This is a genomic window from Mycolicibacter heraklionensis, assembly GCF_001021505.1.
Lineage (GTDB): Bacteria > Actinomycetota > Actinomycetes > Mycobacteriales > Mycobacteriaceae > Mycobacterium > Mycobacterium heraklionense.
This window is the reverse complement of sequence record NZ_LDPO01000022.1, coordinates 1-56,637: the sequence shown is the minus strand read 5'-3', so window position 1 is coordinate 56,637 and position 56,637 is coordinate 1. Positions and strand designations below refer to the sequence as shown.

Sequence of the window (56,637 nt, the reverse complement as noted above, 5' to 3'; positions counted from 1 at the left end):
CACCTGCACCACGCCCTCCTGGTCCAACTGCTCGATGCCGCGGCGGAACTGCTTGTGCTTGCTGGGATCGACGTTGCGTGCCACGGAGAAATGCTCCGGCGAGAAGCTCGGGATCGGCGGGTACTGCACGGGCACATCGCAATACAGCGTGTCGCCCGGACGCAGGGCGGCGGCGTTGGCCAGCCCGATCACATCACCGGGCCACGCGGTGTCCAACGTGGAGCGCTGCTGGCCGAACACCGACTGGGCGTACTTGGTGACAAAGGGCTTGCCACTCGCGGCGTGGGTGAGGACATCGCCGCGCTCGAAGGTTCCCGAGTACACCCGCGCGAACGCGATGCGATCGCGATGGGCCGAGTCCATCCCGGCCTGCACCTTGAACACGAAAGCGCTGAACGGTGCGTCGGTGGCGCGCCGGGCCCCGTCGACGTCGAGCGCCCCGCTGGGCGCCGGCGCCAACTCGGTGAGCACGTCGAGCAGCTGGTTCACGCCGAAGTTCAATGCCGCCGAGGTGAACAGCACCGGTGTCGCCGTGCAGTCGAGGAACGCCTCGCGGTCGAAGTCGGATCCGTCGGCGGACAGCAACTCGCACTCTTCGACCGCGGTATCCCAGTCGGTACCGGCGGCGGCGCGCGCATCGGCCGCGGCGATGTGCTCCTCGGGTGCCGCGGTGGCACCACCGGCGGTGCGGGTGAACCGGATGAAGTTTCCGGACGGGCGGTCGAGCACCCCGTTGAACTCTCCGGCGATGCCGACCGGCCAGGTCAGCGGGGTGGGGCGCAGCCCGATGCGGGTATGGATCTCGTCCATCAACTCCAGGGCATGCCGGCCGGGTCGGTCCCACTTGTTGATCACGGTGATGATCGGGATCCGACGATGACGGCACACCTGGAACAGCTTGAGGGTCTGCGGCTCAAGGCCTTTCGCGGCATCGATGAGCATGACGGCGGAGTCGACGGCGGTCAGCACCCGGTAGGTGTCTTCGGAGAAGTCGGCGTGGCCGGGAGTGTCGAGCAGGTTGATGACGCAGTCCTGCCCCTTGGCGGTGCGGTACGGGAACTGCAGGGCGGTCGACGTGATCGAGATGCCGCGGGCTTTCTCCATCTCCATCCAGTCCGACACGGTGGCACGACGACCGGCTTTGCCGTGGACCGCGCCGGCCTCGGTGATGGCTTTGGCGTGCAGCACCAGCGCCTCGGTCAGGGTGGATTTGCCGGCGTCGGGATGGCTGATGACGGCGAAGGTTCGGCGGCGGCCCGCTTCGGAGGCGATCCGGCCCGTTTGCGCCGCGGCGGCGACCGTCGGCGAATCCAGGGCGTTGTCGGTCATTGCGTCAGCGAGTGTATGGGCGATCTTGCGCGAATCGGTAATCGGGCACTAGGCCCGATACCCTTCCGGCGTGACCGCGATCGACCCCGAAAGGCTTGCCACCTGCCTAGAGGTGCTCGGCGAGATTGATGCGCTGCCGGCTGAGCACCCCGACGCCGTTGCGGTGCGCCGAGCCACCGCGCGCATGTTCAAGGCCCTCAAGAAGGCCCGCCGGAACGCCAAACGCGACGCAGTGAGCTCCGCTGACCAGGCCGTCATCGCCGCCACGGCCACCGGGGCGCCGGGCCGAATCGACGACGAGACGCAGGGCATTCCGCTGGTGTCTGCCACGGTCGGGGCGTCGGCAGGCACACTGCTGCGCTCGCAGGCCTGCTACATCTGCAAGGTCCACTACACGCAGGTCGACGCGTTCTATCACCAACTCTGCCCGGGCTGCGCCGCGATGAGCCGGGCCAAGCGTGACGCTCGCACCGACTTGACCGGCCGCCGCGCCCTGCTCACCGGCGGACGCGCCAAGATCGGCATGTACATCGCGCTGCGGCTGCTGCGCGACGGTGCACACACCACCATCACCACCCGGTTCCCCAACGATGCCGTGCGCCGCTTCGCCGCCATGCCCGATCACGCCGACTGGCTGCATCGGCTGCAGGTGGTGGGTATCGACCTGCGCGACCCGGCACAGGTCGTCGCGCTGGCTGACACGGTGGCCGCCCAGGGCCCGTTGGACATCCTGATCAACAACGCGGCGCAGACGGTGCGGCGCGCACCCGGCTCGTATGCCGCCCTCATCGAGGCCGAGCGCACCCCCGCAGGCGAGCTGGTTGATGTGATCACCTTCGACCACGTCAGCGACGCCCACCCGGCGGCGCTGGCCGGCAGCCTGGCCGAGCACCAGGAGCCGCACGCGCTGACCGAACTGGCCCTGACCGCCCGCAGCGCCTCCCCGCAACGGATCGCCGCCGGCGTCGCCATCGACGCGGGTGGGCTGTTGCCCGACACCGCCGCGGTGAACAGCTGGACCCAGCGGGTGCACGAAGTCGACGCCCTGGAGCTGCTCGAGGTGCAGCTGTGCAACCAAACCGCGCCGTTCATCCTGGTGAGCCGGCTGCGCCCGGCCATGGCGGCGGCTTCGGCCCGCCGTAAGTACGTGGTGAATGTGTCGGCGATGGAGGGGCAGTTCAGCCGCCGCTACAAGGGCCCGGGCCATCCACACACCAACATGGCCAAGGCCGCGCTGAATATGCTGACCCGCACCAGCGCAGCCGAGATGCTGGAGAACGACGGCATCCTGATGACCGCGGTGGACACCGGCTGGATCACCGATGAGCGCCCGCATCCCACCAAGCTGCGACTGGCCGAGGAGGGATTCCACGCCCCGTTGGATCTCGTGGACGGCGCCGCCCGGGTCTACGACCCGATCGTGCGCGGGGAAGCCGGCGAAGATCTGTACGGGTGTTTCCTCAAGGATTACGCGCCGAGTCCCTGGTAGCGCCGTCAATACAGCGGGCCGCCGCCGAACAGGGTGCGGTGCGAGTCCGGCTGGTTTCCTTCGAGGTCGGTGACGCCGTAGTCGAGCGCGGTCTCGGCGGTGATCAGGGTGTGCCCGCTGCGGGCGCCGATATCCGGATCGTCGGCCAGGGCAGCGATGACGCGGCCGATGAACTCCGGGGTTTCGGCGTTGGCCAGCGGAAAGCCCTGGAAGTTGTCCAGGCCGCGATCCATGAAGCCCTGCATGACTTCGTTTTTCACCAGGCCCGGCCACAGCGACACCGCGCTCACCCCGGTACCGGTCAGTTCGACCGCCATGTCGGCGGCCATCTTGTCCAGCCCGGCTTTGGACATGCCGTAGAGCACCGAGTGCAGGTGCCCCCGCGCCCCGAACGAGGAGATGTTGGCGATCAGGCCGGCACCGCGGGCCACCATCAGCTGCGCGGCGTGCACCGAGGCGACGTAGTGGGCGCGCAGGCCCACCCCGATCAGGGTGTCCCAGTCGGAAAGCGGCCGCTGCCAGAACTTCTCGGTGAACCCGGCGAACCCCTTGGGCGCCGCCCAGACGTTGTTGACCAGTAGATCCAGCCGGCCGCCCCGCTCGTCGGCGACGCGGGCGAACAGCGCGGCGATCTGGTCGTCGTCGCGGTGGTCGCACTGCACGGGTATGCCACGCCCACCGCGCTCGGTGATCAGTCGGGCGGTCTCATCCAGCGGCCCGTCGGCGCCGACTTCGCCGCGGGCGGTGACGTAGACAGTCCAGCCGTGCGAGCCGAGCGCCAGGGCAATGCCCTTGCCGACGCTGCGGCTGGCGCCGGTCACCAGGGCGATCCGTGTGCTCATCTCAGATCTCCACGGTGGTGTCGTCGCCGAGGGGCCGGGTGATCACCCAGAGCTGCCGGAAGTGGCTGCGGGCCATTTTCCAGGCCCCGTCCTCGATCACGTAGTCGTCGTCGTACTCGCCGGTGAGGAGGCGTTCGGTGCGCTCGATCATGTTGAGCTGGCGAAACTTCAGCGTCCAGCGCCCGGTGGCCGTGCCGGGTCCGGTGACGGTGATATCGGGGTGCATGCCGTGGTGCATATCGAGGATCACCGGTTTGCCGTCCACGGTGTGCAGCGCGATGCGGGTGAACACCTCTGCGATCTGGTCGGCGTCGTCGAACCCGCCCAGGGGTCCGTAATGAATGTCGGCGCCGCGGGCGATGAAGCAGGCCCGGAAGGTTTCGGGGTCCTTGGCGTCGCAGGCCCGGAAATAGCGGTGCTTGAGGGCTTTGATCGCCTCGATCTGTTCGAGGGCTTCCAGTCGCTCTTCGACGGTCATCGTCTCGACGATAGTGGGGGCTATCCGCCGACGGTGATCAGCATCGTGAACGTGCGGGTGCTCTGGCCAACCGTTGTCGTCAAGGCCAGTCGATGGCTTCCCGTGGGCACCGATGGGGCCACCGTGACCTCGAGGCGCCGATGCGCGGCTCCGTCGGCATCGAACCTGCCCGAAACCGGCATCACCGCGATCCTGCCGTCGGCGGAGGTGCCGGTGATCATGTAGTCGTCGGGACCGGCGCTCAGTCGTTGCGCATCGAATGTGACGGTCGCCGAGCCGCCGGGGGTGATCTCGGCGACCGCCGGTGTGACGTTGACGGCCACGGCCTGACCACCCGCGCCGAACGACGGTGGCGCCGCGGATTCCGCGCTGCCCCACTGCATGTTCGGCTTGCGTGACAGGGTGAAGACGAGCTGACCGCCGGTGCGGATGACGGACTCCGGAAGGGAGGTCTGCTCGGTGGGCCGGCCGTCAACCGTCAGCCCGTCGATATAACGCAACCGGTGCCATCCGGAAGCGCCGGGCGCGCTGATCCGGATGGATTTGCCGCGCGCCAAAGCGATTTCGGCCGCTTCGAACAACGGGGTGTTGACGGTCAGGATCGCGGTTCCCGGGATGGCCGGGTACAGGCCCAGCGCGGACCAGACATACCAGCTGGCCATCGCGCCGAGGTCGTCGTTGCCGGGTACGCCGTTGGGGGTGGGGCCGAACAGTTCGCTGCGGATCCGGTCGACCAGCCGCTGCGTCTTCCACGGTTGGCCGAGGTAGTTGTACAGCCAGGGCACGCCCAGGCCCACTTCGTTGCCGGCCCACAGGTAGGGCTGGTTGGGGCCCACGTTGAGTTTTTTGGTGAACCGGTCGAGCCGGTCGATCGCCGCCCCGCGACCGCCGAGCGCGGTGACCAGGCCGGCGACATTGTGCGGCACGTACCACAGGTATTGCTCGGCGTTGCCCTCGTCGTATCCGAGCTGACCGAAGCAACGCGGGTCGGGTTCGACGAACCCGGGTCCGTCCGGAAAGAAGCCGGCCGCGTCGCGGGGCGAGAGGTAGCCCGTGGTGGGGTTGAACAGGTTCTGCCAGTACTGCGCCCTCGGCTGGAATTGCGCGGCGGTATCGCTTTGGCCGAGCGCGTCGGCGAAGCGGGCGATGGCGAAGTCGTCGACCGACCACTCCAGGGTGATCGATGCACTGGGAATCGAAGGCCCCCTGCAGGATCCACCGGCCTGCGGCAGATACCCGCGTTCCAGATAGCTGCCCAGGCCCGGACGCTCGACGTAGCCGTCGCGGCCCACCCCGCCGGTGGTCGCGCCCGAGACCATGTAGTGCAGCGCCCGTGTCGTATCGAACTCCCTGGCGCCGAATGCGTACAGGTTCACGATCAACGGCACCACGCTGTCGCCGGTCATCTGGGCGGTGGCGGCGTTGGCCAGTGCCCACCGCGGAAACGCCCCGGCGTGTTCGGCGTCGTTGACCAGCGACTGCGCCATGTCCGAGGCACGCTGCGGCACCAGCAGCCCGTGCAGCGCAGCCAATCCCCGGTAAGTGTCCCAGTCGGAGAAGTTCGCGTACTGGGTGTGCCCGTCGGGCAGCGTGTGGATGGCGTTGTCGAAGCCGAGGTAGCGGCCGTCGACGTCGTTGAACGTATTCGGGTGCAGCAGAGCGTGATACAGCGCGGTATAGAACGTCGTCAGGTCACGTCGGTCCCGGCCGGCCACCCGGATCTGCGACAGCGCAGTGTTCCACTCGCGTTCGGATGCGGCGCGCACATCGTCGAAACCTGCTTTGCCTTCGGCGGCCAGGTTCGCCCGCGCACCGTCGATGCTGACGTAGGACAGCGCGGTCTGTACTTCGACCAGCGATCCGGGCGGAAACTGCACGTACCCGCCGCTGTCGCCGATGTAGCTGGAGTAGGCGCCGCGGGTGCCCGGATAGACCGAGTACCCGTCCCAGGTGCCGTAGGCGGTGAACGGACGGTTGAACTTCATCGCGAAATACACCGTGTAGGTGTTGTTTTTGCCGCAGAACCCGCCGCTGGCCGCCATTCCGGTGATGGTGGTGTTGTCGTCTCCGATCTGGATCGTCGCCGCAGAGTTGCCTGCCAGCGATGCACTCGGGCGCACATAGAACAGCGCCGGCTCGCCGTTGCGCGGGTAGTGGAACCGGCCGACGCCGGTGCGGGTGGTGGCGGTCAGTTCAGCGGTCACGCCGGTCTCGGGGAAGCGGACGGTGTAGTAGCCGGGCCTGCCGCTCTCGGTGCGGTCGTGGGCGATCTTCTCGGTGACTTCCCATGGCCGCGAGCCGATCTCGGTGGTGGTGGGCAGCATCGAGATGTCCCCGAAGGCCGCGCAGCCCACCGAGGCGTGGGTGACGCTGAATCCGGTGGCCTGGTCGACGCCGTGGTCATATCCGGCGTAGGTGCCGACGGTGTCGGGCGAGTACTGCACCATGCCGAACGGCACTGAGGCGCCGGGGAAATTGTTGATCTCCCCGACGACCCTGCCGCCGGTTCCGGTACCGATCAGGGTGTCGACGTAGTCGACCGGATGGGTCACGAACGCCGGCCGGTATTCGTAGGACGTGTTCGGGGCCGCGACTAGCCCGACGACCAGCAGTGCCGAGGCCAGCAGCACCAGCATGGCCTGTCGGGAGCGCATAGCTGTGCTCTACTACACCCCCGGCGTTCCAGCAAGCGTTTTCGCCTCCTGCGGTGCGGACCGGCGTGCCGCGGGGTTCCAACCGACGTAGCTCAGGTACAGCCCCAACAGCGCGATGCCCACGTAAAGGACACGCCACCAGGTGATCGCGCCGGCCGTGTTGTCGGGAATCGACATCAGGGTGTCGGGGAACATGATCAGGAAGAATCCCTTGACGGCGACCAGCCAGCCCACCACCGAGATGATGATGGCCGGGGCGCCTCGCCAATACGGGTGCAGGCCGATCACCACCAGACCGATCAGCAGCGCGAACGCCCCCGCCGTCCACGTCCACAGCGGCTCGGCGGAGAACTGCGAGAAGTGCTGCCACAGCTCCGGGGCGCGGACCGCCGCGCCGCCGTCGAGGACGACGATGAAGGGCCCCATCACCCGGGCAAACATCCGCGTGGCGGCCTGCGATTGTTCTGACGTGCTCATTGCGCTTTCCTTCCCTGACCGCTGGACCGGACAGCGGTCTAGCTGAATCCAGCTGACCACCGCCGCTCGGTGCGGGGCAGGGTCGGTAGTCCCCGGCGAGTCAGCCATGGGTCACTTATTGCGGCGGGAAGACGTACGCGACAAGGCGGCCACGGCAGTTCGCCGTGGCGCGCGCTAGGGCAGGCGAATCAGCAGATTTGGCCGGCGAAGAACGCCGCCGACACCAAACCGACGCACAACGCCAAGGTGGCGTGGCCCATCATGCCGGCGCCGACGGTCGCGGTGGCGGCCGTGACGCCCAAACCGGTCAAGAACGCTGTCATTGCCATCTCTCCTGTGGTGCGCATCACATCGGGGTTTCCAACGTGGTCTACACCACATCATATCTCTAAGGAAAATGCCAGTCCCATCCAATTCACCGGAAAGTCGCGGTTTAGTGGAGCTCGGCGACGTGCGCGACGAGACCGTGGCGGGGCTGCAGCGCCGCGTATCCTCCGGCACGTATGCGCTGGTCAGACAGGCTCAGCCGGGTTCTGGCCAGCAACCGGGCCAGCATCACCGTCAGCTCGGCGGTCGCGAACGCCGACCCGATGCAGCGGTGCGTTCCGCCGCCGAACGGCAGGAACTCGTACGGGGCGGGCCGGCGATACCCTTCGAAACCCGGGTCCCAGCGGCGCGGCTCGAACTCCAGCGGGTCGGGCCACAGCTCGGGGAGCCGGTGGGTGACGTACGGGCTGAACACCAGGGTGCGACCCGCGCGGATGCGGCGGCCGGCGAACGGCAGGTCCCGGATGACCTTGCGCGCGGAGATCACCGCGGGCGGGTAGAGCCGCAAAGTCTCGTGCACGACACCGTTGAGGTAGGTCAGGTTCTTCAGGTCGGCGGCGGTCGGAGCCCGGCCTCCTACGACGTCGCGGATTTCGTTGGCGGCGGTCTCCCACACCCCGGGGGTGGTCAACAGCGCATACACCGCCCACCCCATCGCCGCGCTAGTCGTCTCATAGCCGGCGGCGATCAGCGAGACGATCTGGTCGCGGATCTCGTCGTCCCGCAACGTCTCGCCGGCCTCGGTACGCCCGTCGACCAAAGCGGCCAGCACGTTGCCGTCGGCGCTGGGATGGTTTCGGACGTGGGCGATCTCGGCGTAGATCAGCTCGTCGACGCGGATCTTGGCAGCCATCGCGCGGCGCCACGCCGGGGAGCGCAACCGCTGCTCGGCCTTTAGTACCTGGGGCAGCCGGTGGGTGAGCTCCATCAGTGGTTGCAGCTGTTCGCCCAGGAAGTCGGAGTGCTTGACCATCCGCTGGCCGAACAGTGACTCGATGGCGCTGCGCCGGATCGCCGAGCGCAGCCGGGCGAAGATATCGACGGTTTGGCCGGGCTGCCAGGTGTCGATGACAGCGTCGACGTTGGCCGCCATGATCTGCAGGTAGTCCCCGAGGTGGCATTGATGGAATGCCGGTTGGACCAGGCTGCGGCGACGACGATGATCCGCCCCGTCGCTGACGATCAACGCGGTGGGCCCGTCGACGGGCACCAGCGCCTGGAAGGCGTCCCACCAGTTGAAGGCGTCGGAGTTGGCGAAGACGAACTTGTTGGCCGCCGCGCCGAAAAGATAGACGTAGCCGTGGCGGCCAAGCCCGGCGTCGACCATCGGGCCGCGGTGGCGATGCAGCGCCAGCAGCGCCTCGCCGGGTCGGTAGCGCACCGGGCGACTCATGTGCGCTGAGAGTAGTGGGGTGCTGGTGGCTGGCGGAGTGAATTGCGGTGGGGGCGGCGGCGCCGCCTGTGGATCGCGGCCGGACAGCAGCGCATCGCCGAGCTGATCCAAACCGTCATCGACGCCCAAGGCGGCAACGGCGCGGAGTGACCCGTCGGACCGATACTGCGAGGGGCGGCTCGCGGCCGTCTCGGATAGCCGCTTCCGCCTACAGCTCGGTAACACTCCCGTCCTCGACCCGCCAAGTGCGGTCCAACCGGACGTTCTGCAACATCCGGCGGTCGTGGGTCACCAACAACAGCGCACCGTCGTAGGTTTCCAGCGCCTGTTCGAGCTGTTCGATGGCGGGCAGATCTAGATGGTTGGTCGGTTCGTCGAGGACCAGCACGTTCGTTCCGCAGGCTTGCAGCAACGCCAGGCCGGCGCGTGTGCGCTCCCCGGGCGAAAGGTCGTCGACCGCGCGCTCCACATGGTCGGCGGTCAGCCCGAACTTCGCCAGCAGGGTTCGCACATCGGCCGTCGACCAGTCCGGAACCCGCTGCTCGAAGCGATCGACCAGACGGGCGGGGCCGGTGAAATCGGCGCGTGCCTGATCGATTTCACCGATAGCGACGTTGGCGCCCAGGCTTGCGCGGCCCGCGTCGGGCTGCTGGCGGCCGAGCAGCAGTCGCAGCAACGTCGACTTGCCCGCCCCGTTGGGGCCCACGATGCCGATCCGCTCGCCGGCATCCACCTGTAGCGACACCGGTCCGAGGACGAAATCGCCTTGCCGCGCTACGGCATTGTCGAGTGTCGCCACCACCGAACTCGACCGTGGCGCAGCGCCGATGCTGAATTGCAGCGTCCATTCCTTGCGGGGTTCGACGACCTCCTCGAGGCGGGCGATCCGGCTCTCCATCTGACGCACCTTCTGCGCCTGTTTCTCACTGGAGTCGGTAGCGGCACGGCGCCGGATCTTGTCGTTGTCCGGCGCCTTGCGCATCGCGTTGCGGACGCCCTGGCTGGACCACTCCCGCTGCGTGCGGGCGCGAGCGACCAGGTCGGCCTTCTTCTCGGCGAATTCCTCGTACTGCTCACGCCGGTGCCGGCGGTTGATCTCGCGTTCCTCGAGATAGCTGTCGTATCCGCCGCCGAATACGGTCGTGGTGTTCTGCGCCAGATCCAATTCCAGGACACGAGTGACGCTGCGGGCCAGGAACTCCCGGTCGTGGCTGACCAGCACCACCCCGCCCCGAAGTTCACGGACGAGCTGCTCCAGCCGGGCCAGCCCGTCCAGGTCGAGGTCGTTGGTCGGCTCGTCGAGCAGGACGATGTCGAACCGCGACAGCATCAGTGCGGCCAGGCCCACCCGGGCGGCCTGCCCACCCGACAACCCGGTCATCAGCGTCGACTCGGGCTGCACCGCCTCGGAGTCCAGTCCGAGGTCGGCCAGCACTGCCGGCACCCGGTCCTCGAGGTCCGCCGCGCCGGTGACAAGCCAATGGTCCAGCGCGATGGAGTAGGCCTCGGCCGGATCGGTATGCGCAGGAGCCAGATCCGGATCTGCCAGGGCCGCGGCCACGGCGTCCATGGCCTGCGACGCCTGAGCGCAGCCGGTCCGGCGCGCGATATAGGCGCCGACGGTCTCGCCTGCCACCCGCTCGTGCTCCTGCGGCAACCAGCCGACGAACGCATCGGCCGGGGCGATGTTGACCGCGCCGTCGAGCGGTTCCAGATCGCCGGCCAGGATCCGTAACAGGGTGCTCTTGCCGGCGCCGTTAGCGCCCACGACGCCGATGACGTCGCCCGGTGCCACGGTTAGGTCAACGCCCTCGAACAGGGTGCGGTGCGCGAAGCCCCCGGCGACGGTCTTGGCGACGAGTGTTGCGGTCATCGGTACATGGTCGCAGGGACGGAACGCGGAACGGGGGATGGCGGTGCGCAGGAACGCGCTGCTCATCTATTGATGCCCAGCGAAGGGAGACAAGTATCCGACTCAAAAGAACTCGTCGAGTGAGACATGAGCGGCCCAGCCACTAACGTTGGTAAACAGATCTATTGAGCGGCTTCCTCCGCGTATCGCGGGGCGAAAGCTTCCATCTGGTTCATCACCGCCACGATCGCCGCCGGCTGCTGATCCGGCGGATAGCCGTACTTACGCAGCAACCGTTTGATCGACGCCCGCAGTTTGGCCTTGACATCCTCACGCACGGTCCAGTCCACCCGGGTATCCCGGCGCATGGCGGCAACCAGGTCCCGGGCGATCTGGGCGATCACATCGTCACCCATTACATCGAGCGCCGACGGGTTCTGGGCGACCACGTCGTAGAAGGCGAGTTCATCGGTGGCCAGCGGTGGAGTGAAAAGCTTGCCCCGGTCCGCCTCGGCCACGACTTCGTCGGCCAGCTCGACCAGACGCGCGATCACGTCGGCGGCGGTCAGCTGTTGGTTGGTGTACTTGGCCATCAGGTCGTTGATACGTTCGGAAAACAACTTGCTGCGCACATCGTTGCCGCGGGTCGATTCGCGCGCTTTCTGCAGCAAGCTGGCCTTGAGCGCCTCGATCGCCAGGTGCGCTTTGCTGGGCTGCTGCGCATCCTCAAGCCACGCGGGGGTTAGGTGGTCGAGTTGCGGCAACTCCAGTCCTGCCGCTCGGTAGATATCCACGACGCCGGTGGTTTCGGCTGAGTCGACGATGATCTCACCCAGCAGTCGTTTAACGTCGTCGGGGATCGGCTGGCCCGAGGCGATGCGGGCTTGGGCATCCAGTTTCGCCATCCAACCGCGGACTTCTTCGTAAAACCGCACATCGGGACGTACGCGTTCCAGTTCGGCGTCCCGGTCAGCGTGTCCCCCGGTCAGCGCCCAGGCCCTGGCAAGCTTTGCGGACAAATCCCGGAATTTATCGGCCAACGGGCGGATCTCCGGATTGTCGGGGTCGACGTTGCCCGGTGTGGCCGGCGACCGCAGCTTCACGGTAATGTCGCGGGTGGCTCGCAGCCAGCCTCGCTTCGGGTCGGCCCTAACGATGTCGCGCCACTCCTCCCCGACGAGCTCGTGCAGTTTGGCCAGCAGGTCGTAGACGATCGCCGCTGCCTCGGCGATGTTCTGCCCGACCAGTTTGTCCCCTGTGGTGGCGGTGTCGCGGGTGAATTCGGCCAGCGCCTTGGTCAGGTTCTCCACCAGCGGTGAGTAGGCGACCAGCAGTCCGTCCTGCTTGCCGCGGAAGGTGCGGTTCACCCGGGCCAGAGTCTGCATCAGCAGGGCCCCCTTGAGGGGTCGGTCAACGTAGAGTGTGTGCAGGGCTGGTGCGTCGAACCCGGTCAGCATCATGTCTTTGACGATCACGATCTCGAGTTCGTCGTCCGCATCTTTGACTCGCTGCTTCACTGCCGCCGTAGCGCTGGGCCGACGCAGGTGCTTGGTGATCGCCGGCTCATCACCGGGCAGGGCGGCGTAGACGACCTTGACCACACCCTTGTCGTCGGCATCGTTGTGCCACGCTGGGCGCAGCGCGATCAGCTCCTCATACAGGCGTGCGGCAATTGAGCGGGTGGCGCAGACGACCATCGCCTTGCCCGGCCCGCCAATGAACGGCCGCATCAGCTCGCGCCGGGTCTCCCAGTGCCGCACCAGATCCGAAGCCAACTCCCGCACCCGTTCCGGTGCGCCGTAGACGGTGTCTAATACCGCCACGCTTTTCTGCAGGCGTTCTTTGTCGGCATCATCGAGGCCGACGGTGACCTCTTCGGCGGCGTCGTCGATCTGGTCGTCATCGACACCGTCGAGCCGCACCAGTTTGATCAGCCGCGGTTCGAACAGCACCGGCACGGTGGCGCCGTCAGCGACCGCACGATGCAGGTCGTAAACGTCGATGTCGTCGCCGAACACGCGGCGAGTATCGCGTTCCCTCTCGGTGATCGGGGTACCGGTAAACGCGATCAATGTGGCGTGCGGCAGCGCGTTCTTCAGGTGCGCGGCGTAGCCGTCGAGGTTGTCGTAGTGGCTGCGGTGCGCCTCGTCGGCGATGACGATGATGTTACGCCGGTCAGATAGCAGCGGGTGATCGGCACCGGCGTCGCGTTCGTCTTTGGTCAGGCCGAACTTCTGCAGCGTGGAGAAGTAGATGCCGCCGCTGCGGGTGTCGGTGAGCTTTTCTCGCAGCAACTCCCGGCTGGTCACCGGCTGAGGCCGTTCGGGCAGCAGTGTGCTGACGTTGAACCCGTCGTAGAGTTGGCTGTCGAGTTCAGTGCGGTCGGTGAGCAGGATGGCGGTGGGGTTGGCCAGCCGCGGGTGGCGCATCACCTTGGCAGTGTAGAGCTCCATCTCCATGGACTTGCCCGAGCCCTGGGTGTGCCACACCACGCCGGCTCGCCCGTCGGAATCGACGGCCTCAACGGTGGCGCCGACTGCCTTGGTCACCGCGAAGTACTGGTGCGGCTTGGCGATTCGCTTGCGCAGTCCCGCCTCGTCCTGATCGAAGGCGGTGAAGTCGCGCAGCAGTTGCCCGAACCGTTCCACGTTGTAGACACCGGCCACGGTGAGGTCCAGTTCGGTGGCGGGTCGCCCGTCGGAGGCTGGTTCCCCGAACTCGACAGGTCGCCCGTCGTCGTCGACGTTCCACGGCGCGAAGTGATTCCAGGGTGTGAACACCGTGCCGTAGCGGGCGTTGATCCCATCGGTCACCAGCACCATGCAGGAGAAGCGGAATGCCATCGGGAATTCGCGCAGGTAGGTCTGCAGCTGGTTGTAGGCGATGTCGACGGTGGCGGTCTTCGCCCCGGCCTGCTTGAGTTCGATGATCGACAGTGGCAGCCCGTTGACATACAGCACGACGTCGAAGCGGCGCTCGTGCTCGTAGTTGCGGATCGTGACCTGGTTGACCGCCAGGTACCCATTTTTGGCGGGGTCACCGGAGATGAACCGGATGGTCGGGTTCACCTCTCGGCCGTCGTCGTCGATGTAGCTGATACCGCGGTAGCCCTCGGTGAGAATCTGGTGCTGACGGTAGTTCTCGGTTATCGCGTCCTGTGACTGCGGCGTAGTCACTTCGGCGTATGCCTGCTGCAGGTACTGCTCGGGAACATTCGGGTTCAGGTTGCGAAGGGCGACTTCGACGCTGCCGCGCAGCACGATGTCATGCCAGTTCTCCCGCTCCCCGGAACCGGGTGCCACGTCCTTGCCGGCCTTGTGTTCCCACTCGATCTCGCCGAGCTGATCGAGAGTCCACTGCTCCCAGTCTGATTCATTCATCACTCCGGCCATCAGAGCACCTCCTCCGCTTTAGCCTCCGCCTGCTTGACGGTGATCTTGCCGCTCATAATCAGCGGCAGGAGCTCGTCGCGCGTGCGGGCGAGGATTTGGTTTTCTCGCTGGGCCGATTCTTGCCGGGCGAGCAGTACTTCGGCACGGCGGTTAAACCGTTCGAGGTCAGCGAGCTCACAAGTGAAGAACGGAAGCGACTTGAATACTCCACGCGAGATCTCAAGGAAGGTAGCACCGTTCGCCCAGGACAAAAATTCGCTCGTGCGATCCTTCATCTGCGCCATCAGCCAAAGCTGCATCTGCGGGTCCAACGCGTTTACAACGATGAACCCCTGATTGACAGCGGTTGGAACACACGCGAGAGCTATAGCGCCGATCGTGGCCCGAGACGTCATCAAAATGCTCCGCCGCGGGTAAAGGGGTGAAGCACAAGCCTCTAGTCCGAGTGCAGTGATAGTACGAGAAGAGTCGAGCAACCACGGACCTTCGAGCCCGGTGATATCTGTCGGAGTAGCCCAGCACACGTCGCCGTCCCAGTACGCGCCGTTCTTGGTCGACGGAGTACCGCCACCTCCGATCGTCGCTATGTCCCCAAGAGCATGGCTCGACACCGTGGGGCAGGCACTTCGGTAGTAGACATCGCAAAGGTCGCTGGAAGTCGACACAATCTTTCGATTGACCATAATCTTGTCGTCCAGCGCGCCGAGGATGCCTGCGATCGCACGTTGAGTTGTCAGGTTCGGAACCTGGAGCGGGAGGGCCCCTAGGATAGTGGTATTTAGATTTGGCATCGTTGCTCCAACGGCATGCCGGATGAGCCAAGTACGCGCGTCCGGAGTGGCAACCGCGTAGCTCACGAAACGCGCATCGGCGACGTCGCGGTCGACACGAACCCGCAGGCAACCTGTTCCGCACAGTAGATCGCCGTCCGATTCACTCACATACGCGCGCCGAGTGATGTCCCCTCGACGTGAATACACAATGTCGCCAGCAACTAAGCGATGCCGCGACAACTGATCCGCAATTCCCTCATCGACATATGCCATTTGGCTGATGTCGATGCAGTTATCTCCCAAATCCTGAGGCATTACGACACCGACCCCACACACGCTGTAGTCCGACGCGTGCAGCTGCGACCCGAAGGGACCGGTCTGGATTCCCCCATCAACCACCAAATTAGCCAACGTCGTCATCGCAATCCTTCCAACTGCTCTCGCACCACCCCATCCAGTCGTCTCGACTCATCCAACGCCGCCGTCAGCTCCTTAGTCAGCCGGGCAATCTTCTCATCGATGGGCTCATCATCAATTTCACCGTCAGCAGCTCCGACGTAACGTCCCGGAGTCAACGCGAAATCAGCGTTCTTGATCTCGTCGAGGGTTGCACTCTTGCAGAATCCCGGCACGTCCTCGTAATCGCCGATCGCAGACTCGCGCCCCCGCCAGGTGCGGAAGGTGTTGGCGATGTGCTGAATATCATCGTCGGAGAAATCGCGCTCCACTCGATCAACCATGTGACCAAGGTCGCGAGCGTCGATGAATAGCACCTGCCCGGTACGGTCGGTCTTGCCTCCCCTCCCGGCAGACTTGTCCTTCGCGAAGAACCACACACATACGGGAATGGCAACTGACCGAAACAAGTTGGGCGGCATTGCAAGGACACACGAAACCACGTCGGCTTCGACCATCGCCCTACGGATCTCGCCCTCGCCACCGGTGTTCGAAGTCATCGAACCGTTGGCCATCACCACGCCGGCCTCACCGCGCGGCGCCAGTTTGCTCAAGATGTGTTGCATCCACGCGTAGTTCGCGTTGCGCACCGGTGGGACACCGTAGCGCCAGCGTGGGTCATCCTCGCGACGGACCCAATCCTTGATGTTGAATGGGGGGTTGGCCAGGACATAGTCGGCTTTTACGTCGGGGTGGATGTCGCGGGCGAATGTGTCCTGCCACACCGCGCCGAGCCCTGTGGTGCTCATTCCGTGGATGGCGAGGTTCATCTTCGCCATCCGCCAGGTGCGCTCGTTGAACTCTTGGCCGTAGACGGCAATGTTGGTTGGGTCCTCACGGTGGCGCTCCAGGAATTTCTCGGCCTGCACGAACATGCCCCCGGAGCCGCAGCACGGGTCATACACCCGCCCGGAGTGCGGTTCGAGCATCTCGACCAACGTCCGCACCACCGATTGCGGGGTGTAAAATTCACCTCCCCGTTTGCCCTCGGCCCTGGCGAACTTGTCGAGGAAATATTCGGAGACCTCCCCGAGCAGATCGCGCGCCTTGGAAGCGCCGCCGCCGGCGAAGCGCGCGGAGTTGAACAGATCGACCAACTCCCCCAGTCTGCGCTGATCGACGTTGTCTCGGCCGAACATCGTCGGCAGCACACCGCGCAGCGACTCGTTGGCCGTCATGAGGTCACGCATCGCCTGGTCGATCAGGTTACCGATCGAGTACGCATCGTTGGTGGCTGAGGCGGGTACCCCCTTGGCCAGCTTGGCGAGGTACCCCCAACGCGATTCGAGCGGAACCCAGAACACCCCATTTCCGATGTACTCGTCCCGGTCCTCCAGGGTCTCGCTGACGAACTCGTCGGGCTCGCCGTCGAGTTCGGCAACAATCGCCTCGCGCCGCTCGTCGAAGGCATCGGAAACGTACTTGAGGAACACCAGCCCGAGGACCACGTCGCGGTACTGGGAGGCGTCCATCGAACCGCGCAGCTTGTCGGCGGCCTTCCAGAGTGTGTCTTTGAGTTCCTTGGGCGTCGACGGTGCATCGACGGCCTTCTTGGTTGTCTTCGCCATCAGGCGGTGTCCCTTCCTTTTCCCGGGCTGCGCCCGGCGTCGTCTCTACTAGGTTTGATTCGCGCTGTCAGCGCGCCTACCGAAAGTCCATCCGCCAGTTCGGCGTCGAGCGCATCGAGCGCAGCCAGCTCGGCCTCGAGGGCCGCCCTTCGTGCTGCCGATCGCCGCAGGCTCAGACGCAGTGCGCCGCACTCATCGACCGGGATGGTGCGGATAGCCCACGTTGTGGTGTCGGTGCCTCGTTGAGCGTTGATGTCGGCGGCGAGCATCTCGGGCAGCAGCTGGACACGCCTCATTCCCGGCCTCAGGCTGCGGATGACGCGGGCCGGGGCCTGCACGACCGAACCGCCCGCCCGATCGACGATGGCCTGGGGTGTGCCGGTTGGCAAGAACACCACATCGCCCGGCTCGGTGAACCGGGCGCGAGGCGCGGTGGATTCCAGAGTGAGGCGGTCGATCCGTCTGCCCCCGAGCGGCGCCTGCCCTTGAATCTCCTTCGGGCCGATCACCGCAACGGTTCCGGATCCGGCGGCGTGCCAATCGTTGACGGGGAGCCGGACGCCTTTGATGACGCGGGCGAGCCGGCCGGGCCCTTTGGTTGCGACGCCCCAAGGCATCGGTGGCCGCGATACTTCGTCAGGTGCTGCTGCGATTTCGATCCCCTCGATCACGTGCCCGCCGCATTGCATGTCCAAGTCCCAAATACGTGCTAGCACAGCGCCTTTGTCTTCGAGGACCGGCATCGTCACCGGCCAGCTGAGCAGGTGGCGACGTAGCACCACCTCCGTGCTGCGGGCATCACTGCGCAGAAAGGAATGCTTCGCGACGGCGGCCGGTCCGGTAACCGCGGCCACCACGTCGGCCGCCATCGCGTCGATCTCGGCCGGGTTGAGTGCATGGTCGGAATGATCGGCGTAGACGGTCCACGCCGGGACACTGGGATCGGTCGGCGCCAGCACCCAGACCGCGAGGCGACGACGGCCACCAGTGCGGCACATGCCCTTCGGCAGACGTGCAATGTAGCGAAGCGGGGCGACATAGTGCTCACCGCTGGCCAGCACCTCGAAGCGGTGGCGGCCCGCGAGCCCGTCAAGAGGGTCCACCAGCAGTGCCGCCGGTCCGACGATGATCGCCCGCCCGCCCGGTGCGAGTTCGACGACGATGTCACCAACCCAGTCGAAGAATTCCTCCGAATCAGCGGAGGTTGCGGCGGCCCACTGCCCGACGATCAGCGAGCTAGCGAGATCGGCACCCTGCCCCACCGGGCGGAGTGATGCCCCCGCGGCGTCGAGGCTGCGCCAGGTTGCCCGCTGCCACGGGGTGTCGAGGAGGTCGTTTCGAATCCCGAGGACCGGCAGCTCAGATTCCGAGAAGCCTGGGAACGCACCGTTCACCAGCATGAGACCGCCGGTCCGCCAGGGAACCGCTGCACCTGGGGTGTCGCGAGCAAGGTCGGTGACGAGGCGGTGCAACAGACGCTCCCCCTGCTTGGTGAGCATCTCCGCTTGGTCCTGTACCGTCGACAGACCCACTAACCGGGCCAGCACATGCGCGGCGCTAAATCCGGCTTCGGCCAGCCGATCGACTTGGTCGACTAGGGCATCGTCGTCGAGCAGTTCGAACATCGTGTCGAGGGGCAGCAGCGCTTCGCGGCCGGCGGCGATCTCCGAGAACGCTGATTCGAGGCGCAAATCCTTAAGCGGTTCGCCGGCCTTGGCATGAAGCAGCAGGAGCAGCGCGGCGTCATCGAGCCGGCCAGCTGCTGCATCCAACAGCGACGAGTAGATCACCGCATCGTCGGCCGCCTGCGGATTGTTCCCCCGGCGGGTACTGCGAAGCCACTCGGCCACCTCGGCAGCATCGAAGACGAGAGCAGCATCCGTGACCGGTGCGGGGAACGGTTCGTGTGACTGGGCATAGCGGTCACGCCAGATGGTGACAACGGAACGAGCGACACCGGCCAGGTCGGCAATGTCCTGCATCGACAACGTGTCCACCGTGTCCTCCCGACCATCTGCGACTACCTACCCGTACCGAGTACGAATGTAGGGCCAACGAGGCCATATAACTAATACCGGCATCGATAAGCCCCCTTATCGATATATCTCGTGACGTAGCCGGGTCTGGCACGCAGAGTTGACGGCACGAACCCACCGAAGCGAAGGAGCCGGCATTGAGCCGCCACAACCACCGAAGCAACCCTCTACTGCGCTCACGTCGCCGCGGGTGCAACGCATCTCTCGGGACTTGCATCACTGGGAAGGTCCGCTTCCCCGACCACACCGCGGCGGTCGCCGCACTGCATGCCGCAGCCGCACAGCGGAATTTCGCCGCCCAGGACGGTAGGGCGACCGGTCGCCATGAAGTTCGCAGCTACCGTTGTAGAGATTGCAAGGGCTGGCACCTCACCTCGCAGCCCAGTCGGTGCGCCGATACGCAGCCGACCCGTAGTGAAGCATTCAGAACGTCCAGCCCCTCAGGGCGGTGACGGCCACGGCGTTGGGTTGCGCGTGGGCGGCCAACGTCTCCAACGTCAGCTGCAGCGGGCTGCCTTCCAGTGGTTACCGGACAGTATCGTCACGTCTATGTCGGCTTCGGCGCGCACGACGCCGCGGACGTCTGCCAACACGGCGCAGGTGTGCCTGGCCGCGGTTCGTCGACGGCGAGCATCGAGGCCGGGTCGAGTAGCAGGGCAACGTCGCGCAGAATGGTCGGCGCGTGGGCGGCCAGGTCCAGGTGAATCTCTTTTGGTCCGCCGTGTGAACCGTCGGCACTCGTGACATCGAGGTGTAGTACTGCACCGCGTAGTTCGTCAACGGTGATGTGGTCGATCACCGGGATACGGCAGTGCGCCATCGGGTAGCTCAGGTCGGTGACCGCATGGATCTCGATGCGAGGGCCGCTAACCGGGGCCTGAGCATCAGCCAGCGGCGCCATGGCCGCCGGCTCCAGTTTGGCGTGTCGACCATAGGGCACTTGATCCGGCTGTGCGCTGTGATCGGCATCGGGCACCTTGAGCTCCTTGAGGCAAGGCGGCACCGACGACACCGGTGTCGCTTTTGCAGCAGCCTAGATGCCTCGTCCGACACCGGTGACCGAGGTCACCGCGGCAAAGCACGCCTGGCGCAATTTCACCCTCCGCGTAACCACCCCACCTGCACACCCGCCCCACCCTCGGTACCGTTGCCTGAGTGGCTGCCTTCCGACGACTCCCACTCAAAACCCTGCTCACCCGCCTGGGCTTCGCGGCCCTCGCGATAACCGTCTTGGCGGGCATCGTGTGGGCCACCCGCGCCCAGCCGGTGCGACAGCTCATCCCGCTGCCGGCGGCCGAGGCGATCGGTCCCGGCGTCGGCATCAATATCTCCTCCCCCGGCAGCGCCGAGGCCACCAGCTGCACGGCGGGCTTCCTGGTGCGCACCAAAGACGGCCGGCCGGGACTGTTGTCGGCGGGTCACTGCAACAAGCCCGGCGGCTCCGGCACGGTGGCCATCCACCACGGCGCCCTCTACCCCACCGTCGGCGCCTTCACCGAGAGCGTCTACGACGGCAAAGATGGCAACAACATCGGCCTGATCACCCTGGATGACCCGGACAAGTTCCCGCTGACGCCCGAGATCGACGGACACCCCGTGAGCGGCGTCGCTGACCGCGTCGAGATCGGCGACACGCTCTGCCACTTGGGGGTCCGCACCGGCGAGCCGGTGTGCGGACCGGTGGCCGCCAGTGAGAAGAACAAGGTCAGGTTCGCCGCGGCCGGCACCTGTGGCGATTCGGGCGGCCCGGCCTACCGGATGCGCCCCGACGGCACCGCAGAAGCGGTCGGCATCCTCACCGCGGAGCCCCACGGTGAGGACCCCGAGACGGCCTGTGCGGAACCACACGAGTCCTCCGTCGCGCAGCTGATCAAGCCGTGGCTGCAGGCCTGGCAGCTGACGCTGGTCACCACGGCGTAAAGATCCCCTACCGCAGCCGTCCCGCACGCGCGACACTGAACCGGACCGGACGCTGCGCCGTGTCACTTCCGGGAGGCTGGTGCATGGGCAGAGGAAGACCAGCGGCAGATCGACACTCGACCGCGGGCACGCCGCGGCCGGACACTTCTGCGCGTACGGGCCAGGCCTGACCGGCCATGACCACCGACGACCAGGCCCGGCCCCGCCTGAGCAGTGCTTGGAACACCACGCATCGCGACTTCGCACCGAACCGAGCCATGGTCGCCGCCGCGCTGGCGCAGCTCTCCTCCGAACACCGGGCCCTGCTGCGTCGTGCCTACTACTACGGCTGGAGCACCGAGCAGATCGCGGTCGATCTGGACATCGCGGACGGCAGCGTGAAGACGCAACTGCACTACGCGCTACGGACACTGCAACAGACACTGCGAGATATGGGAACGGTGCAATGACGTTCGACCACGAGTACGGCATGTGGGACGCCGCCTACGTGCTGGGGTCACTCTCGGATTCCGACCATGACGAGTTCGAGACACACCTGGACGAGTGCCCGTTCTGCCAGGACGCCGTCAGCGAGCTGTCCGAGATGCCGGCGGTGCTGTCGCTGTTGGATGAAGACGACTTCGCCGAATCCAACTACGTGACGGCCGACGGCGAGCTCAGCGCGGGTCTCGCAGCCGCGCGGGCCGGGGTCTCCCGTCAGGTGAACGGTGCTGCGGAACATCAACAGTCCGGTGCATCGGTGGCGGTGATCCAGCCGCCGGAGACGGTCTTCCCGATCTTTCGGTCCGGCAACTACGCCCCGGTCCCCGACGAGCTCACGGCTTTCGATCTGCCGGTCGAGGGCAGTATCCCGCCCGAACTGAACGGCTGGTATCTGCGTAACGGCCCCAACCCACGTGAAGCGGGCGGGCACTGGTGCACCGGCGACGGCATGGTCCACGGCGTTCGGCTGGAGAACGGCCGGGCCGCCTGGTACCGCAACCGCTGGGTGCGCACCGAGAGCTTCGAACAGCCCCTGCCGCTACTCAACCCCGACGGCAGTCGCAATCTGCACGCCAGCGTCGCCAACACCCACGTGATCCGCCACGCCGGCAAAACGCTTGCGCTGATGGACGCCTCGCTGCCCTACGAGATCACCAACGATCTTCAGACGCTGGGCGTCTACGACTTCGCCGGCAAGCTGGCCGATCCCATGGCGCCCCACCCCAAGATCTGCCCCACCACCGGCGAGATGCACTTCTTCGGCCACGGCGGCCTCGCCGAGCCGCACGTCAACTACTACCGCACCAGCGCCGACGGCACCTTGACCATCCGCCGCCCGATCGACGTCCCCGGGCTGACCCTGATGCACGACTTCGCGCTCACCGCGCAGCATGTGGTGTTCCTGGACCTACCGTTGGTGTTCAACCTGCAGGTTGCGCTCACCCGGCCCATCGAACGCGACCTGCCGTACCGGTGGGACGACGACTACGGCGCGCGCCTGGGGGTACTGCGCCGCGACGACCCCTTCGGTCCGGTTCGCTGGTTCGACATCGACCCGTGTTACGTCTTCCACGTCGCCAACGCCTTCGACGTGTCGACGGCGCACGGCGACGCGATCGTAATGCAGGTGGTCCGCTACCCGGAAATCTGGCGCGACAGCAGCGATTTCGAGACCGACGCCGCGCTGTGGCGCTGGACGATCGACTTGGACGCCGGCGTCGTACACGCGGTGCAACTCGACGACCGCGACATCGAGTTCCCCCGCGTCGACGACCGGCTGGTCGGCGCACAGGCCCGTTACGCCGTCGCCGTCAGCACAGACGGTCTGGTCCGCTACGACCTGGCGCGCGACAGCGCCGAGGTCTACCGGTTCGGCGTCAACGGCATGGCCGGCGCACCCGACGAGGCGGTGTTCGCCCCGGCACCGGGACAGACCGACGAGTCGGCCGGCTGGTATCTGACCTACGTCTACAGCCCGGTCCGCGAGTGCAGCGAGCTGGTGATCCTCAGCGCATCGGAGTTCGACGCCGAACCGGTCGCCCGGGTGCGGCTGCCGCGGCGCGTTCCGCACGGTTTTCACGGCAGCTGGATCCCTGACGGAGCATGAACCCGGCGGACACCCAGGTCGTGTCACTAGGCAGGAGGTGATCAGCTTGCCTCGCATCGGCATACCGCCGGACCACGAAGCCGCGCTGATGAAAGCGCTCTACGACGAGCACGCCGCGGTGTTGTGGCGCTATGCGCTGCGCCTGACCGGCGACGCCAGCCGCGCCGAAGACGTGGTGCAGGAGACCCTGCTGCGTGCCTGGCAGCACCCGGAGGTCATCGGCGACACCGAGCGGTCACCGCGGGCCTGGCTGTGCACCGTGGCGCGCAACATGATCATCGACGAACGGCGCAGTGCCCAGTTCCGCCACGTCGTCGCCTCGCTCGACGAGTCGACCACGCCGGAGCAACCCACCCGCGAAGAGGTGGACACCGCCCTGGACCGGATGTTGATCGCCGACGCCATGACCAGGCTGTCAGCGGAGCACCGGGCGGTGATCGAACGGTCGTATTACCGTGGATGGAGTACGGGGCAGACTGCCGAAGACCTGGGGATCGCCGAAGGAACGGTGAAATCACGCCTGCACTACGCGGTGCGGGCTTTGCGACTCGCCCTGCAGGAGATGGGGGTGACACGATGACATCGCCACGAGACCTCGGCCCGGCCTGCGGTCCGGCCGAGGACCAGCACCCGTACGCCATGTGGGATGCCGCCTACGTGCTCGGTTCGCTGTCCGCGGCCGACCGCCGGGAGTTCGAGGGACACCTGGCCAACTGTCCGCAGTGCCGGGACGCCGTCACCGAGATCAGCGGCGTGCCCGCCCTGCTGTCGCAGCTCGACGGCAACTGTGTGGCCGCGATCAACGACTCCGACGCCGCCGAGCCGCGCCCGCCGGCCAATCTATTGCCGGCACTGTTGACCGAGGTGCACCGGCGGCGCCGACGCACCCGGCTGATGACGTGGACAGCGTCGGCTGCGGCGGCCGCCGTGCTGGGGATCGGTGTCCTGATCGGCATCGGCTCATCGACGACGCCGTCTCCGCGCCACGATGCGGTGCCGATGGCGCAGGTGGGAACGACGGCGTTGGCCTCGACGGTGGCGGTCAAGAGCGAGTCCTGGGGCAGCTTGATCGACTTGAGCTGTGTCTGCCTGGCACCGGTGAACGCTCCCCACGACACCCTGGCGCTGGTGGTGGTCGGCCGCGACGGCAGCCAGACCCGACTGGCGACCTGGGTTGCCGAGCCCGGGCACACCGCGACGCCGGTCGGCAGCATCTCGACACCCTCAGATCAAATCGCCTCGGTCCAAGTGGTTTCAGCGGACAACGGCCAGGTCCTCCTGGAGCGCACGCTGTAAACACCCCGGGCCAGCCTGCTTCGAACCAATGCCCGCCGGAAACCGTGTCAATGACATCGTCACGAGTTAGGCGGGCAGATGTCCAGGATCGCTTCCGTGGCCGATTTCATCGTCGCCCAGCTGGCGGCCATGGGAGTCGGTCACATCTTCGGCGTCGACGGCGCGAATATCGAAGATCTTTACGACGCGGCGTATTTCCGTCCCGACATCACGGCGGTGCTGGCCAAGCATGAGTTCTCGGCCGCCACCATGGCCGACGGCTACAGCCGCAGCGGCGCGGGGCTGGGGGTGGTCGCCGCGACGTCGGGTGGGGGCGCCCTGAACCTGGTGGCCGGACTCGGCGAATCCTTGGCCAGCCGGGTTCCGGTGCTGGCGCTGGTGGGCCAGGCCCCGAGCACCTTGGACGGCCGGGGCAGTTTCCAAGACACCAGTGGCCGCAACGGTGCACTCGACGCGTCGGCCTTGTTCTCGGCGATGTCGGTGTTCTGCGAGCGGGTGATCGACCCCGAAGACATCGTGACCGCCTTGCCCCGTGCGATCGCCGCGGCACGCACCGGTGGACCCGCGGTGCTGTTGCTGCCCAAGGACGTTCAGCGGGCCACCGTCACGGCCAGCCCATACTGCAACGGCGGCAACACCGGCGGCGATCCTGCGGTGATCAGCGACCCGCATCCGATCGTCCACACGCTGCGCAACGCCCATGGGCCGGTGACGATCATCGCCGGCGAACAGGTGGCCCGCGACGACGCCCGCATCGAACTCGAGGACCTGCGGGCACTACTGCGCGCACGGGTGGTGTGCGTCCCCGACGCCAAGGATGTCTCGGGAACGTCGGGGCTGGGGTCGTCGGCGGCGCTGGGTGTGGCTGGCATCATGGGCCACCCCTCGGTCGTCGATGCGCTGACCGGCAGTGCGGTGTGTCTGGCGGTGGGCACCCGACTGTCGCTGACCGCCCGCGGCGGCCTCGAGGCGGCGCTGAGCTCCGTGCGCACCGTGTCGATCGGTTCGGCGCCGCCGTATGTTCCGTGCACCCACGTGCAGACGGCTGACCTGCGGGCGTCCCTGCGGTCGATCTGCCGGGAGCTCTCGGGCGCCGGGCGCCCCAGGTGGCTGCGGGTGCCTGAGACGGTGCCGCACACCGAGCTGAATCCGCCGTCCTACACCGGCCCGGGAGTGCGCTATCGCGACGCGATGGCCGTGCTGGACCGCGCGTTGCCTGCCGGGACCGACATCGTCGTCGACGCGGGCAACACCGGCGCCGCGGCCATCCACTACCTGCCGCCGCGGCGCGACGGCCGTTTCCTGGTCGCACTGGGGATGGGCGGGATGGGCTACAGCTTCGGAGCCGGGATCGGGATGGCTTTCGGCCGCGGTCGGCGCACCGTGGTGATCGCCGGCGACGGCGCGTTCTTCATGCACGGCATGGAGATCCACACCGCCGTGCAGTACCGGCTTCCGGTGCTGTTCGTGCTGCTGAACAACAACGCGCACGCCATGTGCGTCACCCGCGAGCAGCTCTTCTATGACGGCTTCTACAGCTACAACCGCTTCACGCCCAGCCAGCTCGGTGACGGCCTGGCGTCGATGTTCCCGGGGCTCAGCGCGATCGACGTGGACGACGCCGTGACATTCGGCGCGGTCGTGGAGTCGGCGTTGGACCGTGAGGGGCCCTCGGTGATCAGCGTCGAGTGCGCCGCTGACGAGATACCGCCGTTCGCGCCGTTCCTCTCCGCTGACGCGTCACCGAAAACCACTGCCCCAGTAGGACATAACGGCACAGTTCCAACCCACGAGGAGGATCAATTCGATGTCGCTACCAGCCCTCGCTGATATCAGCGTCCACACCGGCACGCCCGGGCCCATCGACGGTTTGGTCCGGGTCGAGACCAGTCCCCGGGAGGTCGCCACCCCGATCATCATGGAGATGATGCATTCGGTCTACCCCCACGACGTGGTGTTCGGCGACTACTGCACCGTCAACGACTACATCGACTGTCCGCCCGACGAATTGTTCGACTATCTCTCCGATACGCGATGCCTGGAAGAGTGGACCTACAGCCTGCGCGGCTTCACCCCCACCGACGAACCAGGCCTCTGGCTCGCCTATGACCGACTGGGTTCGGAGACCAAGATCTACACCCGCACCGTCTCCAATCGGGAAGCCCTCACGGTGGACTACCACTGCGCCTGGGATCAGCCCGACCACCTGTGGATGATCTACCTGATTCGGATCGTCGACGCCCAGGTGGTGCTGAACAAGCCCGGATCGGTTGTGCTGTGGACCAATTGCCATCACCCGTTCTACGACCACAACCCCTATCCGGACACCGCGCCGCCGCAGCGCCCGGTATGGGTCGGCGACTTCTGGGACATGTTCAGTGCCGGCCACCTCCTGGAACTGAAGAATCTGAAGGCGATTGCGGAATACCGGCACCACAACGGTCTGCCGGTCACCCCGTTCTGGATGCGATGAGGCGAAACATGTCCCAGCCCAGCGAAACCGAAGTCAGCCTGATCGACGTCTCCAGCTATCTTCCCGGCGAACCCATCGGCGCCGACTACTACACCAAGTACGCCGAGTCGGATGCGTTGCGCGACAACCTGATGTTCCGCGCGCCCCGACTTCGCCATCACGTAGGCGCCAACGAGTCCGCCGTCGACATGGTCGAGCAGGCAGCGCAGGGAATCATCGAGCGCCACGGCCGCGACGTCATCGAGAACGTCGACGTCTTGATCACCCACACCCAGTTGCCGGACATCCCGTTCTGCGGCGCGGGCGGCGGCATCGCCCACCGGTTGGGGATGCGTCCCTCCACCGTGCTGGATCTGAACAACGGCGGATGCGCCGCTTTCATCCTCGGGCTCAACATAGCCCGGCAGTTGTTGTCGGCCGGCGTGGGGCGCAGCGCCTTGATCGCGATCGCGCAGAACGCCGCCGGCCAAGTCTTCGATCATCCCGACGTGCGGGGTAAGTCGCAGGCGTCGGTTCCCGGTGACGGCGCCGCGGTAGGGCTGCTCACCCGATCCGACGCGTCGCCGATCCTCGACGTCGAGTGCCGAACCTACGGCCAGTACGCCGGCGACATGACCTACACGATCGATCCGCCCCGTAAGTGGTGGCAGCCCGGACCCGGCGCCCCCTACATCGGTTTCACCGAAGACAAGATCACCAAGGTGCTCGCGCGCGGTAACCGGCAGGTTCCCGAAGTCGCTCTCGCGGTCTGTCATCGCAACGGCCTGTCCCCCTCGGATATCGGACTCCTGGTCACCAACCAGCCCAACCGGGTCTTTCTGCGCAATTGGCGGGAAGCACTCGAAGTCCCCGAGTCGCGGCACGTCGACACCTTTGATGAGTGCGGCAACCTGTTCGGCGCCGGCATCCCGATCAATCTGGATCGGGCGATCACCGGCAACCGGCTGCAGCCGGGCGAGGTGGTGGTGATGGCCGGCTTCGCGCACGCCGGCGACTTCGCCGGTGCGGCGGCCATCCGATGGGGCGGACGGCCGCGATGACCTCGGCGGCGCACGCGGATTCGGTCACCACGCATCTTCGCAGCGCACTTCCGCCGGCGGTCGACCCGTGTGCGTTGTCGCTCAACGAGAACCCGCTACCGCCGCTTCCGGCGGTGCGCGCCGCGCTGGTTGACTTCATCGGGGCGGCCAACCGCTATCCGGACTTCCTGCCCACCCGGCTACGCCGACTGGTGGCAGACCACGCCGGCGTGGCCGAGGAGAACGTGGCGCTCGGACCGGGGGCATCCGGGCTGGCCATGCGGGTGCTGCAGGCGGTAGCAGCTCCTGGTGAGCGAATCGTACTGAGCAAGCCGACTTTTGAGGGCTATCCCGTTTTTGCGCAGATGGCCGGGCTGACCGCGGTCGACGTCCCCCTGGACAGCTACGGCCATCACGACCTGGCCGCGATGGCCCAGGCCGCCCAGGACGCCCGGGTGCTAGTGGTGTGCCGCCCGCACAACCCGACCGGAACCCTGGAGTCCGTCGCCGATGTCGAACGGCTGGTCGCCGACGTTCCCGCCGATACCATCGTGCTGCTCGACGAGGCCTACATCGAGTTCGTCGCACCGAGCCAGCGCATCGACGTCCCGAGACTCATTGCACGTTTCCCGAATGTGATTGTGCTGCGCACCTTTTCCAAGGCCTATGGCCTGGCCGGCCTACGAATCGGCTACGCGCTGGCGGCACCGGAGCTGGCCGGTCTGCTGTGGTCCATGCAGCTGCCGTTCGGCATCAGCGCCGGCTGCACGGTGGCGGTGGCCGCCTCCTACGCGGCCGAAGACCAACTGGAGCAGCGCATCGCGCATATCGTCGCCGAACGCAGCTACCTGCGGGCCCGGCTGCGGGCATCGGGTGCTTACACCACCGATTCCCACGCGAACTTTGTGTATCTGCCGGCGACGGGTCAGCCCTGGAGCGAGGTCTTCGCCGACAGCGGCCTGCGGGTCCGGAGCTATCCCGATGGGGCGGTGCGGATCACGGTCGGTTCCCGCGGCTCCACCCGGATGGTGTTGTCCGCCGTCGAGCGGACACTCAATGCGCCAGCAGATGCACCGCGTGGCCAAACGCCGCTGGCAGTGCGCAACACGCGGGGACCACAGCCCGTCGGGCCGGCTGCCACGCGCTGGCCAGCACCAGGCCGCGGGTGAGCAGGCGATAGCGGCGAGTGATCGAGTGCCAGGTGCGCTCGTAGGACGACGGGTTGTCGTCGACGATCGCCGCGACGGCGGCAGCGGCCTGTTTGACGGCCAGGCTGACGCCTTCACCGGTCAGCGCATCCTCGTAGCCGGCGGCGTCACCGACCAGCAGCACCCGGCCGACGACGCGGCGCGAAACCACTTGCCGCATAGGGCCGCAGCCGCGCGCGGGGCCACGTTGAGCATCGGCGAGGCGGGCCGCCAGGGCAGGAAACCAGTCGAGCTGCGGGCGGTGCGGCGACAAGATGGCGACGCCCACCAGGCCAGGTTCTACCGGCGTCACGTAGGCCTCCCCCCACCGCGACCAGTGCACCTCGACGAACTCCGACCACACCGGCACCTGGTAGTGCCATCGCAGCCCGTAGCGCCGCGGAGCGCCTGCGACACAGGAGATCCCGACGGCGCGGCGGACGGCGGAGTGCAGCCCGTCGGCGGCGACCAACCATCTGGCCCGAATGCCACCCGCCGTGACTCCCCCGGCGTCTTGAACGACGTTGTCCACCCGCGTGGCGATCCAGTCGACGTCGGTCTGCTTGGCCCGATCGGTCAGAGCGGCATGCAGGGTGGTGCGTCGCACGCCGCGCCCCGGGCCGTTGCGAAAGGACGCCTCGGCCCGGCGCTGCTCGTCGAGGTAGTTGACGCCGCGCAGCGGCATACCGACCGGGTCCACCCCAAGCGACTTCAGCACGGCCAGCCCACCGGGCATCAGGCCCTCCCCGCAGGCCTTGTCGATCGGGCTGGCCCGGGGATCGGCGACGATCACCGAAAGTCCCTGCTGCCGAGCGCACAACGCCGTGGCCAGTCCCCCCGGCCCGCCACCGACGATCAGCAGGTCGGCGTCGAAGCCGGTCACCGGCGCCCCAGCAAGACGTTCGCCGCCCGAATCCTCATGTCGAGGTCACGGTACCGCCGGGGCCGTGGTTCAACGGCGCGGCGTAGCTGGCGAATTCTGAACGGTGGGGCTGTCCACTACGTATCTTGTCGGGAGGGATGCCCGTCGGCATCTTCGGTTGACCATTTCGGCGGAAGGTCACTACGTGCTGCACCGGATCGCCCTGCTGGCCCTCGCCGCTCCACGCCGCGTCCTAGCCCTGGCCGGGCTGGTGATGGTCGCAGCCGCGGTATTCGGGATCCCGGTGGCCGACAAGCTGTCCGCGGGCGGCTTTCAGGACCCCGGGTCGGAGTCCGCGCAGGCCACTGCGTTGTTGACCGACAAGTTCGGCCAGAGTGACCAGCAGCTGCTGATTCTGGTGAGTTCACCCGACGGAGCCGACAGCGAACGGGCCCGCACGGTCGGCACCGAGATCGCCGGACAGCTGCAGCAGTCGCCGTTGGTCTTCAACGTCGCCTCGCCGTGGACGGATCCGCCGTCGGCGGCCGCCCGACTCATCAGCACCGACGGCTCCGCCGGCCTGATCGTGGCCAACCTCAGAGGCGGCGAGAACGACGCGCAGAAGTACGCCCGCACCCTGGCCGACCAGGTGGCGCACGACCGGGACGGGGTCAGCGTTCGCGCCGGCGGTGGTGCGATGGTCTACGCGCAGATCAATCACCAGAATCAACATGACCTGCTGCTGATGGAGTCGATCGCGATCCCGCTGAGCTTCGCGGTGCTGGTGTGGGTGTTCGGCGGTCTGTTGGCCGCGGCATTGCCCGTCGCGCTCGGCGGTCTGGCCATCGTGGGCTCGATGGCGGTGCTGCGGCTGATCACGCTGGGCACCGATGTGTCGATCTTCGCGATGAACCTGACCACCGCGATGGGCTTGGCACTGGCGATCGACTACACGCTGCTGATCATCAACCGCTACCGCGACGAGCTGGCCGAGGGCGCCGCCCCCGATCGCGCGCTGATCCGAACCATGGCCACCGCCGGGCGCACCGTGTTGTTCTCGGCGATCACGGTCGCGCTGTCGATGGCGGCCATGGTGTTGTTCCCGATGTACTTCCTCAAGTCGTTCGCCTACGCCGGGGTGGCGACGGTGACGTTCGTGGCGCTCGCCGCGACCACGGTGACGCCGGCGGCGATCGCGCTGCTGGGACCCCGGCTCGACGCCCTGGATCTGCATCGCCCCATTCGCCGGTTGTTGCGGCGGCCCGCGCCCGTCGCCCGCCCGATTGAGCAGGGATTCTGGTACCGGTCAACGAAGTTCGTGGCCCGCCACGCGGTGCCGATCGGTCTGGTGGTGGTCACGCTGTTGGTGTCGGTCGGAGTGCCGTTCCTCGGGGTGAGGTGGGGCTACCCCGATGACCGGGTGCTGCCGAGTACCGCGTCGGCGCACCAGGTCGGCGACGCACTGCGCGAGCGGTTCGCCGACGACTCCGACCGGGCGGTGCCGATCGTGGTCCGTGACGCGCACAGCGTTGCGCCCGAGGAGCTGGACCGCTATGCCGTCGAGCTGTCCCGGGTACCGGAGGTGTCGTCGGTGTCGGCGCCGACCGGCACCTTCGTCAACGGCGAGCGGGTCGGCGATCCCGCAGCGGCTACCGGGATCAAGGACGACACCGTGTTGCTGACGGTCGCCAGCACCGCCCCGCTGTTTTCACAGCGTTCCGAAACCCAGCTCGATCTGCTGCACCAGGTGCCGGGCCCGGGCCAGCGTCCGGTACAGATGGCCGGGCTGGCGCAGATCAACCGCGACAGCGTCAATGCGATCACCGACCGGCTGCCTCTGGTCATGGGGCTGATCGCCGCCATCACCTTCGCGCTGCTGTTCCTGCTGACCGGCAGCGTGGTGATGCCGCTCAAGGCGCTGATCCTCAACATCTTGTCGCTGGCCGCCGCGTTCGGAGCACTGGTCTGGATATTCCAGGACGGGCATCTCGGAGCGTTGGGCACGACGCCCACCGGCATGTTGGTCGCCAACGTGCCGGTGTTGTTGTTCTGCATCTCATTCGGGCTGTCGATGGACTACGAGGTGTTCCTGGTGTCCCGGATCCGGGAGTACTGGCTGGCCTCGGGTCGCACCCGCGCCGACAACGACGAGAGTGTGTCGCTCGGGGTGGCGCACACCGCGCGGGTGATCACCGCCGCAGCGCTGATCATGTCGATCTCGTTCGCTGCGTTGATCGCCGCGCAGGTGTCGTTCATGCGGATGCTCGGGCTCGGTCTGACGCTGGCGGTGCTGGTGGATGCCACCCTGATCCGGATGGTTTTGGTGCCGGCGTTCATGCACCTGATGGGCAGTTGGAACTGGTGGGCGCCCGGCCCGCTGGCCTGGCTGGCGCGGCGCTTCGAGATCAGTGAGAACGGCGGTTCAACGGGTCGCCATGCCGCGCCGCCGGGGCTTCGGACCCCGCACGTGCCGGCGCATCACGGTGCGCATCGGGCTCACCGGGGCACGCACGAGGCCGCGTTGTCCACCCCGGATTAGGCCGGACACGGCCGCCTACTCGTCGCAGGCCGAACGCATTCCGGTGTACCCGAAGTCGTCGCCCTTCCACAGCAGCGGTTCGCGAAGGTCCGTCGCCAGTGCATACGAAAGACAGTCACCGAAGTTCAACCCCGCAGGATGGCCGCTGCCCTTGCCGAAATCCGCGTAGGCCTGCCTGGCGAGCCTGGCTTGTCGTTCGGTGACCGGCTCGATGACAAAACCGGCGTCGTCGAGGAGTTCATCCAAGGCTCTGCTGATGATCGGATCGCGCTGCGAATCCAAGACGATCCCACATTCGAGGTACGCCGCCGCGGACAGCCGACGCGATTGCGCCCCGGCGATGGCCCGGGCGTAGCGGGGCGCGTCATCTTCATCCCGAAGGATCGCGATGATCGCCGACGTGTCGACGATCATGGCATTCCGTGTTGGTCATAGAGCAGAGTGCCGTGGTCCAGCCGCTTGGTTTCCGGGCTCATCCGGGCGGCGGTCCGCCTTCCGATGGCCAGTAGCCGCGCGGCGGCGGCGTCCGCCTGCACGTGGACAAGCCGGTCGCGCACCGCGGTGGCCACCGCCTGCGCCTGGGATTCGCCGGTGATCCGGGCGATCTCTTTGACCGCTTCATGAACCGCTGGATCTTTGATGTTCAACGCCATGATTGGTACCCTCCTACCATTGAAATGGTACCTTGGTAGTCAGTTCGCGGCCGACGCCAACTTGCGTAGCCCTTTGAATGCCTTGTCGAACAGCCGGTCGTCGTCGCTGACGTGCAACATGATGGGCTCCAGCTCAATGTGGCCGCGCGCGTAGCACATCACCTCGGGCATCTCACCGACTCGCTCGACGAATTCGTCGATGAAGTTGCGGTAGCCGTCCAGCGGAGCGTCGAAGACACGGGCGCAATCACGAACCACGCCCGCGTGTTCGCTGAGGACCTCTACTCCGCGACAGCGCTCGGCCAGGTTCAGGATCCGCTCGTGGAGGTCCATCAGCCGGTTGGCCGCATGCACGATGGCGTCGGCGTCGGCGCTATCTTCATCGACGGGGTCACCGAACATCCGGGTGAACCCGCTGCTGAGCATCAACTCCTCCATCCGGCCGACGAGCGCGGACAGCTGATCCAGGAGGTCGGTCAGGTACTGCGCCAGCTTGAATCCGCTGTGGATGCGGGCGCCGCGGATCCGGGCATAGCCCAGTTGCTGATCGCGCAGTCGTTCGGTCAGCGATGTGCGCCGCTGCACCAGCACAGAGGCGAACACGGCATAGCGCCAGCAGGCGGGCCGTTCGGCGATCAACGTGGCCAGGTCTTCCGCGGTGTAGGCCACTGCGGCCACCTTCGGCGGTTCGCCTGGTTCTGCGGCGATCTCGTCCAGCTGCGGTTGTTCGGAGACGTGGCGCATCAACGCCGCGCCATCGGCTCCGTATAAGCCCCGGGCGTCGCCGCGAAGTGCCCAGTGGTGCTGCCGGTCGGCCCGCTCGCGAATCTCATCGCGGCGCCGCGCGGCAATCGCCCGTTGCCGATTGATCTGGGGACCCACTAGGTAGCCGACGTACCCGAGCCCGGCCAGGACCAGGATCACGATGACCCACCCGATCGAAGCGTTCATGGCTGTGACGCTACGAGCAGGGTCTGACAGCTCAAGTCCCGCAGAACGTGCGGTAGGCACCGAACTCCGGCGGTGCCGGCGCGGCGTATGCCTCCAGGCCGTCGCGCTCGCGGTAGGGATCAGTGATCACGCCGAGCAGCTTTTCCACCGGCGCCAGGTCGCCGCGCATCGCGGACGTCAACGCCTGCTCCACCAGGTGATTGCGCGCAATGTAGACCGGGTTGACCCGGTCCATTGCGTCGACGTCGGGCCGCATGGCCCGCCAGCGCTGCAGCCAGTCACCGAACACCGCGGGCAGTGCGTCGGTGTCACCGCGCCCGGCCGCCGCCAGCTGCCGGAAGAACGAGGTGTAGTCCACCTGATTGTCGGTCATGAGCGCCAACGCCTGGTCGATCAGCGCGGCGGCCTCCACGCTGGCGGACAGCCCGAACTTCGCCAGCATCCCCGCCGACCAGAGACCGTGGTAGCGCGGCATGAACCCTTCGAGGGTTTCGACCGCCACCGACAGCGCCAGCTCCTCGGTGGCGGCGAGCAGCGGCAGGATGGTCTCGGCGAACCGGGCCAGGTTCCATTGCGCGACCAGCGGCTGGTTGCCGTAGGCGTAGCGCCCGGCGTAGTCGATGGAGCTGAACACCGTCGCCGGGTCGTAAGCCTCCATGAATGCGCACGGCCCGTAATCGATGGTCTCCCCGGAGATGGTCATGTTGTCGGTGTTCATCACCCCGTGCACGAATCCGACGTGCATCCACTTCGCGATCAGCGACGCCTGGGCCTCAAGCACCCCCTGAAACATTGCCAGGTAAGGGTTTTCGCCGTGTACGGCATCGGGGTAGTGCCGGGCAATCGCGTAGTCGGCCAACCGCCGCAGCAGCCCCAGGTCACCGGTGGCACGGGCCTGTTGGGCGACGAGTTGGAAGCTGCCGACCCGCAGGTGGCTGGCGGCGATGCGGGTCAGTACCGCCCCGGGCAGCGGGGTCTCCCGTTGCACCTGAGCTCCGGTGGCGACCACGGCCAGGGAACGGGTGGTGGGGATCCCCAGAGCGTGCATGGCTTCGCTGATCACGTATTCGCGCAGCATCGGGCCGACCACGGCCAGGCCGTCGCCGCCGCGGGCGAACGGGGTGGGCCCGGAGCCCTTGAGGTGGATGTCGTGTCGGTGGTCACCGCCGAGTTCGCCGAGCAGCAGGGCGCGGCCGTCACCGAGCAGCGGCACGTAATTGCCGAACTGGTGTCCGGCGTAGGCCTGGGCCACCGGGGTGGCACCGTCGGGAACGACGTTACCGGTCAACAGCTTTAGACCGTCGGGACTTTTCAGCCAGGCCGGGTCCAAGCCCAGTTCGGCGGCTAGGCCCTCGTTGAGTACCAGCAGCTTGGGTTCTGGTGGGGTGGCGGCCTGCCAGGGCTGGGCGAGTTCGGGGAACTCGCGGGCGAAGTCGGCGGTCAGAATCGGGGACGCCATCTGGCCAGCCTACGGGCAGATCAGGCGGTGCCGAGTAGAGCGGCGACGCCGGCCGCGTCGGGCACAACGTGGGTGATGTCGGGGATGTCGCTGAACGCAGCGTCGGCCGAGACCAGGGTTGACGCGGCGGGTTTGGCGGCGGCAGCCAGGACCGCATGGAAGGCGCCAACACCCGGGGTCGTTTCGAACATCGTCAGTCCACGCTCGAGGTCCTCAGCGGTGACGCCGACCAGCGGCCACAGCAATTCGACGTAGCTTCGGCCCAGCGCGACAGCATCCCGGCGTTCGCGCCCGCGGGCGCGAACATGAACGAGCTCCTGGATCGCTTCGACACCGCTCAAGTCACTTCCACCACTTCCGCACCGCCGGAGCCGGTGTGTGTGATGTTCGAATCGGATAGCGGTGGCGATATCACCCGCGGATGCACAGGCCGGATCACCGCTACCGCCCACGGTGTTCCGGTGATCACCCGGGACCGCTCCTACCCGCCAGCGGAACTAACCTTGCCACGGTGACGGAACAGCGCCGCTGGGACACCGCGAAGACAGCGGCATGGCGGATCGGGACCGCCCTCGTCGTCGCCGCGATCTTCATCGGCCTGTACCAGGTCAACCGCGCCCATCCGATACGCCCACAGATCCCGATCCCGTCGGCGCACGCGATCGGACCGGGCATCGGCATCAACGTCTCCCCCGTCGGCGATTCAGCCGGCATCAGTTGCACCACCGGCTTCCTGGTGCGCACCCGCGACGGCCGACCCGGCCTGCTGGTAGCCGGGCACTGCAACCCGGGCGGCGGGCCGGGGCAGGTGGTGATCCGTCACGGCGGCGCCTTCGCCTATCGCACGATCGGCACGTTCACCGAGACCGTCAACGACGGCAGCAACTGGGATGACTACGACATCGGACTGATCACCCTGGACGATCCGGGCAAGATCCCCTTGACGTCGGTCGTCGACGGGCATCCGGTGACCGGGTCAGCCGACTACGTAGCGGTCGGTGATGTGCTGTGTCACTACGGAATCCGCAGTCGCGGCGCGGTATGCGGTCCGGTGGTGTCCAGCGAGACGAACAAGGTCCGGTTTGAAGCCGGCGGTACCTGCGGCGACTCCGGCGGGCCGGTGTACCGACTACGTAACGACGGCACCGCCGAGGCGGTCGGCATCTACATCGCGGTTTCTGACGGCACCTACTCCGAGCCCAAGTGCGAAGACCCGCACCCCTTCTCGATCGCCCAGACCATCACTCCGTGGCTGTCGGCCTGGGAGCTGACCCTGGACACCACCACGGGCCGCTGACGCGCCGTCGCGGTGCTGGCGGCAGTCACACAATGCTCGTAACCTGGTCAAACAAGGTCCAGGAGGGCAGTGCGATGAGTGTGTCAGTGCAATCTCAGGCCAGGACGCGGTTGTTCGCTCGGGTGATCGGCCCGTTCCTGATCATCCTCACCGTGACGGCGCTATTTCGCGCGCCGCAGGTGTGGGAACGCGCCTCGGAATACCGGGCCGACCCGCTATGGCTGTGGTCGACCGGAGCGTTCACCCTGCTGGCCGGCTTGATTGTCCTGGCGCTGCACCCGTATTGGCGCGGCGCGGCTGCCGTCTGCGTCTCGCTGACGGGCTGGATCACCACGCTCAAAGGGCTTGCGTTGGTGGTGTTTCCCGACGGCGGTATGTCGGCGGCGAACGTCGCGATGCGCGCTGAAGGCTGGACGCGCGCGGCCTACGTGCTGTTCGCGCTGATCGGGCTGTATCTGACCTACGTCGGCTGGACGCCGTCGCGGGATCGGGAGCCCAGTAGCCAATACGTCGGACCCTAGCTGGTTGCCGCGGCGCGAATTCGCCGCAACAAATAGTTTGTCGCAACAACGTGCATCCGCGTTCCGATCACCAGGGCGCGATAGACACGGCCATGAAGTCCGGGAAAGGCCGCGTAGCTGTGGGCGTGCACTCGCGTCGCACCACCCTGCTCGTCGGTGAGCTCGAACACCAGTCGATAGCGCGAAAATCGATGCTGCCCAGCCAGATCAATCCGTTCCGGCTCAACGCCTTCGGCCACTTCGAAGCCGGCACGGGGCCGCAGGCCGAGCGGCGCGAGAAGCGGATTGCGTTCGTTGTCGTGCAACATGGCCTCGACATACCGCTGCAGGGCGCTCCACACCCGGTCGCGCGGCGCGTCGATCCGTAGCGTGTGCTCGTCGATGTAGGGCAGGTCGATGGTCATGGCAGTCACCTTGTCTGGGTCGGGATGGCTTGGCGAAAATCGTCGGATGCCAAACAGCGGGCCTGTTCGGTGACCGCTGCTCGTAGGCTGGCGACGTCGTCGAGGCGGCGGCCCGCATCGATGGCACGCCGCGCCCCACGAACCGCTGTCTGCGGTTGACGCGCGAGACGTTGTGCGAATTCACTCGCCGCAGAATCGAGTTCACCATCGCCGACCACGCGGTTGGCCAGTCCGATCCGCAGCGCCTCCGCCGCGTCGATGACCTCGCCGATCAGGATCAATTCTCGCGCTCGCCCCTCCCCGACAAGCCGCGGGAGCCGAAACGTGGCGCCCATGTCGGGCAGCAGGCCGTAGCGGGTTTCGGTCAGGCCGACCCGGGCGTCGTGGGAGAAGATGCGGAAGTCGCAGGCCAGTGCCAGCTGCAGCCCCGCCCCGTAGGCGTGGCCCCGGACCGCCGCGACGCTGGGACAGCCGAGCTGCGGAATCCACTCGAACGTCGCGGCCACGCGAAGGCCGAGCTCCACAGTCTCGTCATCGACAGGTCGCTCGGCGAGCGCGACCAGCGTCCCGGCCATGTCTTCAACCAGGTCAATGCCGGCCGAGAAGGCCGGCCCGTCGCCGGCCACGATCAGACAGCGAAGGGCCTCGTCGGCCAGCAGCTGTCTGCCGAGATGGTCCAACTCCGCACGCATTGCCGGGTTGAGCGCGTTGCGCTTGCCCGGCCGCGCCAACGTCAGCGTGCCGATGTGCCCGCGCTCCTCATAGCGGATGGTCTCGTACTTGCTCATGTCCTATAGACGATCCCGCACCGGCGAATGTGACACCAGCGGACTGTCACACTCGGGCGCCGTCAGCCGTCCTAGGAGATGAACACCCGAAACAGGAAGGACCGAAACCATGAACATCGCACTGTGGACCGCCCAATTCGCCCTGGCCGCGGTATTCGCCGCCTCCGGCGGCGCCAAACTCACCATGACGCGCGAGCGTCTGCTGGACACCGGCCAAACCGGGGTAGCGATGTTTCCCATGCCGGTGGTGCGTTTCACCGCGGCGATGGAACTTCTGGCGGCCCTCGGACTCATAGCGCCCGGGCTCGTGGGGATCGGGCGGATGCTGACGCCGCTGGCCGCCGCGGGATTGTGCGTCGTCATGGTCGGTGCAGCTTGGGCGCACTCCCGACTGCACGAGCCGAAAAGTGTCGCCGTGAATGCCGCGCTGTTCGCTGTGGCGGCCTTTGTTGTGCTCGGCCGGCTGCTCTGATGCAGGCCCGCTCTCAGAACGTGTCGACGAACCGCCGCGGCGGTACGTCCTTCCCGAACCCGACCGACGCCGCCAGCGTCGCGGCGATCAGACCGCGTGTCTCGGCGGGGTCAATGACGTCGTCGATTTCGAAAAGCGTTGCAGCGTTGAGGGCTTTGGCGTTCTCCTGCGCGACGGCGGTGGCTTGGCGGACGCGTTCCTCGCGCTCGTCGGGATCGGCGATTGCGTCCAGTTCCTTGCGCAGCCCCAGCCGGACCGCGCCCTCGAGTCCCATCGGTCCCAGGTGCGCGCTCGGCCAGGCCACCGTCAGCACGGGCTCGTGGAGGCTGCCGCCCATCATGGCCTGGGCACCCAAGCCGTAGCCGCGCCGCACGATGACCGCGATCAGCGGCACTCGCAGTGCCGCGCCGGCCACCAGCAGACGAGAGGCCCTGCGTACCAAAGCTTCTGCTTCGGCGGCGGGGCCCACCATATAGCCGGGGCAGTCGACCAGCGACACGATGGGCAGCCCGAAGGCGTCGCACAACTGCAGGAAACGTGCGGCTTTGTCCGAGGCGGCGGCGGTGATGGCCCCGGCCATCACCATGGTGTTGTTGCCGATGATGCCGACCGGGCGGCCTTCGATACGCGCTAGTGCGGTGACCATCTCGGGTGCGAACCGCTCCCGCAGGAACGTCACCGAGTCAACGTCGGCGAGGGTCTCGATGATCGGCTTGAGTGGGTAGGCGCGCCGTGCCCGCTCGGGAATCATGGCGCGCAATGCGTTCTGGTCTGCCGCAGAGCCGGGGGCGGTGGCACCTTGGAAGTAGCCGAGGACTCGTTTGGTCACCGCGACGGCCTCGGCTTCGTCGGCCACCACCACGTCGACGACGCCGTTGGGGGCCTGCATCGAGATCGGCCCCACGTCATCGGGGGCGACGTGGCCCAGTCCGCCGCCGGCGATCATCGCCGGGCCCGCCATGCCGATCGACGTGTCCGCGGTCGCGATGATCAGATCCGAGGCACCCGCGATCACCGCATTGCCGGCAAAACAGCGGCCCTTGACCACCGCGATACGCGGCACCAGCCCGGACAGCTTGGCCCACAACGCGAATGCCGGTACATCGAGTGACGACACCGTCGGATAGTCGGTGTCGCCGGGCCGGCCACCGCCGCCTTCGGCAAAGAAGACCGTCGGCAGGCGCAGCCGTGCGATGAGCTCGAACAGGCGATCCTTCTTGAAGTGGCCGATCGCGCCCTGGGTGCCCGCCAGCACGGTGTAGTCGTAGGCCAACACGGCGCAGGCGCCGCGTTCGGGTCCGAACAGCGCGCCGTTGATCGTGGCGGTTCCCCCCAGCAGGCCGTCGCCGGGGGTGTTGGCAATGAGGTCGTCGATGTCGCGGCGGGCACGTTGGGCCGCGATAGCGAACCGCCCGTACTCGACGAAGGTCCCGGGGTCGACCAGGTCGGCGATGTTCTCGCGGGCCGTACGGCCTCCGGCGTCGTGCCGGCGTTGTACCGCGTGCGGTCGGGCCGCGTCCTCGGTCAGCGCGCGGCGGCGCAGCAGCTCAAGGTGATCGTCACGCAGCGGAGTGTCGGGCATGTGGGATTCCTTCGCTGGGGTGTTGACTCAGAACAACATCATGGGCCGCCCGGCATCCACAAGCCTCGGGATGCGCGGCGGGACCATGTGGGCTGATGCCCGGCTTTGCGCGACAACCCTAACCACCGGGCTGACATAACATCCGTTGTCGCGCAAAGCCGGGCGAACATCCTGTCGTGCCACTCCGGCGTCGCCCCCTACCCTGATGGCCATGGCGAATGAGGAACAGCAGCAGGCGTGGGCCACCCAGGGCATCGACTGGGTCGACAACGCGGCCATCTTCGAGGCGGTGCTGGCGCCCTTCGCCGACGCGGTGATCCAGGCCGCCGACATCGCCCCCGGCGCGCGGGTGCTCGACATCGGCTGTGGCTCGGGCACATTGCTGCAGCGCGCGGCGGCCCTCGGCGCCATCGCGTTCGGCGTGGACATCTCCGAACCGATGGTGCAGGCGGCGCGCCGACGAGTCCCAGAGGCCACCGTCGCGCTCGGAGACGCCCAGATCGTGGACCTGCGCGAGGCCGCAGACGGCGCATCGTTCGACCGGGTCATTTCCCGGTTCGGGGTGATGTTCTTCGACGATCCGGTGGCCGCGTTCACCAACATCCGCCGCGCAGCGGCCCCCGGTTCCCGGCTGGCGTTTGTGTGCTGGCGCGAAGGCGACAATCCGATGTTCACCGCGGGCATCGACGTCCTGGCCGCCAAACTGGAATCACCTCCCGCCGCGCTGGATCCCGCGAGTCCTGGCCCGCTGGCTTTCGGCGATCCCGAGCGGGTGCGAGCCATCCTGACCGACGCCGGCTGGACCGACATCGCTGTGGAACCGTTCGACGGGATCTGCAACTTCAGCATCGGCGGCAGCGACGGCGTCGAGGAACGGCTGACGTTGATCCTGGCCAACCGCACCGGGCAGCAGGCCCGCGCCGAACTGCAGGAACGGCTGGGTGCCGACGGCTGGGCCGGTGTCGTCGAGGAGCTGCGCGAAGAGCTGCGCCGGCAGCGGGTCGACGGCGTGGTGCAGTTCCCGGGCCGCACCTGGGTGGTCACCGCGATAGCGTGACCGGGACCGCTCCGCTCCCCGGTAAGGACTCCCGTGACCCCACACCCCTTCGACCGTGCCATGCAACTCGAGACTGTCGACACCGGGACGTTTCGCGGCGCCACCTGCCCGGAGTGGGCCAACATGGTCGGGCCATTCGGCGGGATCACGGCGGCTGTTTTACTGCGCGCAGTCGAATCCCACCCCGAGCGCATCGGCGACCCGCTGGCGCTGACCGTCAACTTCGCCGCACCGATCGCCGACGGCGAATTCGAGATCGTCGTGCGCGCCGCCCGAACCAACCGCAGCAACCAGCACTGGGTGCTTGAGCTCCGTCAGGGCGACGAGGTCAAGACCACCGCCACCGCACTGTTCGGCCTGCACCGCGACACCTGGGCCGACGACGAAAGCCACCCGCCGAGCGCCCCCGCTCCCGAGGACGTCGCCCCCGGCGGATTCGTCGACGCCATCGTCTGGGCCAAGCGCTACGACATGCGCTTCACCGAGGGCCCGGTGCCCACCAAGGCCGTAGAGCCCAGCCCGTCGTCGACCACCACGTTGTGGGTGCGCGACGCCGAGGACCGACCGCTCGACTTCGCGGCGTTGGCATGCCTGTCGGACGTATTCTTCCCTCGGGTGTTCCTACGCAGCGGCCGATTCCTTCCCGCCGGCACCATCTCCCTGACCACCTACTTTCACGCCGACCGGGGCGAAATCGATGCACTGGGAAGTGATTTCCTGCTGGCCAGCGCGCACGCCAACCGGTTCTCCCGCGGCTACTTCGACCAGAGCGCGCACCTGTGGTCGCGGGCGGGCCGGCTGGTGGCCAGCACGCACCAGCTGGTGTATTTCAAGGACTGACGCCGAGACTCGGCCTCAGGTGAATACCGGGATCGCCGTCGCTGAACTAGCGTCGCCGGTATGCCCGAGGAAATCGGCGCCCACGCCGACGCCGCGCGAGCGCGCGAGGCCGCTTTGGCACGTCGGCTGCAGAGGTCCGTTCAGGCCGATCGCGCCTTTCTGGCGACGGTGCACGGGGCTGCGCAGGCGGCAGTGCTGGGACGCAAACGGCTCGACAGCATCGAGGCCGAGATCCGCGAGGCGCTGGCCCACCATCGCGCACTGTCGTTGGAGACCCCGGCCGGCGCCCGGCAGTTCCAGCGGTTCCTGACCGCCAAGACCCGCGATATCCACCAGGTGATCGCCGACACCGTCGCTGACAGTCAGGCCCGCGCGCAGACGGTGCGCTCCTTGAGGGGCGGCTACTCGGCCGAGGACCGGCAACGGCCCACCATCCAAGCGGTAGACCACACTTTCAAGCGGACCCCGGCTACCGATGACGCACGCCGGCTCAACCAGATTGACGCCTTCCGGAAAGTCTTCGGCCGCGATCCGGTCTCCAGATCCGACTGGACCACCGCGTCCGCTCTAGATGCGCATACCTACGACCCCAAGTTCCAGGGCGTGAACTCCGAGGTTCGGGTGGCCAGGATCGATCCGGTGCCCGGGCAGGGCGTGGTGCGGGCATCGCAGTGGATCGAGCAGCCGTGGGTGAAGAGCGGCTACAAGTCACACGATGCCGGCAATGGCCGCGGCCCCGATGCGAACTTCGATCCCGAGGACAGCAAGGTCACCACCTACATCGACTACGACAACGGCATCGTGGTGATGCGGCAGAACCCGTCTGTTGAACTCGGACCCGACGGCTCGCCCCGGCGGGTGGAAGTTGGTGTCCCCCAGGGAAGCATCGCACAGGCCGCTGACGGTTCGGTGCGTATCAAATACGACGCCGGCAACCCGCTGGTTCCGGGTTTCACAACCGACGTCCACGGACCGCTGGGCAACCACCGACTGAGCGTGAATGGCGACTTGGTGTTCACCCCTGCTGCGGGCGGCGTCCACGTGGACGGCACACGCACCGACTATCCGTCGCTGGAGGTCTACCAAGATCTGCCGAACGGAACTACCCGAACGGTTTTGATCGATCCCGCACAGTCCGGCAGCAGCGTGGGCCCGGCCCTGAACCTTCCGTTCCATCACGAAGTAGGCCTCGGCGGCAAGGCATTCGCACCTTTTGAGCACGGCGGAAGTTGGAACCCACTGTTCGACGTTCGAACTCCTCCGCCGATCACCGACTTCGGTCCCACCACCGCGCCATCGTCAGTATCGTCGCCGGGTAGACCAGGTGGCGTTCCGGCCTGATCACCGAAAGGAGTTCGTGCATGCCCAACGCAGTCCTGGCCCGCATCGGCAGCCGGGGCCCCGACGTGTGGCGCCGTGCCACCTGGCTCATACCGGTTGCCATCCAACCGGTATTAGGGATTCTTGCCGGCGTCACCTCGTTGCTGGCGAACCGGTTTCTGTCCCCACATCTGGGGTTCCGCGGGATCGTCTTGATCGCCACTGCCATCACCACCGCTGTGGCGGTCGCCTTCGGTGCCCAGTTGTCTGCATCGAAGGCGCCGCGCCGCAGCGCTTTCGGCCTGAGCATCATCGGGTCCGGATTCGCTGTCCTGATCGGCGCCACCACTTATGCCCTGTTCCTGATGCTGCCTTCGGATGCGGCACTGTAATGACACCACAACCGCAGTCCGCGACGATGGAACGCTACAGCCTTGTCAGCTTCGTCGCCGCGACAATCACTGTTGCCGTCTTCGAAACCATTACCTGGGCGTGGTTTCCATACTTGGTCGCCGACCTGATGTTGTTCGGCGTCGTATCACTGGTCGTCCTTCCATCGGCATTCTTCATGTCCCAGGCAAGCGGCCGGGCAGCTCAAATCGGCCGCGGCGTCCTCGTCGGCTATCTCGCGACTCCCCTCACCGCTGCCCTCACTGTCGGACCGACGCTGGTATTCGCCGACCTCCTCCAGGTGGGCTGAGCCATGACAGAGAAGCCGGCGAATAATTGCCCAAAATCCCTAGCCCGCATCCGCGACAGCGGCCCCGACGTGTGGAAGACCGCGACATGGGCAGCACCGCTCGTCGTCCAAGTCGTGTTCGCAGCAGCATTGGGCGTCGGCTGGCTACTGGGTCATTTTCCGACCGACAGCGATGCCGGGTATTCCATCTTGATCGTGGCCACGGTCATCATCACCACTGTCGCATCGCTGCTGATCGGCGCGAGGCTGCTGCGCGCTGAGTCACCGCGTCGGCGCAGCCTGGGATTGGCCCTCGGGGGAGCCGGCCTGGCCGCCGCCGCCGTCGGCTTGTCATACGCCCTGATTTTTCTACCAATGCTCACCGCATGAGCGCCCCGCCCGCCGAAGACCGCTACGGTCCGTACGGTTTCGTCGCCGCGCTGGGGACAATAACGGTCGTCGAGACCGCGACGTGGGTGTTGGTTCCTTTTTGGCTCGCCCAGCTGTACCTCTTGGGCGTCGCGACCCTGATCCTGGTGCCGACCGGCTTCTTCATGTGGCAGACCGGTGGCGTCAAAACTGCTCAGGTGGGCCTGGGCATCCTCATCGGCTACCTGGCGACGCCCCTGACGATCGCCTTAGCCGTCATCCCGCCGGTGGTCGTCCTCCAGCTACTGCGCCTGGCTTGAACGCCACCGGCAGGTACGGTGACCAGCATGTCTTTTTCAATCGCGGACACTCCCGATCAGTCCGGCCGCAGTTTTGTGGTGACCGGAGCCAACGGTGGTCTGGGTGAGGTCGTCACCCGCACCCTGGCCGCCAAGGGCGCCAGCGTGGTGATGGCCTGCCGTAACACGGCCAAGGCCCAGGAGATCGCCGAGGGAATCGACGGCGACGTCCGGGTGGCGGCGCTGGACCTGGGCAGCCTGGCGTCGGTGCGCGATTTCGCCGCGCAGCAGGGCGGTTTCGACGTGCTGGTCAACAACGCCGGGATCATGAACATCCCCATGCGGCGCACCGTAGACGGCTTCGAGACGCAGTTCGGGGTCAACCACCTGGGCCACTTCGCGCTGACCGGCCTGCTGCTGGACCGGATCAGCGACCGGGTGGTGACGGTGTCGAGCATCGCGCACAAGCAGACCCCTAAGTTCTGGGTCGACGACCTCAACTATGAGCACCGTCCCTACCAGCGCAACCTGGCCTACGCCCAGTCCAAGCTGGCCAACCTGATGTTCGCCCGCGAGCTGCAGCGGCGACTGGTCGCGGCCGGCTCGCCGCTGCGCTCCTACGGCGTGCATCCCGGAGTGTCGAGCACCGAGCTGTTCGACAGCGACAAGAGCCTGCCCGGTCTGGTCACCAAATACTCCCTGGCGCTGATCGGCCAGCCGCCCGAGCGGGCCGCCGAGTCGATCGTGTTCGCCGCCGTGACCCCTGACGCCGACCCGGACATCTACTGGGGGCCCACCAAGCTGAACCAGTCCCGCGGCCCGATGGGACCGTGCCCGTCGAACAAGCTGTCGAAGGATCGGCGGCTGTGGCTGCGGCTGTGGGAGGAGTCGGAGAAGATGACCGGGGTCAGCTACCCGCTCTGATCCGCGACAAGCGCGGATCGGCTCCCTCCGAACGGCTGTCGCTGCAAGCCGGGCACTACTCATGCCGGCCCCGGCGGTGACGGGTGTGGCGCATGTGACTCACCCGGGCCGACGCGGCCCCCATGTCACCGGCAAACCATCGTGATACCGCAGCTCACCGGTTAAGTTGTGGCGAGCCGCCACGCGATGCGGCATGAGACGGACCGAAAGAGATCATGCGAGTTGAGGGGCGCGACGTCGCCGTCACCGGCAACCTGCTGCAGCCGCTGACCCGACGCACCAACGACATTCTGCGTTTGGTGCTGGCCACCCTCTTCCTCGCGACCGTCATCACCAGCTCGCTGGTCACCCGTTATGAATGGGTGGCACTCGAGCGGTCGGTATCCCAGATCGTCGGGGTGCTCTCCCCCGCCCACGCCAACATGGTCTACCTCGCCTACGGCGTCGCGATCCTGGCGTTGCCGTTCGCGATCCTGATCGGACTGGTGGTCTCCCAGCAATGGAAGCTGCTCGGAGCCTATGCCGTGGCCGGCCTGCTCGCGGTGGTGTCCCTGTCGATCCGCAGCACCGGCATGGCCGCGCCGAACTGGCATTTCGACCTCTCCGATCGACTGGCCACCACGCTGGCGCAGTTCCTGGACGACCCGCGGTGGATCGCCATGCTCGCCGCGATGCTCACCGTGTCCGGCCCCTGGCTACCGGCCCGCTGGCGCCGCTGGTGGTGGGCGCTGCTGCTGGCGTTCGTGCCGATCCATCTGGTGGTCAGCGCGATCGTGCCGGCCCGCTCGCTGCTGGGGCTGGCCGTCGGGTGGTTCGTCGGGGCTTTGGTGATCCTGATCGTCGGCACGCCCGCGCTGGAGGTGCCGCTGGACGGCACCGTCCGCACCCTGGCCCGCCGGGGTCATACCGTCTCCGAACTCGCCGTCATCCGGCCGGCCGGCCCCGGCCCGCTAGTGCTGTCCACCGTCGGCGACCACCCGGTGATCATCGAGTTGTACGGCCCCAACCAGCGCAGCGGCGGCGCACTACGACAGCTCTGGCGCAAGTTCCGGTTGCGCACCACCGAGACCGCGCCGCTGCACGCCTCGCTGCACCGCGCGGTGGAGCATCGCGCACTGATGGCGATCTCCATCGCCGATGCCGGGTTGGCCAACACCAACACCGTCGCGGTCGCCTCCCTCGACCGGGGCTGGACGCTGTACGCCCACACGCCGCCCCGGGGCACCCCGATCGCCGACTGCACCGCCGCCACGCCGGTGGCCAAGCCGTGGGAATCCCTGCGGCGCCTGCACGATCAGCAGATCTCGCACGGCGACCTGCGCAGCAAGGAGATGACCGTCGACGACGGCCAGGTGCTGTTCGGGGGTTTCGGCAACGCCGAGTACGGCGCCACCGACACCCAGCTGCAATCCGATATCGCCCAGTTGCTGGTGACGACGTCATCGCTCTACGACGCGGCCGCAGCGGTGGACGCGGCGATCGAGTACTTCGGCCGCACCGCAGTGCTGGCCGCCTCGCGACGCCTCACCAAATCGGCGGTGCCCGCCCGCCTTCGCAGTGCGGTCCCCGACGTAGGCACGGTGATCGCCGCCGCCCGCGAGGAGGTCAAGCGTCAGACCAACACCGATCAGATCCAGACCAAAACCATCACCCGGTTCACCCGCAGTCAGCTGATCCAGCTGATCCTGCTGGTGGCCCTGGTGTATGTGGCCTATCCCTTCATCAGCCAGGTGCCCACGTTCTTCTCCCAACTGCGGCAGGCGAACTGGTGGTGGGCGATGGTCGGGCTGATCGTCTCGTCGCTGACCTATGTCGGCGCCGCGGGCGCCCTGTGGGCCTGCGCTAACGGCTTGGTCAGCTTTCGCAATCTGGCGATCATGCAGGTGGCCAACACCTTTGCGGCCACCACCACCCCGGCCGGCGTCGGCGGCTTGGCGTTGAGCACCCGGTTCCTGCAGAAGGGCGGCCTGAGCACCTTGCGCGCGACCGCCGCGGTCGCGCTGCAGCAGTCGGTACAGGTGATCGTGCACGTGATCCTGCTGGTCGTCTTCACCACCGCTGCGGGCGCCTCGACGGACCTGTCCCACTTCGTGCCCGGTGCGACCATGCTGTACCTGATCGCCGGCGTGGCGCTCGGCCTGGCCGGCATTGTGCTGCTGGTGCCCAACCTGCGCCGGTGGTTGACCACCGCGCTGCGGCCACGCCTCAAGGAAGTCACGGGGGACCTGGTGGACCTGGCCCGCGAACCCAAGCGGCTGGCGTTGATCGTGTTGGGCGCGGCCGGCACCACGCTGGGGGCGGCGCTGGCACTGTGGGCCAGCGTGGAGGCATTCGGCGGCAACACGTCGTTCGTCACCGTCACGGTGGTGACCATGGTGGGCGGCACGCTGGCCTCCGCCGCGCCGACGCCCGGCGGGGTGGGTGCCGTAGAAGCCGCCCTGATCGGTGGGCTGGCCGCGTTCGGTGTACCCGCCGCGCTGGCGGTCCCCTCAGTGCTGCTCTACCGGGTACTGACCTGCTGGCTGCCGGTGTTCATCGGCTGGCCGGTGATGCGATGGCTAACCGAGAACGAAATGATCTGAGCCGATGCGGATCGCGATCAGCGGTGCAGGAGTAGCCGGGACGGCGCTCGCGTACTGGCTGCACCGCACCGGCCACACCCCGACCGTGATCGAGCAGGCGCCGGCCTTCCGCTCCGGCGGCTACATGATCGACTTCTGGGGCGTCGGCTACACCGTGGCTCAGCGGATGGGCCTCGAAGCTCAGATCCTGGACAAGGGCTACCAGATCGAGTCCGTCCGATCGGTCGGCGATCACGGCCAGGTTGTGGCGGCGTTGGACACCAACATCTTTCGGAATCTGCTCGGCGACGACTTCACCAGCCTGCCGCGCGGCGACCTGGCAGCCACCATTCACGACACCATCGTCAACGATGTCGAGATGATCTACGGCGACAGCATCACCGCCATCGACCAAGACGACAACAGCGTCCGGCTCACCTTCGGCCACGCCGGACCGCGCGAGTTCGACCTGGTGATCGGCGCCGACGGTCTGCACTCCAACGTGCGCCGGTTGGTGTTCGGTCCGGACGCCGACTTCGAGCGCTACCTCGGCTGCAAGGTCGCCGCCGCCGTCGTCGAGGGTTATCGGCCCCGGGACGAACTGGTCTACGTGACATACGCGGTACCCGGCAGGCAGGTGTCACGGGTCGCGCTGCGCGAAGACCGCACCCTGGCTCTGTTCGTGTTCCGCGACGCCTCCCCTGAAATTTCAAGCCCGAAAGCCCAGTTGCACAACCGGTTCGCCGATGCCGGCTGGGAATGCCCGCAGCTGCTGGCGGCCGTAGACAGCCAGGACAGCAGCCAGGGAGACGGCCTGTACTTCGACGTGGTCAGTCAGGTTCGGATGAACCACTGGTCGCGGGGCCGAGTGCTGTTGATCGGCGACGCCGCCGGATGCATTTCCCTGCTCGGCGGCGAGGGCACCGGCCTGGCGATCACCGAAGCCTACGTGCTGGCCGGGGAGCTGCACCGCGCCGCCGGCGACCACTTGCGCGCATTCGACGCCTACGAAGCGCGACTGCGCCCGTTGATCGAGGCCAAACAGTCCAATGCCCAACAGCTGCTCGGATTCTTCGCCACCCGAACACGTTTCGGACTGTGGTTTCGCAACCTGGCGCTACGGGCGATGAATCTCCGGATGCTGACAAACCTGTTCGCCGGCACCGTGCGCGATGATTTCGACCTGCCCGACTACGGGATCTGAGGCCGCTCAGCGCAGCGAGATAGTCATCAGACCTGTTATCTCCTTGATGACGTCGAAATCGGCGTCACGGTGCGCAACCTGGGCGTGATGGCGGAGCGCAACCGCGGCGATCAGGCAGTCGTTGATACTGCGAATCGTCTGACCGGTGCGTCTGGCCGCACGGTAAATGCCAGCGGCCGAACGAAAGTCGGTTGCCGTCTCGACTTCCAGCGAGGACAACCCGTTAACCAGCCGCTCGAGCTTTCGGTATGTTTGCTCGTTGCTTGCTCCAGCCAATATCTCCATTGCGATCGGCTCGCAGGTCACCACTTGATCGGGTTCGTCGGAGAGCAGGCGCCGCACCTCCAGCGCTGCTGACGACCCAGTTGCCCGGAAGTACTCGATCCAGGCCGAGGAATCGACCAGGATCATCCGAATTCGCCGGGTTGCTCGTTACGTAACTCATCGAGGTCACCCGCCCACCCGACGCCTTCGAGACTGAGCAGAAACTCGCGGCTCAGGGGCGCTCCGACGAGCCGGCGTAACGCGAGATCAACGGCCGCCTTCTTGGTGGTCACGCCGAAGCGGCGCATCACCTCGGCGGTGAGCTCGTCATCCAGATCGATGTTGGTGCGTGACATACACCAACGATACACCTCTTTACGTTGGACCCGCCCCAGCCGCCGCATACACCCGGCTCACCTCCGGCTCGGCGTATCCGGCTCCCGTCGCCGCGGCGCACACCGCGTCGCCCACCTTCAACGTGAGTTCGGCCGGTACCAGTGCGATCACGCAACCGCCGAACCCGCCGCCGGTCATCCGGGCACCGAGCGCGCCGGCGGCCACCGCACTCTCGGCGATCAGGTCGATGTGTTCGGTGGTGATCTCGAAGTCGTCGCGCATCGAGGCGTGCGACGCAGTGAACAACTCTCCGGCAGCGGCGAAGTCCAGCTCGGCGCATGCCGCAACGAAATCCAGCACTCGCTCGTTCTCGGTCAGCACGTGCCGAGCGCGCCGGGCGTCGACCGGGTCAGCGAGCACATCCAGCGCCGCAATACCGCGGTGCCGGACCTCGCGCAGCGAAGAGACCCCCAATGCGGCGGCGGCTCGCTCACACGATGCGCGCCGGGCGGCGTATTCGCCGTCGACGTGGCCGTGCCGCTGACCGGAGTCGAGTAGCAGCAGGGTCACTCCGGAAGCGTCCGGGTCGAACGGCACCGGGTGCACGGCGACGTCCCGGAAGTCGATCAGCAGCGCGCTGGACACCTCGCCGAACAGCGATGACAGCTGATCCAGCAAACCCGTTGGGGCGCCGACATAGTCGTTTTCGGCACGCTGGCCGATTCGGGCCTGCTCGATCCGATCGATATTCAGGCCGGCCGCCGAGGACAAGGCGCCGAGCACCGCACATTCCAGGGCCGCCGACGACGACAGGCCCGAGCCGATCGGCACGTCGCTGCGGATATCCATGGTTCCACCGGGGACTGCAAACCCGCTGTCGCGCAACGCCCAGATCACCCCGGCGGCGTACGCACCCCAGCCGGTGGTCTGGCCAGGCGTGGTGTTCAGCGGAATCTGAACCGGTGCGTCGGCGCGATCGCTGCGCACGGTGAGCGTGTCGGTCTCGGCCGGAGTGAAGGTCACGCTGGTGCGTTGCGGCAACGCGATAGGCAGCGCGAAACCGCCGTTGTAGTCGGTGTGTTCGCCGATCAGGTTGACCCGGCCCGGCGCGGAGTAGGTGATCACAGCTCACGCAGCCTAGCGGCCACGGATTCCGGGGTGACGTCGGCGATGAACGCGTCCATCGCCGACTCCGAGGCCGCCAGATATTTCAGCTTGGTGGCGCTGCGTCTGATCGACATCAGCTCGACGTGAAAATAGCCGTCGGCCTGCGCGCCGTCGCCGCGGTACTGGTGCAGCGCGGCCATATAGGGCAGCGGGGCATCGTAAATGCGATCGAAGCGGCCCAACAGGTTTCGGTAGACGGCGGCGAAGTCGTCGAGCTCGTCGTCGGTCAGGTCGGTCAGGTTGTGCACCCACCGATTGGGATACAGGTGCACCTCCACCGGCCAGCGCGCGGCGAACGGCACGAACGCGGTGAAGTATGCGGTCTGCGCCACGATCCGGGCACCCTCGGCGCGCTCGGCGGCCAGCAGGTCGGCGAACAGGTTGGTGCCGTGCGCAACTCGATGCGCACGCGCTTGGGTGAGCATCGCGGCGGTGCGCGGGGTCAGGTAGGGGTAGCCGTAGATCTGGCCGTGCGGGTGGGCCAGCGTCACCCCGATCTCCTCGCCGCGGTTCTCGAAGCAGAACACCTGCTCGACGCCCGGCCGGGCCAACAGATCAGCGGTGCGGTGCCGCCACGCTTGCACCACCAGCCGGGCGTGCGCGGCAGGCAGGTCGGCGAATGAACCGGTGTGGTCGGCGGAGAAGCAGATCACCTCGCAGCGGCCGTTGCCCGGTGCGGAGACGAACTCGGCACCGTCCGGCGGTGTGGTGACCGTCGCGCCAGCCCCGGCCAGACTGGGAAACCGGTTCTCGAAGACCACGACGTCGTAGTCGGCCGCCGGCACCTCGCTGGTCTCACCGCTCGGCCCCGGGCACAGCGGGCAGGCCTCGGCGGGAGGTTTGTAGGTGCGGTCCTGGCGTTGCGCGGCGATGATCACCCATTGGCCGGTGGTGCGGTCGAAACGCAACTGCGACGACTCGGGGTCCCGCGGCGACAGCGGCCGACGATCGGGCACCGGGGCCGGGGTGTGACCGGGCAGGGCGAAGAACAGGAGGTCGCGGCCGTCGGCAAGCGTCCAGCGGATCGGGGCGCTCACGCGACCAGCCGCGGATGCAGCCGCTGCGGGGCGATCTCGACGCCGGCCGCCAGGTCGTCGGCCAAATGCGTGGCGAAGCCCAGCAATCCAGCGAGATCGATCCCGTACGGGGCCGGGGGCCGCACCGTCGCCAGATGGTCGGCGCCACGGCGCAACAGACTGACCGCCCCGGCGACATTGCCGCGCTGAACGTGGGTGACGCCGACGGCCAGCTGCGCCAAGCCCTGCCACAGCTCGCGCTCGGCGGCGGGCCGATGCTTCCAGGCGGCTTCCAGTACCTCGTGGGCGTTGAACGCCAGCCCGTCGTCCAGCAACAGCTGCGCGTAGGCGAGCATCTGGGCCGGCGGCAGGTCGAGGTCGTCGGGCACACCCTCGACCCCGCCCTGACTGCCGCGGGGCAGCGGCCGGCCCAGCCGATCACGCGGGCGGGCGTTGCGGGGGCGGCCCGAATCGTCGCGGTCGCGGGTTGTCACCTGTCCATCATGGCAAGCCGGTCAGGCGGGCTTGGCAGCAATCACCTCGATAGCGGCCATGTTGTTGCGGTGGCGACGGAACGTCGCGCGCATGTTGAGCACTCGAGCTCGCGCGTCGGAATCGCGCAGCACGTTGAACACGAACCGCAGCGCCCCGAACAGGCCCTCGTCGGCGATCAGCCGGTGCGGCTCCAACAGCGCCATCGGCGCGTAGGAGATCTTCTCCACGGTGAAACCGGCCTCGGTGAGCAGCTCGGTCCATTCCGCGGCGGTCAACGGCCGGGCGTTGACCTTGATAGAGCGGGCCAGCGCGGTGCGGACCTCCTCCTTGACGGCCTCGGGCACGTCGGCGGGCTGCAGCACCATCTCGTGAATGGCGTAACGGCCGCCCGGCCGCAGCACCCGGAAGGCCTCCCCGATGATCTCGGCCTTGTGCGCGTTGGTCTGCATGGTCAGCATCGCTTCGCCGATGACGACGTCCGCGCTGGCAGCATCCAGTCCGGTCTTCGACGCCTCGCCGGTGACCACCCGGCCCCGTTCGCCAACCACCGAGCGGACCACGCCGGCGGCGTTCTCATCGGCCTCGACACCGGTGTAGGTGCCGGGGCCGCTCTGCAGGATCTCTTTCGCGGTGCGCCCCATGCCGGGCGCGAGTTCCACGACGTCGGCGCCGGTCAGCTGCGCATCGGCCAGCATCCGGTGGGTCAGACCGAGCCCGCCGGGGCGCAGCACGCGTTTGCCCAGCCGGGCGAACAGCCAGTGGCCGGGCAGATCAGCGGTCTTGCGGTCAGGCATCGGCAGGCTCATGCAACGAAGGTTAGCCTTACCAGCCTTAGTCCGCTAGAGGACTTTGGACCCCTATGTTTCCTTTAAATGATCGACGGAATAGCCTCCGGCCGCCCGCTGTTCGAGCCGGTATGCCCAAAGCCTTCACAGAGACCGAACGTCAGCAGTTCCTCGCCGACAAGCACATCGCGGTGTTGTCCGTCGCCGCCACCGATGGCCGGCCCCCGGCCAGCGTCCCGATTTGGTACGGCTACACCCCCGGCGGCAACATCCTGGTCAACACCGGCGCCGGCCGGCGGAAGGCCAAGCTCATCGAGCAGGCCGGTGCGGTGACGCTGGTGGTGCAGCGCGAAGAGCTGCCCTACCAATACGTCGTGGTCGAAGGAACCGTGATCGATGCGGCCACCCCGTCCCCGCTGCCGCAGCGCGAGGCCATCGCGATTCGCTACCTGGGCGAAGAGGGCGGCCGGGCATTCGCCGCCAACATGGACGGCGCATCCAGCGTGCTGTTCACCATCCGGCCCGACCGCTGGCTGACCGCCGACTTCTCCGGCGACCTGTAGGCGCTTGGCTTTTTGGCTTTTGGCGCCTGATCCCGAAGGCTCGTTGTGATGCTGCCCGTGCTTGACCTGTCCGACGCCGACACCGACGCGGCGGCGTTTCGCCTGGCCTTGCGGGAGGCCACGCACACCTGCGGCTTCTTCTATCTCACCGGCCACGGCATACCCGGCGAGCAGATCACCGAAGTCCTCGAGCTGGCCCGGCAGTTCTTCGAGCTGCCCGACGAGCAGAAGAACCGGATCAGCCAGCTGAAAAGCCCGCATTTCCGGGGCTATTCACGCCTGGGCGGCGAGCTGACGAACGGCCGCGTCGACTGGCGCGAGCAGATCGACATCGGACCTGAACGTCCCGCATTACCCGCAGCGGAGGGCTACTGGCATCTGCAGGGCCTGAATCTGTGGCCCGAGCGCCCCGCGTCCTTCCGCTCCGCGTTCGAAGCGTGGGACCGGTCGCTGTCAGCGGTGGGCCTGCAACTGCTGCGGCACTGGGCAGCGTCGTTGGGAGCCGCCGAAGACCTGTTCGACGACGCATTCGCCGCGGCGCCGGCGACGCTGATCAAGGTCGTCCGCTATCCGGCAAGCCCGCAGGACGGCCAAGGTGTCGGCGCACACAAGGATTCGGGGGTGTTGACCCTGCTGCTCGTCGAGCCGGATTCCGAAGGGCTTCAAGTGGAGATCTCGCCTGGCGAGTGGGTCGACGTTCCCCCGCTGGCCGGTGCGTTCATCGTCAACATCGGCGAACTGCTCGAAGTCGCGACCGACGGCTACCTGCGGGCCACGCGTCACCGGGTGCGCTCGCCTCGGCCCGGCACCGACCGGGTGTCGATCCCGTATTTCCTCAACCCGGCACTGGATGCCACCGTCCCGCGCATCACCCTGCCTGCTGAGCTGGCAGCCCTGGCCCGCGGCGTCGAGACCGATCCCGACAACCCCATCTTCGACACCTACGGTGAGAACGCGTGGAAGTCGCGTACCCGGGCCCACCCGGACGTCGCCGAACTGCACCATGGGATTACGCCGGCAAGTTCACAACGGTCGGCGTACTGAACTGGTTTGACGGCGCGTCCAGATTCCTAAAAACAATCAGGTGTGACAGGTACAGGATTCGAACCTGTGCAGGCTTCCGCCGACGGATTTATGGTCCGCTAATGGCGCTTCTGACTATTCGTCAATGTTCGCCGAACTACCCCTGACCTGCTGATACTGTTCGGTCGTGTCCCGTGGCAAACTAGTGTGTATCCCGTGAGTTGTGACAACTCCGTGACAATTTCTCGGAGAGTTGAGTGGAGTGGGTATGACCCTCAACGACGACGTCACCCAGGAGACGCTGGCGGACTCGCCGCTGCCCACCACGACATCGCCATGCTCATGGTCGAGGACATGGCCGTGGGCATCGGTTTCCAAGCGGCAAAGGTCCGAGTCGCTAACGAAGTCAGCGCATCATGCCCCGAGTTCCTCGGCCGCTAAGTAGCATCCAGCCCATGCACAGGTTGGCTCTCGAATGAAGAACCCGTTACCTTTCGGGCTGACGGCCCTTGGTGCGGTCGCCATGATGATCGCGACGTTCCTGCCGTACTTCGAATCGCGTCGATTCCTGCGCATCGAGGGCAACGCAATGATCCAGTCCGCCGACGGATGGATTCTCATCGCAGTTGCCATCGGCGTCGTGGTCTGCGCTTATCACGCCGACCAGGGCGAGAGGAACTACCGGATCGCCGCGCGGGTTCTCCCTCTGCTGGGCGCTGGCTGCCTGTTCGTGATCTGGGCCAACAAGGGAGCTCGCACCCTCTATCCGGTCGGTATCGACGGCACGGTAAATGCGGACGCGCCGGGCGAGGTGGCAAATTTGGGAGTCGGGTTCTACCTCGCCGCCGTCGGCGTCGGTCTGGCAGCGACCGGAACACGGCTGCTGTGGAACGCAACGAAGCCAGAGCCCAGCATCGTCGATGACGATGACGATGACGAGTGGGATGACGACTTCGAACTCGACGAAGACCTGGACGAGGACGAGGATGAGGCATCCCCACCACCCCGCCGGACCACACTCGGCGACATGATCCCCCGGAACAAGGCAGCCAAGCCGGCAACCGACGAGCCGTGACGGACCCAGAAACGACGAAAGCCGCCCCAACCGCGTGGTAGGGGGCGGTGACGTTTCGGCCGGATTCCGGGGCGGGCGGGAG

55 protein-coding genes and 1 tRNA gene (1 of these 56 only partly in view) are annotated in these 56,637 nt (G+C 67.0%); 27 read left to right on the top strand and 29 right to left on the bottom strand.

Features of this window, described 5'->3' with window-relative positions:
* A protein-coding gene (locus tag ABW16_RS19965) for a peptide chain release factor 3 (RefSeq protein WP_047320926.1) crosses the window boundary here: on the bottom strand, positions 1 to 1,329 show its 5' portion. 312 nt of this gene lie to the left of the window's left edge; 1,329 of the gene's 1,641 nt are visible here — the first part of the coding sequence; the start codon lies at positions 1,327 to 1,329; its stop codon lies off the left edge, out of view.
* Between the two features lie 70 nt (positions 1,330 to 1,399).
* On the opposite strand from ABW16_RS19965, the gene ABW16_RS19960 reads away from it, so the two are divergent.
* Positions 1,400 to 2,818 (top strand): SDR family oxidoreductase, encoded by a 1,419-nt coding sequence (locus ABW16_RS19960; protein ID WP_047320925.1) that lies wholly within the window; start codon positions 1,400 to 1,402, stop codon positions 2,816 to 2,818.
* Positions 2,819 to 2,823: 5 nt separating this feature from the next.
* Here ABW16_RS19960 and ABW16_RS19955 read toward each other — a convergent pair whose 3' ends face one another.
* From ABW16_RS19955 to ABW16_RS19905, 12 genes are all read right to left on the bottom strand, one after another.
* Positions 2,824 to 3,660: an SDR family NAD(P)-dependent oxidoreductase gene (locus ABW16_RS19955; RefSeq protein WP_047320924.1), complete on the bottom strand. Its 837-nt coding sequence runs from the start codon at positions 3,658 to 3,660 to the stop codon at positions 2,824 to 2,826.
* A 1-nt stretch (position 3,661) separates the two neighbouring features.
* A complete protein-coding gene (locus ABW16_RS19950; protein WP_047320923.1) occupies positions 3,662 to 4,138 on the bottom strand; it encodes a nuclear transport factor 2 family protein in 477 nt (158 codons plus the stop codon).
* 20 nt (positions 4,139 to 4,158) lie between these two features.
* Positions 4,159 to 6,792, bottom strand: a complete 2,634-nt coding sequence (locus ABW16_RS19945) for a GH92 family glycosyl hydrolase (RefSeq protein ID WP_047320922.1) — start codon at positions 6,790 to 6,792, stop codon at positions 4,159 to 4,161.
* Positions 6,793 to 6,804: 12 nt separating this feature from the next.
* Positions 6,805 to 7,269, bottom strand: coding sequence for a hypothetical protein (locus ABW16_RS19940; RefSeq protein ID WP_047320921.1), 465 nt, complete (start codon positions 7,267 to 7,269; stop codon positions 6,805 to 6,807).
* Positions 7,270 to 7,457: 188 nt separating this feature from the next.
* Positions 7,458 to 7,592, bottom strand: coding sequence for a hypothetical protein (locus ABW16_RS27890; protein ID WP_267878343.1), 135 nt, complete (start codon positions 7,590 to 7,592; stop codon positions 7,458 to 7,460).
* 110 nt (positions 7,593 to 7,702) lie between these two features.
* Entirely contained in the window at positions 7,703 to 9,076 is a 1,374-nt protein-coding gene (locus ABW16_RS19935; protein ID WP_268768049.1) for a cytochrome P450, read from the bottom strand.
* A gap of 121 nt (positions 9,077 to 9,197) precedes the next feature.
* Positions 9,198 to 10,862, bottom strand: coding sequence for a ribosomal protection-like ABC-F family protein (abc-f, locus tag ABW16_RS19930; RefSeq protein WP_047320963.1), 1,665 nt, complete (start codon positions 10,860 to 10,862; stop codon positions 9,198 to 9,200).
* A 161-nt stretch (positions 10,863 to 11,023) separates the two neighbouring features.
* Positions 11,024 to 14,224 carry a type I restriction endonuclease subunit R gene (locus ABW16_RS19925; RefSeq protein WP_047320962.1) on the bottom strand — a complete coding sequence of 1,067 codons (3,201 nt, stop codon included), beginning with the start codon at positions 14,222 to 14,224 and terminating at the stop codon, positions 11,024 to 11,026.
* Positions 14,225 to 14,232: 8 nt separating this feature from the next.
* Entirely contained in the window at positions 14,233 to 15,426 is a 1,194-nt protein-coding gene (locus tag ABW16_RS24945) for a restriction endonuclease subunit S (RefSeq protein ID WP_047320919.1), read from the bottom strand.
* The gene (locus tag ABW16_RS19915) at positions 15,423 to 17,030 is read right to left on the bottom strand and encodes a class I SAM-dependent DNA methyltransferase (protein ID WP_047320918.1); all 1,608 of its coding nucleotides are present in this window, start codon (positions 17,028 to 17,030) and stop codon (positions 15,423 to 15,425) included. Before ABW16_RS19915 ends, ABW16_RS24945 begins: the two co-directional genes overlap by 4 nt.
* Positions 17,030 to 19,027, bottom strand: a complete 1,998-nt coding sequence (locus tag ABW16_RS19910; RefSeq protein WP_052957019.1) for a hypothetical protein — start codon at positions 19,025 to 19,027, stop codon at positions 17,030 to 17,032. Before ABW16_RS19910 ends, ABW16_RS19915 begins: the two co-directional genes overlap by 1 nt.
* A gap of 586 nt (positions 19,028 to 19,613) precedes the next feature.
* On the bottom strand, positions 19,614 to 20,042 hold the full coding sequence (locus ABW16_RS19905; RefSeq protein WP_200900693.1) for a hypothetical protein: 429 nt from the start codon (positions 20,040 to 20,042) through the stop codon (positions 19,614 to 19,616).
* Between the two features lie 179 nt (positions 20,043 to 20,221).
* Here ABW16_RS19905 and ABW16_RS19900 point away from each other — a divergent pair, with 179 nt between their 5' ends.
* From ABW16_RS19900 to ABW16_RS19860, 9 genes are all read left to right on the top strand, one after another.
* Entirely contained in the window at positions 20,222 to 20,986 is a 765-nt protein-coding gene (locus tag ABW16_RS19900; protein ID WP_052957018.1) for a S1 family peptidase, read from the top strand.
* A gap of 176 nt (positions 20,987 to 21,162) precedes the next feature.
* Positions 21,163 to 21,435, top strand: a complete 273-nt coding sequence (locus tag ABW16_RS19895) for a sigma factor-like helix-turn-helix DNA-binding protein (RefSeq protein ID WP_052957017.1) — start codon at positions 21,163 to 21,165, stop codon at positions 21,433 to 21,435.
* Positions 21,432 to 23,075 carry a carotenoid oxygenase family protein gene (locus tag ABW16_RS19890; protein ID WP_200900692.1) on the top strand — a complete coding sequence of 548 codons (1,644 nt, stop codon included), beginning with the start codon at positions 21,432 to 21,434 and terminating at the stop codon, positions 23,073 to 23,075. Before ABW16_RS19895 ends, ABW16_RS19890 begins: the two co-directional genes overlap by 4 nt.
* Positions 23,076 to 23,163: 88 nt before the next feature.
* Positions 23,164 to 23,655: a sigma-70 family RNA polymerase sigma factor gene (locus tag ABW16_RS19885; protein ID WP_047320957.1), complete on the top strand. Its 492-nt coding sequence runs from the start codon at positions 23,164 to 23,166 to the stop codon at positions 23,653 to 23,655.
* Entirely contained in the window at positions 23,652 to 24,371 is a 720-nt protein-coding gene (locus tag ABW16_RS19880; RefSeq protein ID WP_047320916.1) for an anti-sigma factor family protein, read from the top strand. Before ABW16_RS19885 ends, ABW16_RS19880 begins: the two co-directional genes overlap by 4 nt.
* Positions 24,372 to 24,449: 78 nt before the next feature.
* Entirely contained in the window at positions 24,450 to 26,201 is a 1,752-nt protein-coding gene (locus ABW16_RS19875) for a thiamine pyrophosphate-binding protein (protein ID WP_047320915.1), read from the top strand.
* Positions 26,179 to 26,844, top strand: coding sequence for a hypothetical protein (locus tag ABW16_RS19870; RefSeq protein ID WP_047320914.1), 666 nt, complete (start codon positions 26,179 to 26,181; stop codon positions 26,842 to 26,844). Before ABW16_RS19875 ends, ABW16_RS19870 begins: the two co-directional genes overlap by 23 nt.
* Positions 26,845 to 26,852: 8 nt before the next feature.
* Positions 26,853 to 27,884 (top strand): 3-oxoacyl-ACP synthase III family protein, encoded by a 1,032-nt coding sequence (locus tag ABW16_RS19865; protein ID WP_047320913.1) that lies wholly within the window; start codon positions 26,853 to 26,855, stop codon positions 27,882 to 27,884.
* Positions 27,881 to 29,032, top strand: a complete 1,152-nt coding sequence (locus tag ABW16_RS19860; RefSeq protein ID WP_109519692.1) for an aminotransferase class I/II-fold pyridoxal phosphate-dependent enzyme — start codon at positions 27,881 to 27,883, stop codon at positions 29,030 to 29,032. The genes ABW16_RS19865 and ABW16_RS19860 overlap by 4 nt, the downstream gene beginning before the upstream one ends.
* Here ABW16_RS19860 and ABW16_RS19855 read toward each other — a convergent pair.
* The gene (locus tag ABW16_RS19855; protein WP_047320912.1) at positions 28,917 to 29,933 is read right to left on the bottom strand and encodes an NAD(P)/FAD-dependent oxidoreductase; all 1,017 of its coding nucleotides are present in this window, start codon (positions 29,931 to 29,933) and stop codon (positions 28,917 to 28,919) included. The genes ABW16_RS19860 and ABW16_RS19855 overlap by 116 nt on opposite strands.
* A 184-nt stretch (positions 29,934 to 30,117) precedes the next feature.
* Between ABW16_RS19855 and ABW16_RS19850 the strand changes: the two genes are divergently transcribed.
* Positions 30,118 to 32,451 (top strand): MMPL family transporter, encoded by a 2,334-nt coding sequence (locus ABW16_RS19850; protein ID WP_082134226.1) that lies wholly within the window; start codon positions 30,118 to 30,120, stop codon positions 32,449 to 32,451.
* 15 nt (positions 32,452 to 32,466) lie between these two features.
* On the opposite strand, the gene ABW16_RS19845 is transcribed toward ABW16_RS19850, so the two are convergent.
* From ABW16_RS19845 to ABW16_RS19825, 5 genes are read right to left on the bottom strand one after another with little or no spacing between them, the layout of a single operon-like run.
* Positions 32,467 to 32,865 (bottom strand): type II toxin-antitoxin system VapC family toxin, encoded by a 399-nt coding sequence (locus tag ABW16_RS19845; protein WP_047320911.1) that lies wholly within the window; start codon positions 32,863 to 32,865, stop codon positions 32,467 to 32,469.
* The gene (locus tag ABW16_RS19840) at positions 32,862 to 33,104 is read right to left on the bottom strand and encodes a type II toxin-antitoxin system VapB family antitoxin (RefSeq protein ID WP_047320910.1); all 243 of its coding nucleotides are present in this window, start codon (positions 33,102 to 33,104) and stop codon (positions 32,862 to 32,864) included. Before ABW16_RS19840 ends, ABW16_RS19845 begins: the two co-directional genes overlap by 4 nt.
* Positions 33,105 to 33,143: 39 nt before the next feature.
* Complete coding sequence (locus tag ABW16_RS19835) at positions 33,144 to 34,055, bottom strand: hypothetical protein (protein WP_109519688.1); 912 nt, start codon at positions 34,053 to 34,055, stop codon at positions 33,144 to 33,146.
* Between the two features lie 31 nt (positions 34,056 to 34,086).
* Positions 34,087 to 35,514: a protein adenylyltransferase SelO gene (locus tag ABW16_RS19830; protein ID WP_047320909.1), complete on the bottom strand. Its 1,428-nt coding sequence runs from the start codon at positions 35,512 to 35,514 to the stop codon at positions 34,087 to 34,089.
* 20 nt (positions 35,515 to 35,534) lie between these two features.
* The gene (locus ABW16_RS19825; protein WP_233424822.1) at positions 35,535 to 35,855 is read right to left on the bottom strand and encodes a hypothetical protein; all 321 of its coding nucleotides are present in this window, start codon (positions 35,853 to 35,855) and stop codon (positions 35,535 to 35,537) included.
* Between the two features lie 170 nt (positions 35,856 to 36,025).
* On the opposite strand from ABW16_RS19825, the gene ABW16_RS19820 reads away from it, so the two are divergent.
* Positions 36,026 to 36,811: a chymotrypsin family serine protease gene (locus tag ABW16_RS19820; RefSeq protein ID WP_047320908.1), complete on the top strand. Its 786-nt coding sequence runs from the start codon at positions 36,026 to 36,028 to the stop codon at positions 36,809 to 36,811.
* Between the two features lie 74 nt (positions 36,812 to 36,885).
* Positions 36,886 to 37,332 carry a hypothetical protein gene (locus ABW16_RS19815; protein ID WP_047320952.1) on the top strand — a complete coding sequence of 149 codons (447 nt, stop codon included), beginning with the start codon at positions 36,886 to 36,888 and terminating at the stop codon, positions 37,330 to 37,332.
* On the opposite strand, the gene ABW16_RS19810 is transcribed toward ABW16_RS19815, so the two are convergent.
* Together ABW16_RS19810 and ABW16_RS19805 are read right to left on the bottom strand one after the other, a co-directional pair.
* Positions 37,329 to 37,736 (bottom strand): SRPBCC family protein, encoded by a 408-nt coding sequence (locus ABW16_RS19810; RefSeq protein WP_047320951.1) that lies wholly within the window; start codon positions 37,734 to 37,736, stop codon positions 37,329 to 37,331. The genes ABW16_RS19815 and ABW16_RS19810 overlap by 4 nt on opposite strands.
* 5 nt (positions 37,737 to 37,741) lie before the next feature.
* The gene (locus ABW16_RS19805) at positions 37,742 to 38,524 is read right to left on the bottom strand and encodes an enoyl-CoA hydratase/isomerase family protein (RefSeq protein ID WP_047320907.1); all 783 of its coding nucleotides are present in this window, start codon (positions 38,522 to 38,524) and stop codon (positions 37,742 to 37,744) included.
* Positions 38,525 to 38,633: 109 nt separating this feature from the next.
* Here ABW16_RS19805 and ABW16_RS19800 point away from each other — a divergent pair, with 109 nt between their 5' ends.
* The gene (locus ABW16_RS19800) at positions 38,634 to 38,996 is read left to right on the top strand and encodes a DoxX family protein (RefSeq protein ID WP_047320906.1); all 363 of its coding nucleotides are present in this window, start codon (positions 38,634 to 38,636) and stop codon (positions 38,994 to 38,996) included.
* A gap of 13 nt (positions 38,997 to 39,009) precedes the next feature.
* Here ABW16_RS19800 and ABW16_RS19795 read toward each other — a convergent pair whose 3' ends face one another.
* Positions 39,010 to 40,578 (bottom strand): acyl-CoA carboxylase subunit beta, encoded by a 1,569-nt coding sequence (locus tag ABW16_RS19795; protein ID WP_047320905.1) that lies wholly within the window; start codon positions 40,576 to 40,578, stop codon positions 39,010 to 39,012.
* A gap of 211 nt (positions 40,579 to 40,789) precedes the next feature.
* Here ABW16_RS19795 and ABW16_RS19790 point away from each other — a divergent pair, with 211 nt between their 5' ends.
* The 10 genes from ABW16_RS19790 to ABW16_RS19745 all read left to right on the top strand — a co-directional run bounded on the left by ABW16_RS19790 (position 40,790) and on the right by ABW16_RS19745 (position 49,831).
* Entirely contained in the window at positions 40,790 to 41,635 is an 846-nt protein-coding gene (locus ABW16_RS19790) for a class I SAM-dependent methyltransferase (protein WP_047320950.1), read from the top strand.
* A gap of 60 nt (positions 41,636 to 41,695) precedes the next feature.
* Positions 41,696 to 42,475 carry an acyl-CoA thioesterase gene (locus ABW16_RS19785; protein ID WP_200900694.1) on the top strand — a complete coding sequence of 260 codons (780 nt, stop codon included), beginning with the start codon at positions 41,696 to 41,698 and terminating at the stop codon, positions 42,473 to 42,475.
* Between the two features lie 60 nt (positions 42,476 to 42,535).
* Positions 42,536 to 43,816, top strand: coding sequence for a DUF4226 domain-containing protein (locus tag ABW16_RS19780; RefSeq protein WP_052957015.1), 1,281 nt, complete (start codon positions 42,536 to 42,538; stop codon positions 43,814 to 43,816).
* 20 nt (positions 43,817 to 43,836) lie between these two features.
* The gene (locus ABW16_RS19775) at positions 43,837 to 44,187 is read left to right on the top strand and encodes a hypothetical protein (RefSeq protein WP_047320903.1); all 351 of its coding nucleotides are present in this window, start codon (positions 43,837 to 43,839) and stop codon (positions 44,185 to 44,187) included.
* Positions 44,188 to 44,213: 26 nt separating this feature from the next.
* Complete coding sequence (locus tag ABW16_RS19770; RefSeq protein WP_047320948.1) at positions 44,214 to 44,495, top strand: hypothetical protein; 282 nt, start codon at positions 44,214 to 44,216, stop codon at positions 44,493 to 44,495.
* Between the two features lie 3 nt (positions 44,496 to 44,498).
* Positions 44,499 to 44,864: a hypothetical protein gene (locus tag ABW16_RS19765; protein ID WP_047320902.1), complete on the top strand. Its 366-nt coding sequence runs from the start codon at positions 44,499 to 44,501 to the stop codon at positions 44,862 to 44,864.
* The gene (locus tag ABW16_RS19760; protein ID WP_047320901.1) at positions 44,861 to 45,163 is read left to right on the top strand and encodes a hypothetical protein; all 303 of its coding nucleotides are present in this window, start codon (positions 44,861 to 44,863) and stop codon (positions 45,161 to 45,163) included. Before ABW16_RS19765 ends, ABW16_RS19760 begins: the two co-directional genes overlap by 4 nt.
* A 27-nt stretch (positions 45,164 to 45,190) precedes the next feature.
* Positions 45,191 to 46,066, top strand: a complete 876-nt coding sequence (locus tag ABW16_RS19755) for an oxidoreductase (RefSeq protein WP_047320900.1) — start codon at positions 45,191 to 45,193, stop codon at positions 46,064 to 46,066.
* 215 nt (positions 46,067 to 46,281) lie between these two features.
* A complete protein-coding gene (locus ABW16_RS19750) occupies positions 46,282 to 48,648 on the top strand; it encodes a lysylphosphatidylglycerol synthase transmembrane domain-containing protein (RefSeq protein WP_047320899.1) in 2,367 nt (788 codons plus the stop codon).
* 4 nt (positions 48,649 to 48,652) lie between these two features.
* Entirely contained in the window at positions 48,653 to 49,831 is a 1,179-nt protein-coding gene (locus ABW16_RS19745; RefSeq protein ID WP_047320898.1) for an FAD-binding domain, read from the top strand.
* Between the two features lie 6 nt (positions 49,832 to 49,837).
* Here the strand turns inward: ABW16_RS19745 and vapC are convergent, their stop codons facing one another.
* From vapC to ABW16_RS19715, 6 genes are read right to left on the bottom strand one after another with little or no spacing between them, the layout of a single operon-like run.
* Positions 49,838 to 50,242 carry a type II toxin-antitoxin system VapC family toxin gene (gene vapC / locus ABW16_RS19740; protein ID WP_047320897.1) on the bottom strand — a complete coding sequence of 135 codons (405 nt, stop codon included), beginning with the start codon at positions 50,240 to 50,242 and terminating at the stop codon, positions 49,838 to 49,840.
* On the bottom strand, positions 50,239 to 50,451 hold the full coding sequence (locus tag ABW16_RS19735; RefSeq protein WP_200900691.1) for a type II toxin-antitoxin system VapB family antitoxin: 213 nt from the start codon (positions 50,449 to 50,451) through the stop codon (positions 50,239 to 50,241). Before ABW16_RS19735 ends, vapC begins: the two co-directional genes overlap by 4 nt.
* Positions 50,452 to 50,470: 19 nt before the next feature.
* Complete coding sequence (locus ABW16_RS19730) at positions 50,471 to 51,556, bottom strand: galactokinase (RefSeq protein WP_047320895.1); 1,086 nt, start codon at positions 51,554 to 51,556, stop codon at positions 50,471 to 50,473.
* Positions 51,553 to 52,635 carry a galactose-1-phosphate uridylyltransferase gene (gene galT, locus ABW16_RS19725; RefSeq protein ID WP_047320894.1) on the bottom strand — a complete coding sequence of 361 codons (1,083 nt, stop codon included), beginning with the start codon at positions 52,633 to 52,635 and terminating at the stop codon, positions 51,553 to 51,555. Before galT ends, ABW16_RS19730 begins: the two co-directional genes overlap by 4 nt.
* Complete coding sequence (locus ABW16_RS19720; RefSeq protein WP_047320893.1) at positions 52,632 to 53,108, bottom strand: DUF309 domain-containing protein; 477 nt, start codon at positions 53,106 to 53,108, stop codon at positions 52,632 to 52,634. Before ABW16_RS19720 ends, galT begins: the two co-directional genes overlap by 4 nt.
* A 21-nt stretch (positions 53,109 to 53,129) precedes the next feature.
* Positions 53,130 to 53,915, bottom strand: a complete 786-nt coding sequence (locus ABW16_RS19715; protein ID WP_047320892.1) for a class I SAM-dependent methyltransferase — start codon at positions 53,913 to 53,915, stop codon at positions 53,130 to 53,132.
* 110 nt (positions 53,916 to 54,025) lie between these two features.
* Here ABW16_RS19715 and ABW16_RS19710 point away from each other — a divergent pair, with 110 nt between their 5' ends.
* Positions 54,026 to 54,457, top strand: a complete 432-nt coding sequence (locus ABW16_RS19710; protein WP_047320891.1) for a pyridoxamine 5'-phosphate oxidase family protein — start codon at positions 54,026 to 54,028, stop codon at positions 54,455 to 54,457.
* 48 nt (positions 54,458 to 54,505) lie between these two features.
* The gene (locus ABW16_RS19705) at positions 54,506 to 55,501 is read left to right on the top strand and encodes an isopenicillin N synthase family dioxygenase (protein WP_047320890.1); all 996 of its coding nucleotides are present in this window, start codon (positions 54,506 to 54,508) and stop codon (positions 55,499 to 55,501) included.
* A gap of 43 nt (positions 55,502 to 55,544) precedes the next feature.
* On the opposite strand, the gene ABW16_RS26580 is transcribed toward ABW16_RS19705, so the two are convergent.
* Positions 55,545 to 55,652, bottom strand: a tRNA-OTHER gene (locus ABW16_RS26580).
* Positions 55,653 to 55,955: 303 nt separating this feature from the next.
* Between ABW16_RS26580 and ABW16_RS26815 the strand changes: the two genes are divergently transcribed.
* The gene (locus ABW16_RS26815) at positions 55,956 to 56,555 is read left to right on the top strand and encodes a hypothetical protein (protein WP_047320889.1); all 600 of its coding nucleotides are present in this window, start codon (positions 55,956 to 55,958) and stop codon (positions 56,553 to 56,555) included.
* The last annotated feature ends 82 nt before the right edge of the window (positions 56,556 to 56,637 follow it).

Bases quoted from the DNA above. Each gene is read 5' to 3' on its own strand.
- ABW16_RS19955 (WP_047320924.1), bottom strand. From the start codon at position 3,660: ATGAGCACACGGATCGCCCTGGTGACCGGCGCCAGCCGCAGCGTCGGC.
- ABW16_RS19950 (WP_047320923.1), bottom strand. From the start codon at position 4,138: ATGACCGTCGAAGAGCGACTGGAAGCCCTCGAACAGATCGAGGCGATC.
- ABW16_RS19945 (WP_047320922.1), bottom strand. From the start codon at position 6,792: ATGCGCTCCCGACAGGCCATGCTGGTGCTGCTGGCCTCGGCACTGCTG.
- ABW16_RS19940 (WP_047320921.1), bottom strand. From the start codon at position 7,269: ATGAGCACGTCAGAACAATCGCAGGCCGCCACGCGGATGTTTGCCCGG.
- ABW16_RS27890 (WP_267878343.1), bottom strand. From the start codon at position 7,592: ATGACAGCGTTCTTGACCGGTTTGGGCGTCACGGCCGCCACCGCGACC.
- abc-f (WP_047320963.1), bottom strand. From the start codon at position 10,862: ATGACCGCAACACTCGTCGCCAAGACCGTCGCCGGGGGCTTCGCGCAC.
- ABW16_RS24945 (WP_047320919.1), bottom strand. From the start codon at position 15,426: ATGACGACGTTGGCTAATTTGGTGGTTGATGGGGGAATCCAGACCGGT.
- ABW16_RS19915 (WP_047320918.1), bottom strand. From the start codon at position 17,030: ATGGCGAAGACAACCAAGAAGGCCGTCGATGCACCGTCGACGCCCAAG.
- ABW16_RS19895 (WP_052957017.1), top strand. From the start codon at position 21,163: ATGACCACCGACGACCAGGCCCGGCCCCGCCTGAGCAGTGCTTGGAAC.
- ABW16_RS19890 (WP_200900692.1), top strand. From the start codon at position 21,432: ATGACGTTCGACCACGAGTACGGCATGTGGGACGCCGCCTACGTGCTG.
- ABW16_RS19885 (WP_047320957.1), top strand. From the start codon at position 23,164: ATGAAAGCGCTCTACGACGAGCACGCCGCGGTGTTGTGGCGCTATGCG.
- ABW16_RS19880 (WP_047320916.1), top strand. From the start codon at position 23,652: ATGACATCGCCACGAGACCTCGGCCCGGCCTGCGGTCCGGCCGAGGAC.
- ABW16_RS19875 (WP_047320915.1), top strand. From the start codon at position 24,450: ATGTCCAGGATCGCTTCCGTGGCCGATTTCATCGTCGCCCAGCTGGCG.
- ABW16_RS19870 (WP_047320914.1), top strand. From the start codon at position 26,179: ATGTCGCTACCAGCCCTCGCTGATATCAGCGTCCACACCGGCACGCCC.
- ABW16_RS19865 (WP_047320913.1), top strand. From the start codon at position 26,853: ATGTCCCAGCCCAGCGAAACCGAAGTCAGCCTGATCGACGTCTCCAGC.
- ABW16_RS19860 (WP_109519692.1), top strand. From the start codon at position 27,881: ATGACCTCGGCGGCGCACGCGGATTCGGTCACCACGCATCTTCGCAGC.
- ABW16_RS19845 (WP_047320911.1), bottom strand. From the start codon at position 32,865: ATGATCGTCGACACGTCGGCGATCATCGCGATCCTTCGGGATGAAGAT.
- ABW16_RS19840 (WP_047320910.1), bottom strand. From the start codon at position 33,104: ATGGCGTTGAACATCAAAGATCCAGCGGTTCATGAAGCGGTCAAAGAG.
- ABW16_RS19835 (WP_109519688.1), bottom strand. From the start codon at position 34,055: ATGAACGCTTCGATCGGGTGGGTCATCGTGATCCTGGTCCTGGCCGGG.
- ABW16_RS19830 (WP_047320909.1), bottom strand. From the start codon at position 35,514: ATGGCGTCCCCGATTCTGACCGCCGACTTCGCCCGCGAGTTCCCCGAA.
- ABW16_RS19815 (WP_047320952.1), top strand. From the start codon at position 36,886: ATGAGTGTGTCAGTGCAATCTCAGGCCAGGACGCGGTTGTTCGCTCGG.
- ABW16_RS19810 (WP_047320951.1), bottom strand. From the start codon at position 37,736: ATGACCATCGACCTGCCCTACATCGACGAGCACACGCTACGGATCGAC.
- ABW16_RS19805 (WP_047320907.1), bottom strand. From the start codon at position 38,524: ATGAGCAAGTACGAGACCATCCGCTATGAGGAGCGCGGGCACATCGGC.
- ABW16_RS19800 (WP_047320906.1), top strand. From the start codon at position 38,634: ATGAACATCGCACTGTGGACCGCCCAATTCGCCCTGGCCGCGGTATTC.
- ABW16_RS19795 (WP_047320905.1), bottom strand. From the start codon at position 40,578: ATGCCCGACACTCCGCTGCGTGACGATCACCTTGAGCTGCTGCGCCGC.
- ABW16_RS19790 (WP_047320950.1), top strand. From the start codon at position 40,790: ATGGCGAATGAGGAACAGCAGCAGGCGTGGGCCACCCAGGGCATCGAC.
- ABW16_RS19785 (WP_200900694.1), top strand. From the start codon at position 41,696: ATGCAACTCGAGACTGTCGACACCGGGACGTTTCGCGGCGCCACCTGC.
- ABW16_RS19780 (WP_052957015.1), top strand. From the start codon at position 42,536: ATGCCCGAGGAAATCGGCGCCCACGCCGACGCCGCGCGAGCGCGCGAG.
- ABW16_RS19775 (WP_047320903.1), top strand. From the start codon at position 43,837: ATGCCCAACGCAGTCCTGGCCCGCATCGGCAGCCGGGGCCCCGACGTG.
- ABW16_RS19770 (WP_047320948.1), top strand. From the start codon at position 44,214: ATGGAACGCTACAGCCTTGTCAGCTTCGTCGCCGCGACAATCACTGTT.
- ABW16_RS19765 (WP_047320902.1), top strand. From the start codon at position 44,499: ATGACAGAGAAGCCGGCGAATAATTGCCCAAAATCCCTAGCCCGCATC.
- ABW16_RS19760 (WP_047320901.1), top strand. From the start codon at position 44,861: ATGAGCGCCCCGCCCGCCGAAGACCGCTACGGTCCGTACGGTTTCGTC.
- ABW16_RS19755 (WP_047320900.1), top strand. From the start codon at position 45,191: ATGTCTTTTTCAATCGCGGACACTCCCGATCAGTCCGGCCGCAGTTTT.
- ABW16_RS19750 (WP_047320899.1), top strand. From the start codon at position 46,282: ATGCGAGTTGAGGGGCGCGACGTCGCCGTCACCGGCAACCTGCTGCAG.
- ABW16_RS19745 (WP_047320898.1), top strand. From the start codon at position 48,653: ATGCGGATCGCGATCAGCGGTGCAGGAGTAGCCGGGACGGCGCTCGCG.
- vapC (WP_047320897.1), bottom strand. From the start codon at position 50,242: ATGATCCTGGTCGATTCCTCGGCCTGGATCGAGTACTTCCGGGCAACT.
- ABW16_RS19735 (WP_200900691.1), bottom strand. From the start codon at position 50,451: ATGTCACGCACCAACATCGATCTGGATGACGAGCTCACCGCCGAGGTG.
- ABW16_RS19715 (WP_047320892.1), bottom strand. From the start codon at position 53,915: ATGAGCCTGCCGATGCCTGACCGCAAGACCGCTGATCTGCCCGGCCAC.
- ABW16_RS19710 (WP_047320891.1), top strand. From the start codon at position 54,026: ATGCCCAAAGCCTTCACAGAGACCGAACGTCAGCAGTTCCTCGCCGAC.
- ABW16_RS19705 (WP_047320890.1), top strand. From the start codon at position 54,506: ATGCTGCCCGTGCTTGACCTGTCCGACGCCGACACCGACGCGGCGGCG.
- ABW16_RS26815 (WP_047320889.1), top strand. From the start codon at position 55,956: ATGAAGAACCCGTTACCTTTCGGGCTGACGGCCCTTGGTGCGGTCGCC.